This window comes from Microcoleus sp. PH2017_34_RAT_O_A (genome assembly GCF_020737885.1).
In the GTDB taxonomy this organism is placed as follows: domain Bacteria; phylum Cyanobacteriota; class Cyanobacteriia; order Cyanobacteriales; family Microcoleaceae; genus Microcoleus.
The window spans coordinates 1-57,671 of sequence record NZ_JAEQDD010000081.1 but is presented as its reverse complement, the minus strand read 5'-3'; the positions used below and the strand labels follow the sequence as shown (position 1 = coordinate 57,671).

General features: G+C 45.7%; 52 protein-coding genes, 1 tRNA gene and 2 pseudogenes (1 of these 55 running past the window's edge). 18 read left to right on the top strand and 37 right to left on the bottom strand.

The features are described 5' to 3' along the window. A protein-coding gene (locus tag JGK11_RS23875) for an AAA family ATPase (RefSeq protein WP_293198815.1) crosses the window boundary here: on the top strand, window positions 1-818 show its 3' portion. 352 nt of this gene lie to the left of the window's left edge; 818 of the gene's 1,170 nt are visible here — the last part of the coding sequence; the start codon falls outside the window, past its left edge; the stop codon is at window positions 816-818. 545 nt (window positions 819-1,363) lie between these two features. On the opposite strand, the gene JGK11_RS23870 is transcribed toward JGK11_RS23875, so the two are convergent. Continuing rightward, window positions 1,364-1,579 (bottom strand): acetyltransferase, encoded by a 216-nt coding sequence (locus JGK11_RS23870; RefSeq protein WP_293186305.1) that lies wholly within the window; start codon window positions 1,577-1,579, stop codon window positions 1,364-1,366. A 27-nt stretch (window positions 1,580-1,606) separates the two neighbouring features. Then, window positions 1,607-1,795: a hypothetical protein gene (locus JGK11_RS23865; protein ID WP_366039216.1), complete on the bottom strand. Its 189-nt coding sequence runs from the start codon at window positions 1,793-1,795 to the stop codon at window positions 1,607-1,609. Between the two features lie 714 nt (window positions 1,796-2,509). Here JGK11_RS23865 and mutS point away from each other — a divergent pair. After that, window positions 2,510-5,137 carry a DNA mismatch repair protein MutS gene (gene mutS, locus JGK11_RS23860; RefSeq protein ID WP_293198835.1) on the top strand — a complete coding sequence of 876 codons (2,628 nt, stop codon included), beginning with the start codon at window positions 2,510-2,512 and terminating at the stop codon, window positions 5,135-5,137. Between the two features lie 118 nt (window positions 5,138-5,255). On the opposite strand, the gene JGK11_RS23855 is transcribed toward mutS, so the two are convergent. From JGK11_RS23855 to JGK11_RS23815, 9 genes are all read right to left on the bottom strand, one after another. Continuing rightward, window positions 5,256-5,963: a hypothetical protein gene (locus JGK11_RS23855; protein WP_293213105.1), complete on the bottom strand. Its 708-nt coding sequence runs from the start codon at window positions 5,961-5,963 to the stop codon at window positions 5,256-5,258. 29 nt (window positions 5,964-5,992) lie between these two features. Next, a complete protein-coding gene (locus tag JGK11_RS23850) occupies window positions 5,993-6,670 on the bottom strand; it encodes an actin-binding WH2 domain-containing protein (protein WP_293198811.1) in 678 nt (225 codons plus the stop codon). A 385-nt stretch (window positions 6,671-7,055) separates the two neighbouring features. Beyond that, window positions 7,056-7,126: transfer RNA gene (locus JGK11_RS23845), tRNA-Gly, on the bottom strand. Window positions 7,127-7,264: 138 nt separating this feature from the next. Further along, on the bottom strand, window positions 7,265-9,283 hold the full coding sequence (gene uvrC, locus JGK11_RS23840) for an excinuclease ABC subunit UvrC (RefSeq protein WP_293192558.1): 2,019 nt from the start codon (window positions 9,281-9,283) through the stop codon (window positions 7,265-7,267). A gap of 365 nt (window positions 9,284-9,648) precedes the next feature. Then, on the bottom strand, window positions 9,649-10,401 hold the full coding sequence (locus JGK11_RS23835) for an amino acid ABC transporter ATP-binding protein (protein WP_293186314.1): 753 nt from the start codon (window positions 10,399-10,401) through the stop codon (window positions 9,649-9,651). A gap of 161 nt (window positions 10,402-10,562) precedes the next feature. Continuing rightward, complete coding sequence (locus JGK11_RS23830) at window positions 10,563-11,795, bottom strand: amino acid ABC transporter permease (RefSeq protein WP_293186315.1); 1,233 nt, start codon at window positions 11,793-11,795, stop codon at window positions 10,563-10,565. Between the two features lie 19 nt (window positions 11,796-11,814). After that, window positions 11,815-12,423 carry a hypothetical protein gene (locus tag JGK11_RS23825; protein ID WP_293186316.1) on the bottom strand — a complete coding sequence of 203 codons (609 nt, stop codon included), beginning with the start codon at window positions 12,421-12,423 and terminating at the stop codon, window positions 11,815-11,817. A gap of 87 nt (window positions 12,424-12,510) precedes the next feature. Further along, on the bottom strand, window positions 12,511-13,725 hold the full coding sequence (locus JGK11_RS23820) for an ABC transporter permease subunit (RefSeq protein ID WP_293213103.1): 1,215 nt from the start codon (window positions 13,723-13,725) through the stop codon (window positions 12,511-12,513). Window positions 13,726-14,092: 367 nt separating this feature from the next. Beyond that, window positions 14,093-15,175 (bottom strand): amino acid ABC transporter substrate-binding protein, encoded by a 1,083-nt coding sequence (locus JGK11_RS23815; protein ID WP_293186995.1) that lies wholly within the window; start codon window positions 15,173-15,175, stop codon window positions 14,093-14,095. Here JGK11_RS23815 and JGK11_RS23810 point away from each other — a divergent pair. Beyond that, window positions 15,127-15,273, top strand: a complete 147-nt coding sequence (locus JGK11_RS23810) for a hypothetical protein (protein ID WP_293201250.1) — start codon at window positions 15,127-15,129, stop codon at window positions 15,271-15,273. The genes JGK11_RS23815 and JGK11_RS23810 overlap by 49 nt on opposite strands. A gap of 119 nt (window positions 15,274-15,392) precedes the next feature. Here JGK11_RS23810 and JGK11_RS23805 read toward each other — a convergent pair whose 3' ends face one another. The 7 genes and pseudogenes from JGK11_RS23805 to JGK11_RS23775 all read right to left on the bottom strand — a co-directional run bounded on the left by JGK11_RS23805 (window position 15,393) and on the right by JGK11_RS23775 (window position 23,962). After that, on the bottom strand, window positions 15,393-15,620 hold the full coding sequence (locus JGK11_RS23805) for a hypothetical protein (RefSeq protein WP_293148799.1): 228 nt from the start codon (window positions 15,618-15,620) through the stop codon (window positions 15,393-15,395). A gap of 444 nt (window positions 15,621-16,064) precedes the next feature. After that, entirely contained in the window at window positions 16,065-21,203 is a 5,139-nt protein-coding gene (locus JGK11_RS23800) for a PAS domain S-box protein (protein ID WP_293213117.1), read from the bottom strand. 204 nt (window positions 21,204-21,407) lie between these two features. Beyond that, a complete protein-coding gene (locus tag JGK11_RS23795) occupies window positions 21,408-21,809 on the bottom strand; it encodes a fasciclin domain-containing protein (RefSeq protein ID WP_194011615.1) in 402 nt (133 codons plus the stop codon). Between the two features lie 226 nt (window positions 21,810-22,035). After that, window positions 22,036-22,431, bottom strand: a complete 396-nt coding sequence (locus tag JGK11_RS23790; protein ID WP_293186996.1) for a hypothetical protein — start codon at window positions 22,429-22,431, stop codon at window positions 22,036-22,038. After that, window positions 22,424-22,705, bottom strand: coding sequence for a hypothetical protein (locus JGK11_RS23785; RefSeq protein WP_293186997.1), 282 nt, complete (start codon window positions 22,703-22,705; stop codon window positions 22,424-22,426). The genes JGK11_RS23790 and JGK11_RS23785 overlap by 8 nt, the downstream gene beginning before the upstream one ends. Window positions 22,706-22,751: 46 nt before the next feature. Continuing rightward, window positions 22,752-23,204 (bottom strand): annotated as a pseudogene (locus JGK11_RS23780) (Hsp20/alpha crystallin family protein); the annotation flags it as partial. 470 nt (window positions 23,205-23,674) lie between these two features. Continuing rightward, window positions 23,675-23,962 carry a hypothetical protein gene (locus tag JGK11_RS23775; RefSeq protein ID WP_293186998.1) on the bottom strand — a complete coding sequence of 96 codons (288 nt, stop codon included), beginning with the start codon at window positions 23,960-23,962 and terminating at the stop codon, window positions 23,675-23,677. A 184-nt stretch (window positions 23,963-24,146) separates the two neighbouring features. Between JGK11_RS23775 and JGK11_RS23770 the strand changes: the two genes are divergently transcribed. From JGK11_RS23770 to plsY, 4 genes are all read left to right on the top strand, one after another. Continuing rightward, entirely contained in the window at window positions 24,147-24,941 is a 795-nt protein-coding gene (locus JGK11_RS23770) for an MlaE family lipid ABC transporter permease subunit (protein ID WP_293186999.1), read from the top strand. A gap of 64 nt (window positions 24,942-25,005) precedes the next feature. Then, entirely contained in the window at window positions 25,006-25,398 is a 393-nt protein-coding gene (locus JGK11_RS23765; RefSeq protein WP_293187000.1) for a DUF3119 family protein, read from the top strand. A gap of 59 nt (window positions 25,399-25,457) precedes the next feature. Then, window positions 25,458-26,777 (top strand): DUF3086 domain-containing protein, encoded by a 1,320-nt coding sequence (locus tag JGK11_RS23760; RefSeq protein ID WP_293187001.1) that lies wholly within the window; start codon window positions 25,458-25,460, stop codon window positions 26,775-26,777. Between the two features lie 190 nt (window positions 26,778-26,967). After that, complete coding sequence (gene plsY, locus JGK11_RS23755; protein ID WP_293187002.1) at window positions 26,968-27,648, top strand: glycerol-3-phosphate 1-O-acyltransferase PlsY; 681 nt, start codon at window positions 26,968-26,970, stop codon at window positions 27,646-27,648. Between the two features lie 281 nt (window positions 27,649-27,929). On the opposite strand, the gene JGK11_RS23750 is transcribed toward plsY, so the two are convergent. The 8 genes from JGK11_RS23750 to der all read right to left on the bottom strand — a co-directional run bounded on the left by JGK11_RS23750 (window position 27,930) and on the right by der (window position 34,981). Further along, on the bottom strand, window positions 27,930-28,517 hold the full coding sequence (locus tag JGK11_RS23750) for a Uma2 family endonuclease (RefSeq protein WP_293187003.1): 588 nt from the start codon (window positions 28,515-28,517) through the stop codon (window positions 27,930-27,932). Window positions 28,518-28,528: 11 nt separating this feature from the next. Next, complete coding sequence (gene proC, locus JGK11_RS23745; protein WP_293187006.1) at window positions 28,529-29,374, bottom strand: pyrroline-5-carboxylate reductase; 846 nt, start codon at window positions 29,372-29,374, stop codon at window positions 28,529-28,531. Between the two features lie 312 nt (window positions 29,375-29,686). After that, window positions 29,687-30,331: a cell division protein SepF gene (locus tag JGK11_RS23740; RefSeq protein WP_293187004.1), complete on the bottom strand. Its 645-nt coding sequence runs from the start codon at window positions 30,329-30,331 to the stop codon at window positions 29,687-29,689. A 453-nt stretch (window positions 30,332-30,784) separates the two neighbouring features. After that, entirely contained in the window at window positions 30,785-31,450 is a 666-nt protein-coding gene (locus tag JGK11_RS23735) for a YggS family pyridoxal phosphate-dependent enzyme (RefSeq protein WP_293185591.1), read from the bottom strand. Window positions 31,451-31,592: 142 nt separating this feature from the next. Further along, on the bottom strand, window positions 31,593-31,862 hold the full coding sequence (pipX, locus tag JGK11_RS23730) for a transcriptional coactivator PipX (RefSeq protein ID WP_293185590.1): 270 nt from the start codon (window positions 31,860-31,862) through the stop codon (window positions 31,593-31,595). Window positions 31,863-31,904: 42 nt separating this feature from the next. Continuing rightward, window positions 31,905-32,342, bottom strand: coding sequence for a holo-ACP synthase (acpS, locus tag JGK11_RS23725; protein WP_293185589.1), 438 nt, complete (start codon window positions 32,340-32,342; stop codon window positions 31,905-31,907). A 124-nt stretch (window positions 32,343-32,466) separates the two neighbouring features. After that, the gene (locus JGK11_RS23720) at window positions 32,467-33,462 is read right to left on the bottom strand and encodes an energy-coupling factor transporter transmembrane protein EcfT (protein ID WP_293213101.1); all 996 of its coding nucleotides are present in this window, start codon (window positions 33,460-33,462) and stop codon (window positions 32,467-32,469) included. A gap of 157 nt (window positions 33,463-33,619) precedes the next feature. Further along, a complete protein-coding gene (gene der / locus JGK11_RS23715) occupies window positions 33,620-34,981 on the bottom strand; it encodes a ribosome biogenesis GTPase Der (protein ID WP_293185585.1) in 1,362 nt (453 codons plus the stop codon). 72 nt (window positions 34,982-35,053) lie between these two features. Between der and JGK11_RS23710 the strand changes: the two genes are divergently transcribed. Together JGK11_RS23710 and JGK11_RS23705 are read left to right on the top strand one after the other, a co-directional pair. Continuing rightward, window positions 35,054-36,262, top strand: coding sequence for a NupC/NupG family nucleoside CNT transporter (locus tag JGK11_RS23710; protein WP_293193218.1), 1,209 nt, complete (start codon window positions 35,054-35,056; stop codon window positions 36,260-36,262). 238 nt (window positions 36,263-36,500) lie between these two features. Then, window positions 36,501-37,043 carry an acireductone dioxygenase gene (locus JGK11_RS23705; protein WP_293185582.1) on the top strand — a complete coding sequence of 181 codons (543 nt, stop codon included), beginning with the start codon at window positions 36,501-36,503 and terminating at the stop codon, window positions 37,041-37,043. A gap of 171 nt (window positions 37,044-37,214) precedes the next feature. Here the strand turns inward: JGK11_RS23705 and JGK11_RS23700 are convergent, their stop codons facing one another. The 4 genes from JGK11_RS23700 to JGK11_RS23685 form a co-directional block, all read right to left on the bottom strand. Then, a complete protein-coding gene (locus JGK11_RS23700; protein ID WP_293213099.1) occupies window positions 37,215-38,012 on the bottom strand; it encodes a hypothetical protein in 798 nt (265 codons plus the stop codon). A 108-nt stretch (window positions 38,013-38,120) separates the two neighbouring features. Next, the gene (locus tag JGK11_RS23695) at window positions 38,121-38,591 is read right to left on the bottom strand and encodes a hypothetical protein (RefSeq protein ID WP_293193216.1); all 471 of its coding nucleotides are present in this window, start codon (window positions 38,589-38,591) and stop codon (window positions 38,121-38,123) included. 308 nt (window positions 38,592-38,899) lie between these two features. Further along, window positions 38,900-39,481, bottom strand: a complete 582-nt coding sequence (locus tag JGK11_RS23690; RefSeq protein WP_293185577.1) for a cupin domain-containing protein — start codon at window positions 39,479-39,481, stop codon at window positions 38,900-38,902. Window positions 39,482-39,628: 147 nt separating this feature from the next. Continuing rightward, window positions 39,629-40,195 carry a sigma-70 family RNA polymerase sigma factor gene (locus JGK11_RS23685; protein WP_293185575.1) on the bottom strand — a complete coding sequence of 189 codons (567 nt, stop codon included), beginning with the start codon at window positions 40,193-40,195 and terminating at the stop codon, window positions 39,629-39,631. Window positions 40,196-40,579: 384 nt separating this feature from the next. Here JGK11_RS23685 and JGK11_RS23680 point away from each other — a divergent pair, with 384 nt between their 5' ends. From JGK11_RS23680 to JGK11_RS23670, 3 genes are all read left to right on the top strand, one after another. Continuing rightward, window positions 40,580-41,794, top strand: a complete 1,215-nt coding sequence (locus JGK11_RS23680) for a DUF4331 domain-containing protein (RefSeq protein ID WP_293185573.1) — start codon at window positions 40,580-40,582, stop codon at window positions 41,792-41,794. Between the two features lie 192 nt (window positions 41,795-41,986). Next, complete coding sequence (locus JGK11_RS23675; protein ID WP_293213097.1) at window positions 41,987-43,387, top strand: hypothetical protein; 1,401 nt, start codon at window positions 41,987-41,989, stop codon at window positions 43,385-43,387. Beyond that, window positions 43,377-44,921 (top strand): sulfite exporter TauE/SafE family protein, encoded by a 1,545-nt coding sequence (locus JGK11_RS23670; protein ID WP_293185570.1) that lies wholly within the window; start codon window positions 43,377-43,379, stop codon window positions 44,919-44,921. Before JGK11_RS23675 ends, JGK11_RS23670 begins: the two co-directional genes overlap by 11 nt. Before the next feature lie 384 nt (window positions 44,922-45,305). On the opposite strand, the gene JGK11_RS23665 is transcribed toward JGK11_RS23670, so the two are convergent. Next, entirely contained in the window at window positions 45,306-45,743 is a 438-nt protein-coding gene (locus tag JGK11_RS23665; protein ID WP_293185569.1) for a hypothetical protein, read from the bottom strand. 633 nt (window positions 45,744-46,376) lie between these two features. Beyond that, complete coding sequence (locus JGK11_RS23660; protein ID WP_293185567.1) at window positions 46,377-46,559, bottom strand: hypothetical protein; 183 nt, start codon at window positions 46,557-46,559, stop codon at window positions 46,377-46,379. 399 nt (window positions 46,560-46,958) lie between these two features. Here JGK11_RS23660 and JGK11_RS23655 point away from each other — a divergent pair, with 399 nt between their 5' ends. Further along, the gene (locus JGK11_RS23655; RefSeq protein ID WP_293213095.1) at window positions 46,959-48,521 is read left to right on the top strand and encodes a Ycf66 family protein; all 1,563 of its coding nucleotides are present in this window, start codon (window positions 46,959-46,961) and stop codon (window positions 48,519-48,521) included. 191 nt (window positions 48,522-48,712) lie between these two features. Here the strand turns inward: JGK11_RS23655 and JGK11_RS23650 are convergent, their stop codons facing one another. After that, window positions 48,713-48,922, bottom strand: a complete 210-nt coding sequence (locus JGK11_RS23650) for a hypothetical protein (RefSeq protein WP_293213119.1) — start codon at window positions 48,920-48,922, stop codon at window positions 48,713-48,715. On the opposite strand from JGK11_RS23650, the gene cobQ reads away from it, so the two are divergent. From cobQ to JGK11_RS23635, 3 genes are all read left to right on the top strand, one after another. Then, the gene (gene cobQ / locus JGK11_RS23645; RefSeq protein ID WP_293213093.1) at window positions 48,887-50,353 is read left to right on the top strand and encodes a cobyric acid synthase CobQ; all 1,467 of its coding nucleotides are present in this window, start codon (window positions 48,887-48,889) and stop codon (window positions 50,351-50,353) included. The genes JGK11_RS23650 and cobQ overlap by 36 nt on opposite strands. 184 nt (window positions 50,354-50,537) lie before the next feature. Next, entirely contained in the window at window positions 50,538-50,774 is a 237-nt protein-coding gene (locus tag JGK11_RS23640) for a 2Fe-2S iron-sulfur cluster binding domain-containing protein (RefSeq protein WP_293185560.1), read from the top strand. Window positions 50,775-50,802: 28 nt separating this feature from the next. Continuing rightward, window positions 50,803-51,078, top strand: a complete 276-nt coding sequence (locus tag JGK11_RS23635) for a hypothetical protein (RefSeq protein WP_293185558.1) — start codon at window positions 50,803-50,805, stop codon at window positions 51,076-51,078. A 6-nt stretch (window positions 51,079-51,084) separates the two neighbouring features. On the opposite strand, the gene JGK11_RS23630 is transcribed toward JGK11_RS23635, so the two are convergent. Then, the gene (locus JGK11_RS23630; protein ID WP_293213091.1) at window positions 51,085-52,425 is read right to left on the bottom strand and encodes a hypothetical protein; all 1,341 of its coding nucleotides are present in this window, start codon (window positions 52,423-52,425) and stop codon (window positions 51,085-51,087) included. A gap of 98 nt (window positions 52,426-52,523) precedes the next feature. Here JGK11_RS23630 and JGK11_RS23625 point away from each other — a divergent pair, with 98 nt between their 5' ends. After that, window positions 52,524-53,312 (top strand): SDR family oxidoreductase, encoded by a 789-nt coding sequence (locus JGK11_RS23625; protein ID WP_293213089.1) that lies wholly within the window; start codon window positions 52,524-52,526, stop codon window positions 53,310-53,312. Between the two features lie 187 nt (window positions 53,313-53,499). On the opposite strand, the gene JGK11_RS23620 is transcribed toward JGK11_RS23625, so the two are convergent. Together JGK11_RS23620 and JGK11_RS23615 are read right to left on the bottom strand one after the other, a co-directional pair. Then, the gene (locus tag JGK11_RS23620) at window positions 53,500-54,279 is read right to left on the bottom strand and encodes a photosystem II S4 domain protein (protein WP_293187081.1); all 780 of its coding nucleotides are present in this window, start codon (window positions 54,277-54,279) and stop codon (window positions 53,500-53,502) included. Window positions 54,280-54,562: 283 nt separating this feature from the next. Further along, window positions 54,563-55,696: a class I SAM-dependent methyltransferase gene (locus tag JGK11_RS23615; protein ID WP_293213087.1), complete on the bottom strand. Its 1,134-nt coding sequence runs from the start codon at window positions 55,694-55,696 to the stop codon at window positions 54,563-54,565. A 474-nt stretch (window positions 55,697-56,170) separates the two neighbouring features. Here JGK11_RS23615 and JGK11_RS23610 point away from each other — a divergent pair, with 474 nt between their 5' ends. Continuing rightward, window positions 56,171-57,214, top strand: a complete 1,044-nt coding sequence (locus JGK11_RS23610) for an adenylate/guanylate cyclase domain-containing protein (protein ID WP_293207881.1) — start codon at window positions 56,171-56,173, stop codon at window positions 57,212-57,214. Between the two features lie 180 nt (window positions 57,215-57,394). Here JGK11_RS23610 and JGK11_RS23605 read toward each other — a convergent pair. Then, a pseudogene (locus JGK11_RS23605) lies at window positions 57,395-57,555 on the bottom strand (ISKra4 family transposase); the annotation flags it as partial. Window positions 57,556-57,671: the final 116 nt, after the last annotated feature.

Below are 57,671 nucleotides of genomic sequence, written 5' to 3'. Positions count from 1 at the left end.
TCAGACAAATTTTAGCTCAATTTGACCCGCCGGTGCAGTTTATCATTCGGGAGACTGTTTGCGCGATCGTCCAATTCGGCAGTTTACCCATCTGGCTGCTAGACAAACCCAACCCGCAGCAGTCTGTAATTAAGGCCAGTCAAGTTGTCCGCTGCGATTTCCTCGCACTTTTAGCAGAAGCAGACGTGCGCGGCCGCGAGTGTAGCGACAGACAAGAAATTCTGGATAAAATACAGCTATTTCGGGAGTTTTGTCAAGAAAATAATTGTTTGGATTCTCCGCGACAATTCGCCTCAGACCACAGCCGATTTATCTACTTCCGCAAAGACAACGGAAACCCCGATTATGAAGCATTTGATGATACTCGATGCGAAGTTGTTTTGATGTCGGGATTACCCGGAAGCGGTAAAGATTATTGGATTAAAGAAAATCTACCCAATTGGCCTGTTATTTCCTTGGATGCGCTGCGAAAAGAGATGAACGTTCATCCCGATCGAACTCCCGGAAATGTCATCGTAGAAGCTAAAAATCGTGCGCGGAAATACATGAAATCGGGACGTTCTTTTGTGTGGAATGCCACCAATACGACTAAACAAATGCGCCAGCAATTAATTAATTTCTTTGCTGGTTATCAAGCGCGTATTCGGATTGTTTACCTGGAAGTTCCCCTACAAGAAGTATTGCGGCGGAATCGATCGCGCACAGCAGCAGTCCCAGAAGCAGCCATTCAACGATTGGCTAATCGCCTCGACATTCCCGATCGCACGGAAGCGCATCAGGTAGAGTGGATTGTAGACTTCTTGCAAAAGTCCTTTTAATCAAATGTTAGTAGGTATAAGTTGGTCGCCTCCCATCCCAATTAGCGGGCGAACTTTCTCAAAAGGCACCTCGTATCCGTAAGCAGCAAACGCCTCTACCCAAGCTTGAGCGTGAGCATCTTTGCTGAGTATGAGAGTGCCGTCAATCGATTTTAGATTTTAGATTTTAGAGGCGACCCCACGGATAAATTCGGGGGAAGAGAGGATTTTCGATTTTCGATTTGGGATTGATTCCACGGATAAATCACGTGGCGAGTACCACCTGTGAAATTCGCTTGTCAACATCGAGAATTACTGCTTGCAATTCCATAACTTATTGGCTGTTAGTGATGACAATAATTATTGCAAAAATCTCGTTTGTAGTAAGGACTTAAGTCCTTAAATAATTAACAAATCAGGGACTCAAATCTTTCTTAGGTACGTAGTTGCGCTTCAGCGCTCTTTCATAGATATAAGCAAAGAGCGCTGAAGCGCAACTACGTACCTTTATTAAGGTGACAGTTGCGTCCAAGACTTAATGAGTCAATCGAGGGCTGAAGTCCCTACTACGAACCTTGAGTTTTATAATTTTCCTCTGTCCAGCAGCGCGGCAGGACTTCACCGGAGGGAAAAACCAATTTATTCTTCTCAAAAGTAGTCGGCTCTTGCTCCTCTTCACCTGCTTGACTTTTGCCGCCCACCTCTGTTTTTGTAGGGCTGACTAAAGTCGCGATATCGATGATTTCTATCAAGTCGCCGGATTCTTTTTCTTGTAAAAGCATAGTTTCTCCTTGTGAATTAATGGTGAATTATGGTTTGAGAACAACTTTGATGCACTTGTCTTTTTTGTGTTTGAAAATCTCGTAAGCGTCGGGCGCTCGATCCAATTTCATACGGTGCGTAATCACGAAGGTTGGGTCAATTTCGCCTTTTTGAACGCGATCGAGCAAAGGGCGCAAATAGCGGTGAACGTGCGTCTGTCCCATTTTGATGGTCAAGCCGGCGTTGCTTAATCAGGGTATGAAAAAAATCAGTTGAAAATCCCCAAGCTTTGTCGATACTGGTTTCTCTGACTGGCATATTAGCCTTTCATACCGTGAATCAGGAACTCCCTATTTTTGCAAGATGTCTATTATCAACTCGCACGTCATTTGCTCCGTGCCAGCAAAGAGCTTTCATTATTGTGTTCTCCTCTACTTAACTCCCAGATTTTTGATTCTAAATCTTAAATTTACTCCGCAGCTAAATCACTTGGCTGGATGCTTTAATTTTAAGCATATAAGATGTGGCATCTCTCTATCCGAGGTATAATTTATAAATCTATCTTTCGGCTGTTTTAAGTTGTAAAAAAGGTAGAGTTTATCCCAGAGTAAATTGCAATAAATTTAGCATTATTGTTTTAACAGCTAACAGGGATGGCTGAGGTTGTTTTTGGCGATCGCCAGTCGCTGCTCTCTCATATCGTGTCCGCTCGATTAACCGCACGCGCGGTTTGTAGTGCGGACTTCAGTCCGCAGGATAAGAGCGGACTGAAGTCCGCACTACGAACGGCACTACGAAGGGCACTACGAACCATATAACTGGGCTCGCATCTTGAGAATCGCGCACCCTGCTGGAGGAGGATTAATCGTCAAAAATTGTATCATTAGCTATAGCTAAAAGCCGAGCTTGCGCTAAAGTTGTTAAAGATCAAAATTTATCGATCGCCTTTTATGCCTTACACTGCATCTACCCCAACAGACCCCAGTCAAGCCAACATCCCCAATGCCGACCACCGCCTATTAGAATTCACTAAGCTGACGCCGATGATGCAGCGGTATGTGGAAGTGAAAGAACAGTATCCCCACGCACTTTTATTGTTTCGAGTCGGAGATTTTTTTGAGTGTTTTTTTCAAGATGCAGTGACGATTTCGCGGGAATTAGAACTTGTTTGCACTAGCAAAGAAAGCGGCAAAGAAATCGGTCGAGTGCCGATGACAGGAGTGCCGCATCACGCCCTCGATCGCTATACTTCTGTGTTAGTAGAAAAAGGCTATGCTGTAGTAGTTTGCGACCAAGTTGAAGATGCCTCGATCGCCGCCCGCGAAGGCCGCCAAGTCAAGCGCGAAATCACCCGCATTCTCACTCCAGGAACTTTGACGGATGATGGAATGCTCAAACCCCGACAAAATAACTTTTTAGCAGCAGTCGTCATCGCTGGGGAACATTGGGGATTGGCTTATACTGATATTTCTACGGGAGAATTCGTCACTACCCAAGCCGACAGTTTAGAACAATTAACATTAGAATTGCTCCGTTTGCAGCCTTCGGAAGTCCTGGTTCCGACTAATGCGCCGGATTTGGTGACGATGTTGAGACCGGGAGAGAAATCCGAGCATTTACCCGATTGTTTGCCGAATTCGTTTTGCTATTCTTTGCGATCGCAAATCCCGTTTACTTTGTCCGAAGCAAAACAGCGAATCCTGCAAAAGTTCAAAGTGCGATCGCTCGAAGGCCTCGGATGCGCGCACCTTTCCCTCGCAGTGCGCGCCGCCGGCGGTTTGCTGCAATATCTCGAAGAAACTCAAAAAGAAAAAGCAGTTGCTTTGCAAAGATTGCACACTTACACACTCACCGATTTTCTGACACTGGACTATCAAACCCGCCGCAATCTCGAAATTACTCAAACAGTCAGAGATGGCGTGTTTCACGGTTCGCTGCTGTGGGCTATAGACAAAACCAGCACCGCCATGGGAGGCCGCGCTTTGCGCCGCTGGGTGCTGCAACCTTTGCTCAGCATTAAAGGTATTTGCGCCCGCCACGATACGATTCAAGAATTAGTAGAAAACAATCCGCTGCGCCAAGATTTGCAGCAGTTGCTGCGCCAAATTTACGACATCGAAAGACTCACGGGGCGCGCGGGTTCTGGAACCGCTAGCGCTCGGGATTTGGTCGCTTTAGCCGATTCTCTCTCAAAATTACCCCAACTGGCGGCGATCGCAACTGAAGGAATCTCGCCCTATTTAAAAGCGCTGCAAAATGTCCCGCCCATTTTAGAAGAGTTAGCAACTCAAATTCACGCTTATTTAGTTGAGGAACCGCCGATTCATTTAAAAGAAGGAGGTTTGATTCGATCGGGCATTAATCCCATGCTTGATAAGATGCGCCACACTGCATCAGCCGATCAAGAATGGATTGCCCGTTTAGAGGCTAACGAACGGCAACGCACCGGAATTTCTAATTTAAAAGTCGGCTACAATAAAGCTTTCGGCTATTACATCAGCATTACCAAATCGAAAGTTGACCAAGTACCGAACGACTACACCCGCAAGCAAACTCTCACCAATGAAGAACGCTACAGCACAGAAGAATTAAAAGAAAGGGAAGTGCGAATTCTGACGGCGCGGGAAGATTTAAATCACTTGGAGTACGATATTTTTGCGAAATTGCGATCGGAGGTAGGAGAACACGCCGAAATTATTCGCAACGTTTCCCGCGCGGTGGCGGCGGCGGATATTTTGTGCGGTTTGGCGGAAGTAGCGGTTTATCAAGATTACTGTCGCCCGATGATGACAGAAAGTCGGGAAATTAAAATTATTGAAGGTTGTCATCCGGTGGTGGAAAAGTCTTTACCGCCGGGATTTTTTGTCCCGAATTCGGCTTTTTTGGGTCGGGAAGCAGCGCTAAGTCGCCCAGATTTAATTATTTTAACTGGGCCGAATGCTAGCGGCAAGAGTTGTTATTTGCGCCAGGTTGGTTTGATCCAGTTAATGGCGCAGATGGGCAGTTTTGTCCCGGCGAAGGCTGCGACTTTGGGAATTTGCGATCGCATTTTTACCCGTGTCGGCGCCGTGGACGATTTAGCAACCGGTCAGTCTACGTTTATGGTAGAAATGAACGAAACTGCCAATATTCTCAATCACGCGACGCCGAAATCATTGGTTTTGTTGGATGAAATTGGTAGGGGAACGGCAACGTTTGACGGGCTTTCGATTGCTTGGTCTGTGGCAGAATATTTAGCCAGCGAGATTCGCGCGCGGACGATTTTTGCGACTCACTATCACGAGTTAAATGAGTTAGCTTCTATTTTGGATAATGTGGCCAATTATCAGGTGACTGTAAAGGAATTGCCGGATCAAATCGTATTTTTGCACGAAGTTCACCCCGGCGGTGCTGATAAGTCCTACGGCATTGAAGCGGGGAGATTGGCTGGTTTACCGCCGTCGGTGATTGACAGGGCGAGACAGGTGATGAAGCAGATTGAGAAACATAGCAAAATTGCGATCGGGCTGCGGAAGGGTGTTAAGAAAGATGGTAAAAAAGAGTCGGAGGGACAACAGTTGGATATATTTGACGATTAAAATTGTCCCCAAAAAAGGTTCGTAGTTCCTACAGATTCAATAAAGGTACGTTGTTGCGCTTCAGCGCTCTTTCTGTATATACATGAAAGAGCGCTAAAGCGCAACAACATACTTCAAATTATTTGCCATTTTGCAACTTTCTTACCTCTTTGTGCACGCTCATCCCAATTTCTAGAGCCTCATTTAGCAACCGGCCGTATTCGCTCGCCCGATCGCTCACATCCAGCGCCATCAAAGCCGCCAAATTACTTTCAATATTAGCAAATAACTCGTAACGGCGACCAATGAATTTCTGATTTTCCCTGAGAATCCTTTCTGTTTTCAAAGCACAGACTAAACTTTCTCTAGTAATTTTTAAGGCCTCAATTGCATCTTGTCGATTAATTAAATTGGCTTGTAAATTGCCAGCAGCCGTTAGGCGATCGATAATATCTAAAGCCTTAATCACCTCATGATACTTCTCAACTTCATCCAAGAGACCCGCCAGGGTTGCTAAAGGCTTTGCTTTTACCCATTTATAGACATTCCAAACAACAGTAATCGCCAGGGACAAACCCAAAGTTATTTGTAAAACCCGGACAAATATCTCAGCATCGCTAAAACCAACTTGATTTCTATTGGCCAGCAAAGCAACCGGGAGCGAGACAACAAGCGTCACGCAAAATATCAGCAACTCGTGCAACAAAAGAGCAAACAGATTTTTGCCGTCCCGGAGTGTAGCAGGGCGATAAAAATTCCCTGAAAAACCGTCGCTCAAAGCTATTCCGCTCAAATCTTCCAACTCCTTTTCAGGAATTATCAACTCATCCAAATCCGCTTGTATCACTAGGGCAAATCTCCTTAAATTAGCATTAATTAAAATCCTCCCAGAGACCTAATTGAATCCCACAGACTCATATAAAAATTGCTGTCTCGGCTTCGGAACAGTTGAAAAGCTTGTCCCGGTGCGCCAAAAAACGGTCTCAGCGTCCATCCCAACTGACTGCCCACAAACGCATACAGTCCCAACCAAAACCGCAAAATATTTAGCCTGATGTCTTTTCCTTCCGCATCTTGTTCGGACAGAAAGTGCATTCCTTGATAAATGAAGCTGACCCCCAAAAATCCTGTGATTGCCATGATAGCAACATTTAGCAGCAGATAAAAATTGTAATTGGTACTGCTGATCAGAAAAAATAGGCTGACAGGTGCAAATCCAAACAGCAAAACGCTAATCATCGCCATTGCTGTCATCAACAATGTCAAATACTGTTCAAAAGTTCGTTTTGAACCAAACATGACATTAAAAAAGTACAGTGTAGGAAAGCAGATAATCAGCGTCAGTAAGTAAAGCGCTGGCAGCTTGATTGCTGAAACCAGACATTGCATCCACGTACTAGATGCGCCTAATATCGCTCCGTAAATCCCAAAAAATATGGTACTGGAAATTAACAAACCAAAAATTTTAGATTTGAGCTTAACACCGTCGCGAATTTCTTCGAGAAATTGTTGCCGTTCCCGCAGCAAATACATTACTACTGAAAAATATTTCACGGGTTCTCCTTGTGACTGATGCGACTCCGAATCAGTCATAACTCAAGCTGAGTGCGATCGACAATCTTGCCAACTGGAGGCACTCTATGTTAACCGATTATTCTTCCAGATACGGGACTCAGACAACTCCCATTATCTAGGGTTCCATGCACGCCACACCGCTATTGACTCTCGGCTGGATATTTCTAGTCAAATTGTATTCAAATTCTAGTCAAATTGTGTTCAAAAAGGGCGATCGGGCAGTCACTTGATACTCAGTTTGGTCGTTTTGTCGTCAATTTGTATCCAATTTCTAGTCTTTTTGACGCCCCACCCAGCCAAAAAATCGGCAATAAAAAACCCCAAACCGTTGATTTCTCGTTGGTTTGAGGCTTTTTGTTTAATAAGCGGGTGGCGGGAATCGAACCCGCATAGTTAGCTTGGAAGGCTAAAGTTTTACCACTAAACTACACCCGCATTCACACAGAACCTAAACATACCACAAGCTTCTGAGAATTGCAATAGGCCCGTGCAAAATTTCTCAAGTTCTCCTTGAAAGTGGTTGAATAGGGACTCGTAGCCTCCCAAATCCCCTCTTCCACGCTACTAAAGGCTTTACGGATGGAAATAAGCGTAGATTTGCTGCGCCAGACGCGGGCCAATCCCAGAAACTTCCGCCAACTGTTCGGGAGTTGCTAAACGCAGGTAGTCGATCGACCGAAAATGCGCTAACAATAGTTTTTGTCGGTGGTGTCCCAACCCCGGAATCTCATCTAAGCGCGATCGCTTCATTCTCTGACTTCTTTGATCTCGGTGAAAACTCACAGCAAACCTGTGCGCCTCATCCCGCACCCGCCGCAGTAATTGTACACCCGGTTGCTCAGAATTAGTTGGCAGCGGCAAAGATTCCCCCGGCAAAAAAATCTCTTCTCGCTGCTTCGCCAAACTCACAACTCGCAACTCATCTAGCAAATTCATCTCCCGCAAAACAGCCACAACTGCTGACAGTTGACCTTTGCCGCCGTCTATCATAATCAAATCCGGTTTGTCAGCAATATTAGGAGAAACTGAAGACAAATTACTGACTGCTTCCGCTTCTGCTAACTCGCTAAATTCATCTTGCTTCTTGCTGTTTCCTTCTGCTTCTTTGATCCTAAATCGTCTGCCGATAACTTCTGCTAAACTAGCAAAGTCGTCAGAATGACCGGATTTTATTTCAGGATTTTTAATTTTGTAGTGGCGGTAGTGTTGATTTGCTGGTAAACCGTCGATAAATACGACACGGGAAGCTACCGCATCCGAACCTTGAATGTGAGAAATATCGTAACCTTCTATGCGGTGCGGCATTTCTGGTAAATCGAGAATTTCGGCTAAATCTTGCATTGCTTGAGAATTGCGATCGCTCAATCGTTGCATTCTCGCCAATTCATACTCAGCATTGCGTTCCACCATCTCAATTAACTCCGCCTTAGTTTGGCGCTGCGGAGTCAAAATCGTCACTTTTCGCCCCTTGCGGTTGCTCAACCAATCTGCTAATATTTCGCCTTCTGGTAAGTCGTACTGCACAGAAATTTCGCTGGGAATTTCTACGGCTTCGACATTTTGATAATGTTCCTCCAAAACTCGCTGCAAAATCGCCCCGGCCTCTACTCCCCCAAGCCTTGGGGGGGAGGTAAGAGAAGGTTGAGATAATTCTTCTTCCCAGGAATGTAGGGGCGGTGCCCCTGTGCCCGCCCTGGGTATCTCCGCCATAAAGCCCAGTCTGCCGACTAATTGACCTGCACGAATCTGGAATAATTGAATGCAGGCGTGCTGCGTGTCTGCTGCCAGGGCGATCGCATCCCTGGAAACGGTATCATCTGGTAAAGACACTTTTTGACCAGCACTTAAAGATTGCAAACCTTTAATTTGGTCGCGAATCCTGGCCGCAGTTTCAAAGTTCAAATCTTCGGCTGCTTGTTCCATTTGTGGTTCCAGAATATCCAGCAATTCCTGAGTCCTTCCCTGGAAAATCATGGCTACCTTTTGGATGATTTTTTGGTAATCTTCCGCAGACATTAACCCTTGACAAACACCGACGCAGCGGCCGATATCGTAGTTCAGACAGGGACGGTCTTTAAATAGCGGTTGAGGGCGCTGTCGCAAGGGGAAAATCCGCTTAATCAAATGCAGCGTACTCCGCAGCGCCCCTGTATCGACGTAGGGGCCGTAGTAGCGGTCTTTCGCACTACCCGCGCGGCGTTTGCGGGTGATGAAAATGCGCGGGTATTTTTCCGACCAAGTTATGCACAAATAAGGATATTTTTTATCATCTTTGAGGAGGACATTAAAGTGAGGTTGGTGCTGTTTTACGAGGTTTGCTTCTAAGGCCAAAGCTTCGGCTTCTGTGTCGGTGGCGATGAATTCGATTTCGCGCACTTGCTGTACCATCATCGCGATGCGGGGACTGAGGTTTTGGCTTTCGCGGAAGTAGGAACGGACTCGGTTTCGGAGTTTTTTGGATTTGCCGATGTACAGGATGCGATCGCTCTCGTCGCGCATTAAGTATACACCAGGAACTGCCGGAATTTCTTTGAGGCGGCTTTCTAGGCGTTCTGCATCTTTAATTAGTGGCAGCGTTTTTGTGGACGGCATATAAATTTGAGATTTTATGACTTATATCTACTATTCTAACGCTGTTATCCAAGTCAAGGGAATGAATCACAAATAACGGTTCGTAGTGAGGACTTTAGTCCTCTGATCTTATGCGGACTGAAGTCCTCACTACGAACCTCACTCTCTGGTTTTTAATTATGAGTTTAGTCCTCTGATCTTATGCGGACTAAAGTCCTCACTACGAACCTATTAATGTTTTTAATGATGAGTTTAGTCTTCTGATTGGATGCGGACTAAAGTCCTCACTACGAACCTCACTCTCTGGTTTTTAATGATGAGTTTAGTTTTCTGATGGGATGCGGACTAAAGTCCTCACTACTAACCTATAATGACGTAAGTTCTGTTTACAATATCTGAGATAGAAACTTGCGTGTGCGTTCTTCCTTCGGGTTCTGAAAAAACTCTTCTGGCTTCGCTTCTTCCACTAAAACGCCGCCGTCCATCAACACAATGCGATCGGCAACTTCGCGCGCAAATCCGACTTCGTGAGTCACCACTACCATTGTAATTCCTGTTTGCGCTAAATTTCGCATGACATCTAAAACTTCCCGCACCATTTCCGGGTCTAATGCTGATGTCGGTTCGTCAAATAGCATGATTTTCGGCTGCATTGCTAGGGAACGTGCAATAGCAACCCGCTGCTGCTGTCCGCCAGATAATTGTCCGGGATATTTTTGGGCTTGGGACAAAATCCCGACTCTTTCTAACAGTTGCATTGCTACTTCTTCTGCTTTTTTCTTCGGCCAGCGGCGCACCCATACGGGCGCTAGCATGACGTTTTGCAGGACTGATAGGTGGGGAAATAGGTTGAATTGCTGAAACACCATTCCTACTTCCTGGCGAATTTTTTCGATGTTTCGCAAGTCGTGGGAAAGTTCGATTCCGTCGATCGTAATTTTGCCTTGCTGATAGGCTTCTAAAGCGTTAAAAGTGCGGATAAACGTGGATTTGCCGGAACCTGAAGGGCCCATCACGACGACGACTTCGCCTCGGTTCACGTTCATGCTGACGCCGCGCAGTACGTGAAATTGTCCGTACCATTTGTGGACGTTTTCTGCGACGATTACTGTTTCGGGAACTGTTAGTGTATCTTGCATAATTTTCTCCTTTAAATAATGACGAATAATTATTGCCTGATGACTGTTGACTACTTCAGTGGAGGGGGGGTTTATATATATTTGGGTTGGGAGGGCGGGTTTATATATATTTGGGTTGGGAGTTCTATTTTGTTGGTGAACCCGCCCCTACAGACTGTGGACTAATGACTTTTTTCTAAACTTTTCTCTATTTTGCGGCTGGCCAGTGACATTGAGTAGCAAAATACCCAATAGATGATGCCGACGAATATGTAAACTTCGGCGTATCTGCCGATGTAGGATGGATTTGCTAAAACGGCGCGGGATATGCCGATTAATTCTAACATTCCAAATAGCGAAAGCAGGGATGTATCCATGAATAATCCGATGAATTGACCGCCGATCGCCGGAATGACTGTTCGCAGTGCTTGAGGTAGTACAATGAGAATGGTCAGTAGGGGTGTGTTTAGCCCGATCGACCTTGCTGCTTCTATTTGTCCTCTGGGCACAGCCTGCAAACCGCCGCGCACGTTTTCAGCCAAGTATGCCGCACTGAATAATGTTAATCCGGCGATCGCTCGAATCACTCTATCCAATTTGGGATATTCCGGCGGTAAGAATAATTGCAGCATGACTTGACCTAAAAACAAAATGCCAATTAAAGGCAAGCCGCGCACTATTTCAATGTACAATGTTGACAGCAGTTTGACGACTGGCAAAGAACTTTGTCTCCCGAGGGCAAGCAATACTCCCAGGGGAAATGAAAGCACAATGCTAATAATTGCTAAAAACAGCGTCAGCACTAAACCGCCCCAGTCATTTGTCGAGACTTCTGTCAAACCTAATCCGCCTTTAATTAGCCACAGAATCAGCGGGAAGGAAAGAGCCCAAATTCCGGGTATCCAGCTAACCCCCCCTCGCCCCCCCTTACCAAGGGGGGGTTGGGGGGGGTTGGGATTAATTTGTCTCGCGGCGACATAGCTGGCGGCGGTTGCGATAATAATTCCTAAGAGGTAGAAGCGAGAGGTAAGGTCGATCGGCGTAATGACCGCACCAACAACGGCAGCACCGAGTAAAATCAGTGTAGGCGGATTCCAAAGACGTTCATCTCGCTGAATATTTCCCCAAGTTAAACCTCCCAATAAGGCAATTATTCCGGCTACTATCCACAGCCGCCAGTAGGATTCGCTGGGAAATCTGCCCACAAAAAATAGTGGCAAGTTTGCTTCTAACACGCGCCATTTAGCTTTTGTTGTGGCCCAAACGATAATTCCTTTAACTGTTTGGAAGGCGACAATTAAGCAAACTATTGTCAGAATGCTGTTGTACCAGGTACTAAATAGGTTTTTGCGCGCCCAATTCCAAGGGGTGGGCGATTCGGTGGCGGGAGGCGGCAGTACGGGGGTTGTTTCCATGTATTTTAGATGTTAGATTTTAGATTGCTTGCTGAATTGCACTTGCTAATATTCCTAATATTTTCTTGACATCTGTTACGTAATATTCTGTCAAGTCAATTTCAATTACTTGTTCTTTGAGTCTTAAGAATCTCCAGGTTTGGCCGCTAGTAACAGCCCCATAATTTATTGTTGCATTTGTGTTGCCTTCGCATTCGTTAAATATTCTAGCTGCTAACATTTGGGCTACACATGGCCCCAAGCTTGCATTAATATCTTCGTTTTGTGCTTCTACGATCGCAATTACTGGTTCGGTAAGCATTAATAAGTATGAAGAACGACTAATCAAAAAATCGCAATTTCCAGCTAATCCTTTTTCGGCATCAACTGTAAAATCTATTCCACAAAAAAGACCAATTTGATGGTTAAACAGTTTTCTAAGTTCGATTAAAATCGGTGCGGTTATCATGGACGAGCGAGACTTGTCAGTATTGCTGCTTAAGGCAATGCCTGCGTTCTCTTTGAGAATTTCTACAAGTAAGGGACTTGGTTCTAATTCTGGCACAGGAGAGAACATATTGATGCGATCGCTAATCGTCAAACCGAATTTTTTTGTTACTGTTTTTAAGTTAAAATCTCTGTAAGTCATTTCAACTTTAGTTCCAGATTATAATAAACTTAACTTTTGACTTCGCTATCCACTGTCAACTGTCAACTGTCAACTGTCAACTGTTATTTACCTTTCCTTAATTTGTACCGTGTGATTGTACCAATTCATAAACAGAGAAACTATCAAACTAATTGTTAGGTATGTTACCATGATAATTAGCATTGTTTCGATCGCCCTTCCGGTCTGATTCAACGTCGGAGAACCCACCACAAAGTAAACGTCGGGATAAGCCACCGCCACGGCTAAACTCGAATTCTTCGCTAAATTCAGATACTGACTGGTTAACGGCGGCACAATTACCCGCAAAGCTTGCGGCAAAATTACCATCCGCATCAGGGTTCCAGATTTAAGTCCCAAAGACTTTCCCGCTTCCCACTGGCCTCGCGAGACTGACTGAATTCCGCCGCGGACAATTTCTGCAATGTAACTGCCAGTATACAAGCTGAGTCCTGTCACTAGGGCTGCAAATTCTGGAGTTAATTTTAATCCTCCTTCGAGTTGCAATGCTGGTGTCAGGCGCGGAAAATCGACGCGAAAAGGCAGATTTTGGGTGATAATCCCAGCTAAAATTGCACTCAGGACGATCGCACCAGCAGCCCAAAACAACTGTCTTCCAGGCTTCGCTTCTTCCACCATCACCCGCGCCCGCCACATCCACAGCCCCGCCGCAGCCAAAATTCCCACAGTTAGCAAAATCAACCAAATCTCAAAACCTGGCAAAGGCGCAGGCCAAGGTACAGCAATCCCGCGATTTGTCAAGTAAATCGGGCCGCGCATCTGTTGATTGTCTTCCAGTTTTGGCATGGAAATGAATACTGCAAAATACCAGAAAAATAATTGCAGCAATAACGGTGTATTCCTCAAAATCTCCACGTACAAAGCTGCTAAATTACGCAAGATCCAATTGTCGGAAAGGCGGGCAATTCCTACAGTCAAACCCGCAATTGTTGCGAAAACAATCCCCAGGCCCATTACCCGCAGCGTGTTGATCAAACCAACAAAATAAGCTTGTCTGTAACTGTTTTCGGGACTGTAGGGAATTACGCTTTCGCCGATGTCGAAGGATGCTTGGGAATTGAGAAAGTCAAATCCAAATGCAATTCCTAGTTGCGCGTAATTGGCGGTGAGGTTGTCCCAAAGAATAGCGATGACTGTTATTACTAAAATTAGGGCGATCGCCTGTCCGGTTATTTTCCAGAAGCGATCGTCCCGCAGCAGTGTTGATATATCTTTAATTTTGAATGATTTCTCGGATTTGCCCGGTTGAGGTTCTGTGTTCATAACTTAAATTATATTTCATTCAATCTGCTGCGTATGTTGTGTACCTAAGAGCGCTGAAGCGCAACTACGTACCTAAGAGCGCTGAAGCGCAACTACGTACCTAAGAGCTGAAGCGCAACTACGTACCTAAGAGCGCTGAAGCGCAACTACGTACCTAAGAGCGCTGAAGCGCAACTACGTACCTAAGAGCGCTGAAGCGCAACTACTTACCTAAGAGCGCTGAAGCGCAACTACTTACCTAAGAGCGCTGAAGCGCAACTACGTACCTAAGAGCGCTGAAGCGCAACTACGTACCTTTGTTTAAGTGGATTTTTCTGTTTGTAGTGGCGCAGACAACAGGGCTCAAGCGCAACTACAAACCTGTTGATTAGCGGAAGGGTGGCGAGTACAGTAAACCGCCATCTTTCCAGAGTTTGTTTTGACCCCGGTCTAACTTAAGTGTACTTTTCGGGCCGAGGTTGCGATCGTACATTTCCCCGTAATTCCCCACTTTCTTCACAACGCGGACAGCGTAGTCGTTGGGGAGTCCGAAACCTTTACCTAAATCTCCTTCTTTTCCTAGCAAACGTTTGACGTTTGGGTCTGTAGTGCTGGCGACAGTTTGGTCTACATTTCCTGAATTAATTCCTAAATCTTCAGCTTCAATCGCCGCAAAAATAATCCATCTCACCGCATCCGACCATTTCGGATCGCCGCTTTTCACCGCTGGGGCTAACGGTTCTTTTGACATTACGATCGGCAAAACAACATTATTCTCAGGATTCGGTAGAGTTGTGCGCTTCGACACGAGTTGCGATCGATCGGCTGTAACACCTTGACAGCGACCTTCTTGATAAGTGCCAAAGGTAGTATTCGCATCTTCAAACACCACAGGAGTGTATTTAACTCCTAATTTTCGCATTTGGTCGGACAAATTTTGTTCGGTACTCGTACCTGTCTGCACGCAGATAGATTTGCCCGCAAAATCTTTTAAACTTTTAATGCCGCTATCTTTTTTGACCATGATGCTTTGAGAGTCATAAAAGATTATCGGGGCAAATTCCAAGCCGGTAGTGCTGTCGCGACTCGCCGTGTAGGTGGTATTTCGGCTGAGAATATCGATTTCTCCAGCCTGCAAAACTGTAAACCTATCTTTGGCGTTGAGCTTTCGGTATTCGACTTTTTCGGGATCGTCAAATATAGCCGCAGCGATCGCCCTGCAAACATCTACATCCAAGCCGGAGTATTTGCCTTTTTCGTCTACAAAGCTAAAACCCGGCAGTTCGCCACTAACGCCGCAAATCAATTTGCCGCGGCTGACAATTGTATCTATGCGACTCGGGCCTTGTTGCGATTTGCCTTCAGCAGTGGTGGCTGGTGTTTGACCTACTTGTGCCGATCGATCCCTACAAGATGCCAGCGGTGCCACAAACAACACACTTGCCAGCAACAGAAATCCCAATTTACGCATACATTTTACCAGTAGAACACTTTCTCGACGATCCTAACTTGTCGGTGTCGAGAACTGTTGCGATCGGCAATCTAGAAAACCTCACCATTTCAAATTAACCATTCTCAACCCGGTGTCGCACCCTGAAAAGCGCACCGGCTAACCGCCTATTATTTTTTTGCCCGCTGCGGGCGATCGACCTTTCCTGTAATATTTATCCAATTTTGATTTAATGCGCTCAGAACCGCTCTGGTGCTAGGCGCTGCTCGGCTAAATCGCGGATTAGCGACAGCCGAGACTCGATGTACTCGTTCAACAAATCTGTTTCGTTGCCATTGAGCGCAGAGTTCATCTTCAATTGCTTCAACAGCCACTGTACCAGGGTGGCATCGTCCAAATTGACTAACAGAGTCGCTTGGGTGGTTTCAATTAATGACCAGAGTTGGCGTAACATGACTGGAGTCATAAAACCTCGTTGAGCGTAAATACGCACTTAGTGGGCTGGCTGGGCGATGGGTTGGTCTTAGTGTTTCAAGCCGATAGACGAAAATTAGCCGTCTTGTCATCGGCTTAATGATTATTTTATATTTGACCACAATAACTTAATATAGTAGTGTCAAAAGCTACAACACACAAGATGTTATAAGAATTTCCAATCTCGTCACATACAGATAAATATCTTGATAAAAAATTAAGAATCTTTACATAAAGACCGGGCGGTTGAAACCGCGTCTACACAAACAAAACCCGCCGACGCGGGTTGAAGAGTCGTAGCGTAGCGGGGATCCATCCATCGCACGCACATTCTCTCAAATTCCATATTTCTTAGTCCGCGGAGGCGGAGTCCGCGGAGGCGGACATCGTTTGTGTAGATGCGGTTTCCAACCGCCGTCCTGAGAAAATTGAGCGATTAAGCAGATAATTCAGCAGCGGCCAACTTTTTAACCCCCGCTAGAATTATTTCTAATTCAGCGATGATTTTCGTAGCGCCCTCCAAATCGTTGGATTCGGCCAGAGTTTGAAGCTGAGCAGCCATCTGGGGCATTAACCGCACCGCCGCCGTAGCGCTGACACCTTTAATTTGATGCGCGCGGCGGGCCAGTGTCTCCAAGTCTCCCGAGGCGATCGCACTTTTAGCAGATTCTAAATAACTGCTAGTATCCACCACAAAAGCTTGCAATATTTCCCGCTCAAAATCTAAATCAGTGCCCGCAATTTCGTGCAAGCGTGCCATATCAACTACGCATTCTAGATCCGAAGCAGAGTTTTGGACTTGCTCACCCTTAAACTGAGGAATTTCAACTTTTAACTGTACCGACCAATTTTCTAGTACAGATTTTAACTTTTCGATGGAAATAGGTTTGCTAATATAATCATCCATACCCGCCGCCAGACACTTTTCCCGATCGCCCTTCAAAGCATTTGCCGTCATCGCAATCACCACCGTCTTGCGATCGGGCTCCCTCGAACCAGCAGCAGTGCCTGTCGCTTCCATGCGGCGCAATTCCAGCGTAGCTTCGTAACCGTCCAAAATCGGCATCTGACAGTCCATCAGCACAATGTCATACTTTTTGATAGCCAGCATCGATAGCGCCTCAGCGCCGTTATTTGCCACATCCGCCGCACATCCCAAAACCTTGAGTTGATTCAGACCAACTTTTTGATTGATCGGAGTATCTTCAACTAACAAAATCTTTAAGCTAGCTAACTCCCGGTTGTCAATAGAGGAGTCTGGATTTGTCGTTGGATTTGCCAGCCGCGAGTCAACCACTGCACCCGGGGCGATCGCATTTACCAAGCACTCAAACAGCCGGTGAGCTTTCACAGGTTTAGTTAAATAACCGCTAAAACCAATATCTACCAAACGTTTAGCCTCCGATGTCTGAGTAATTGAAGTCAGCACCACCCAATGCGTCTGCTGCATTGCCGGCTCAGCAATCATCAAACGTTCCAGACTTCCCGCCACCATTTCCGGCAACTGAATATCAACCAAAACAATATCGTAAGGGGATTTTATGCTGACAGCTTTGTACAGAGATGCGATCGCCATCCAACCATTCTCAACCTCATCAACTTCCATCCCCCACAAAACAGCCATTCTCAGCAGCACTTTTCGCACTGTGGGCTTGTCGCTAGCAACTAACATTTTCTGCCCCGCCAGCACCGTTTGCAAATTCACTGAGCACGCTGTCCCAGCCCCAGTTAAATTTTCCTTAAGTGCCGGCACAGTAAACCAAAAAGTCGAGCCTTTACCGGGGGTACTTTCCACACCAATTTTACCCCCTAGCAGCTCCACCAACTGCTTAGAAATAGCCAGACCCAAACCTGTTCCACCGTACTTTCTCGTAGTAGAAGCATCAACTTGAGTAAAAGATTGAAACAGCTTTTTTTGGTCTTCGGCAGCAATCCCAATCCCTGTATCTGTGACCTTGAACAGTAGGAATAGCGAGCGATTGATTCCTAGTTTTAATGGTTGGATATTCTCTAATTTTTTCTGGTCGTCGCTGGCTGCCAATATCCCAGGAATCCTGCCAGTTGAAACCTCAATTACTATTTCTCCTGCTTCCGTGAACTTAATCGCATTGTTAATTAAATTAGTGAGGATTTGCCGCAATCGTGCTGCATCCCCTTTAATTTGCAGCGGCACGTCGGTATCAATCAGCGCCACCAATTCTATACCTTTAGTTTGTGCGGGAGTTGCCAACAAATCCAGCACTTCATCCAGACAGATACTGAGGTCAAATTCGATGGTTTCTAAGCGCATTTCTCCAGCTTCCAGTTTGGAAAGGTCAAGAATATCGTTAATGATGGACAGCAAATTTTGACCGCTGAGTTTCAGCGTCTGCACAAAGTCTAGCTGTTCGGGAGTAAGATTTGTTTTCAGCAGCAAATCTGTCATCCCCATCACTCCATTCATCGGAGTGCGGATTTCGTGACTCATATTTGCTAAAAATAGTGACTTCATTCGAGACGCTTCCAAAGCGGCTTCTCGGGCTTGCTGCGCTTGCTCAAACAGAGTAGATTGCTGAATGGCGATCGCCAACTGCACGCTCAACCTTCCCAGCAAATCCACCTCAGAATCAGTCCAAGCGCGCGGGGCACTGCACTGGTGGGCAACCAGCAACCCCCACAACCGATTTTGACGCTTGTCCAAACTCTCGATCTGCGACTTAATTCTAGGAGTTTCTGGCGAATATTCTATTGCTAATTCCTGACTTTCGTCGCCGATAAAAATTGGTACAACTAAATTAGCCCTTACCTGCAATTTCACCAGTAAATCTCGGTGAATCTGGCTCAAATTAGCATTATAAATATCTTCAACTGCTTGAATCTTGCCAGCCCGGTACATCGCTTTGTAACTTTCCCCAAAAGATTTTTCCTGAAGTTTTCTGCCCAGCATAGGCATCCAATCAGATCCTACAGATTCGACAACCACAATCCCTGTGTCATCGGAATCAAAACGATAAATTACCGTGCGATCGGTTGCCAGTAATTGCCGTACCTCTTGTACAGCCGTGCTCAGAGTTTGAGTGAGGTTGAGAGACTGTCGCACTCGCTGGGCGATCGCCGAAACTAGCCGTTCCTGTTCTGCCTGTTCCAGCAGCATTCTTTCAGCTTGCTTGCGTTCTGTGACATCGCGAATTACCGCAGCAAAGCACAGCGGTTCGCTGGTTTGAGGGTGCTTGACCAGAAAAGCATTCATCACAACATCAATGTGTTTTCCAGTACGCAAGTGCTGCATTTTACCTTCTCCTTGCCACTGACCCTGACTGATAATTTTTGGCAAAATCTCTTGACTAAATTCCTGTTTAAAAGTTTCGCCGATATAATCCCATATTTCCGTATAAAGCAATTCCGAAATATTCTCTATTCCCACCAGTTTTCGTCCGGCTTCATTAACAAACAGCGTTTGCCCTTCGAGAGTAGCCATACCAATAAAATCGCTGCTATTTTCAATCAGCGACACAAATTTTTGTCGTTCTTCTTCACCTTTTTTGCGTTCAGTAATATCGCGCTTAACGCAGACGTGACAAATTATATCGCCGCTGTTGTTAATCACAGAGTATGCCGCCACCTCGATCGCCAGCGTGCGACCTTTTTTAGTAAAGTTAGTAATTTCGCCCCGAAAAGTTCCAGTTTTCGCTAAACTTTTGGAAATCGCAGAAAAGCGTTCCCCCGCCACCAGCGGCGGCGTTTCTATTTCTAATTCGGCGTCTGTATATTCTAATAGCGATTGGTGAGCGCGATTTTGTTCCAGGAAAAACCCATCAGCATCGATAATCACCATCGCATCGTTGGAGTTTAAAAATATTTCTCGGTAAAGTTTGAGTTTTTCCTCAGCTTGCTTGCGTTCGGTGATATCCCTTTTGACGCTGACGTAACAAACTACTTCCCCAGCATCATTGAGAACCGCAAAAGCCGAAAGTTCCACCTCAACTATTCCCCCTTGCAAATCCTTAACACAGGTCATTTCGCCTCGGTAACTCCCTGTTGCGACCAAGATTTGCAGCACCGATGCAAATGTCTCTTCTCCCGTATGAATTGCAGGGGTTTTACCCCACAATTTTGATTCACTGTAACCCAGCAAAGCCGTGTGAGCTTGATTTGTTTCCAAATAATAGCCTTGCGGGTCTAAAATGGCGATCGCATCGTTAGACTTTAAAAATATTTCTTGATAAAGTTGCAGTTTTAACTCAGCTTGTTTGCGATCGCTAATATCCGTGAACAAGCCATAATAAACTATCTCTCCCGATCCTTGCATTTCCGGTTGTGCAGCCCCTTGAATCCATTTAAGTTTTCCAGAGGGAGTGATAATTCTGCCTTCCCACCGCCAAGGCTGCAAATTTTCCGCAGCCAGCCTTACCGAGTTCCGAAAATCATCTCTATCTTCGGGATGAATCATGTCAACAATTGCACGAATATCCTGCTGAGCCACCTCCGGTTCTATTTCATACAATTCTCGGCAGCCCGCGCTCACAAACGAGAAGGCTATCGAGCCATCTAGATGCAAGTCAACTTGATATACCGTACCGGGTACGCTAGCAGTAATTTTTTGCAGTTTGGCTTGGCTTTGATTCCGGGCTTCATCTGTCGCCTGCAATTGAGCAATCTCCCGAGAAATACCCAAAATCCCAAATATACTGCCATCCGCATCGCGCAGGGGCAGTTTTTGCGTGTCAAAGACCTGCTGTTTGCCACCTGCACAGGCGATCGCCTGGTAGGGATTGCGAACCGTCTCCCCCCCCAGCACAGCTCGATCGTCCTCGCGAATGCCTCTAATTGAGCCGTGGCGATCGCCAAATACTGCTGGTTCTGAGAAACCTAATTCGATATCATCTTTGCCAATAATTTCTTCAACCTTTTTCCCCAAATATGCAGCAAAACTTTGATTGACAAAAATGTATCTAAAATTTCGATCTTTCGCAAAAACTCTATCCGGCGCACCGTCCATTAAAGCCCGCAACAATAGCTCTTGGCTTGACCCATCTAGAGCAAAATTATTTTGAACAGTTCCCTTGACATCCGTCTGTTTAGCTGCTAAATTAGTTAACGATTTAACACAAATTTGAGCGACAGTGTGGAGCAAACAAAGGTGTTCAAAATTAAAAGCAGTTCCCTGCTCTGCACCGATGAAAAATACTCCCAACAATTCTTCACTGTCCTCCGGGTTAGCCGGTGCCATCAACACCGACTTAAACTGAGCAATTGGCCCGCCAGCGATGTTGTACGCCCAGTCTCGACTTCCGGCCAGCCATTGGGTGCGAGTAGCTTGCAAGCAGGCTGCTATTTCAGATTTGACCGATTCAGTTAACGGGTGTAAGTGTTGCAGGTAGATGCGATCGTCCGGTAGAGTTAAAAGTGCGTTAGCGAAGCCCTCGAAGAGGATCGTCTCAGCAGGAATCAGGCGCCCGAGATGTGCCAGACAAGCAGACCAAATTTCATCAGCAACCGCAGCAAGTTGTACATTCTCCGTAAGTTCGTTGAGAACTTGCAGTTCCAAGGTACGCTGGCGGACTTTGGCCTTGAGGCTGGCGGCTAGGATTTGCATAGTGCTCACCACACTGGTTTCCTTATATTATAATTATTCATCTTCAAAGTTTTTTAAACAATCATCTTAAAATACATCCGGCAAAAAGACAACTTTTTTATATTTATATAACTTTTAATTGCTAAAAAACCAAAAGCGCGATCGGGAGCGAAGCGACACCGCAAGGCACCTGCTTCGCTCCAGCAGCGAGGTTTAAAGGCGAAATTATCCCATTAAAATCACGTTATCGATCACGTGAATGACACCGTTGTCAGCTTCGATATCGGCCGCGACAACAGTAGCATTCTTCACCTCAAAACCGTCTGAACAATCAATTTTAATCGGCGAACCTTCTAAGGAAGTAACAAAACCGAGTTTTGCCAAATCTGCCTTCATAAACTTGCCGGAGACGACGTGAAACATCAAAATCCTGCTCAGTTGGGGGACATTCTGCACTAGGGTTGTGATAGTTCCCGGTGGCAATTTCGCAAAAGCATCGTCAGTAGGTGCAAAGACAGTGAAAGGGCCCGGACTTTTGAGCGCATCTACTAAATTAGCTACTTGCACCGCCGTTACCAGGGTTTGGAACGAACCCGCACCTACGGCAATATCAACAATATCAGGCATTTGGTTCTACCTCGTTTGGCAAAAAAGTTCTATTAAGTATCGTAAACTGATGCGTGCAACAATACCTACTGTATTTGTTGAAAATTTTGTAATTCGTTTGATCGTTCGGACTTCAGTCCTCTCTTTTTTTGCGGACTGAAGTCCTCACTACGAACCTAATAATGGTTATTTTACACATAAAATTACTAACCAATTTGCACTTTAACGGCGCGATACTTTGAAATTGCTACAAGACTGCTTGCGGTTGGGATACCAAGATCTCTGTTGCTAAATCTGCTATTTCAGAATTTAGGTTTTCTTCCTTGTAAATGCTGAAACTGCCGTACAAAATTGAAATTTCAAAAATGTCTGTAGTAATTACAGCAGGCTTGCGGTGTTCCGGTTCGCCCAAAGAAATTCCTAAAAATTCTGCTTCAAGTTCGCCAACTTCCTCTTCATCGTGTACAGTCCACCCGATATCGCGACAGTCCTTAAATGCCAGAACATAAGGCAATCTTTCTTCTGGATTGTAGACGCATTCGATCGATACCTCGTTTCCCCACGAAGAGACCTTGACATTGGTAATTAAAGATGTAAAACCACCCAAACCAAGTAAGTTATAGTCATCCTTCCAATCATTCATTTAATTTTTCTCCCGTATTGTGAGTACCTGGAATGAAATTGCCAAATTCGTCTCGCGTTCGCAATAAATGACCATCTCGATCGAGACGGAAACCTTTGTTGATATTTCTGCCGTCTGAGGCATATTTCGGTGCTGGCGTTCTAATCACTTCACCGTTAGGACGGATCGCGAGTGTTGACTTATCCAGAAATTTATATGCAACATAGCCATCTCTAGTAGTTCTGATTTCTGCACCCAGTCCACGCAAAAAGTCATCGACTTCTTGGCGAGTCATTCCGGTTAAGTCTCCAAATTCCGATGCAGTTCCATTTCATCCAACTCCCTAGTTCAACTTTGACTACGCGGTTCTTTTCCGCTTCCGCTTTAGGCAAAGTCAGGTTTAAAACCCCATTTTTGTACTCAGCTTGTACGCTGTCATTTTGAACTCGTGCAGGTAGGGGAATCACCCGGCGGAAGGAACCGTAAGCTTCCATGCCCGGAATTTCTAACTTAAGGTGGATGGCTTCAGGAGTATTTTAGATTTTAGAGGCGACCCCACGGATAAATTCGGGGGAAGAGAGGATTTTAGATTTTCGATTTGGGATTGATTCCACGGATAAATCACGTGGCGGATACCACCTGTGAAATTCTTGGTCATCGAGTTCGGCGGCCGGTACAAAAGCCACACCGTTAGATGCGCGATCGGTTGCCGGAGTTAAGCTATCAAACAACCGATTCATTTCTCGCTGCAAGGAGTCCATTTCCCGCAAAGGTTCCCAACGAATAAGTGCCATAATTGATACCTCAAATCTCTTAAGTTTCTAAAGGTTGAGAAACACTTGATTCAACCTGTATCTAATATATTTAAGATCCAGAAACTGTGGGATGCGGTTTTCTGGAATTTGCCGATCGCATTTCCGAACATTTGCGATGGTTAATGCTGAGCCAGCCCAACAATTTTAGATTTTAGATTTTAGATTTTAGCAGTGACTCGACTGATGAATCTGGTAGCTGGAACTGAACTCTCTCATTTTGGCTCTCCACGACTCCTGTGGGAAAGCAAGTATCCGTTTTTAGGCGAAGTCAGTCGATTTAAGATTTGACTCCACTGCTGAATCAAAGGACGAGGAAATTCCATCTAGAATTTTTCGCAGCAGGCGGCGCGATTCAAGCGCAGCGCAACCCAACAATTTGAGATTTTAGATGCGCGATCGAGAATTCCCCACCTAAAATCTCAAATCCCAGATTTCAAATAGAAACACCATTAACCCCACCGTGAATGCTGATAAGAAGCGTAGGTATCAAACAAAGCACCCACTAAACTAAAAGCTAGACCAATCACCAAAAATCCCTGGAGAGGACAGCCGCTGCCGAAAGTGGCTAAAAACTGCAAAATCTGGTCTTCTCCAGAACGACCGACTGCTTGCAAAGCAGGCACAAGACCGATCAACGAAAAGCTAGTCAATCCCGCGCCGATTAACAATAAGGGAGCGACAAAGCTCAAGAGGCCCGTCAGCAGTAAAGAGCGAAGAAAATTAGGAAATATGCTCATAAGAGTCAGTAAATTCAGCTAAACTGCCGAAAGGTGCAAGTAAAATAAACTTGTCCTTTTCTACGATAGGCAGCGATCGCCCTCAGTGGCCAATTCTGTCAGAAATCTTAAATCTTAGAGAAGAAACTTGTTTAAGATTTGTAGATAGATTTCATTTTTGCAGTTGTTCTACAGTCAAAGTCCCTTGAGCACAACTACACCATCAAGCCTCAGTTTGTGGAGTCAGCGGTTACTGGCAGCCATTTTATTGGGCGGCCAAGTCATGCTGCACTTGCTAACTCGCAAAATTAACCGTCGCAACACCCTTGACCAAATGGCAGCAGTTGGCCCGGAATCGCTGCTGATTTCTTTGCTGACTGCGGGTTTTGTCGGCATGGTATTTACGGTTCAGGTAGCCAGGGAGTTTATTAACCTCGGTGCCGGTAATGTCGTCGGTGGCGTTTTGGCTTTGTCTTTGACTCGCGAACTCGGCCCGGTGTTAACAGCCGTAATCGTTACGGGACGGGTTGGTTCGGCTTTTGCTGCGGAAATTGGCACGATGCAAGTCACAGAGCAGATAGATGCCATGCTGATGCTCAGAACAGACCCGATCGACTATTTAGTAATTCCCCGCGTTTTAGCTTGCTGCTTGATGCTGCCAATTCTGACAATATTGTCCCTCGTCACGGGCATCGCCGGCGGGATGCTGATTGCGACGACAATGTACGGCATCTCTCAAAATGTGTTTTTAGAATCAGTCCGCCATTTCCTGAGTCTGTGGGACATTTGCAGCGCTGGTATTAAGGCTTTTGTGTTCGGTGGTTTGATTGCTGTCATCGGCACTAGCTGGGGTTTGACGACTACCGGCGGCGCCAAAGGCGTCGGCCAATCGACTACCACAGCGGTGGTGACGGCTTTGCTGGCTATTTTTATTGTTAACTTTTTCCTGACTTGGCTGATGTTTCAGGGTACTGGCTCTAGCGTACTCAAAGGCTTGTAAGCTAGGAAATGGATAAAATATAAATAATTGGCAACATTACTTTACTACCCCCTGATTTAAACCCGTGACTACAACTACCTCTGGGACTGCGCCCACAGATACGATCGAACTTGCACCGAGTTATGCGATTCCCCTAGTGCTGGTACTGGCCTCTGTACCGCTGCTGTTCGTGCAGAAGTGGGTGAGTTTGCCGCTTTCGGTGTTCGGCTTGTTTCTGATGTACCAAGCCGCCACTATCCGGCTACAGTTTACTCCAACGGATTTGGACATTTATCGATCGCAAAACTTAATCCGCCGCTTTCCTTACCGACAATGGCAAAATTGGCGGATATTTTGGCCTGCTGTGCCGATTTTGTTCTATTTCAAAGAAATTAACAGCATTCACTTTCTGCCGGTTCTGTTCGATCGTAAAATGCTACAGACCTGCTTAGAACAGCGCTGTCCCCGTCAAGACTAAACAAGTTGTTAATTTTAAATTTTTAACTTCTTCTGTGCCCCACGCCGAACAAATTTCCTATGAATTCAGACGAATCTCCCACCCAAAAACCGCAATCGCAACCAGCCGCTGATGGCGAACCAAATTTGCCCGTGAATGAGACGGAAAACCAATTGCCATCTCAAATACGGAAATTGTCGATCGCCCAAAACGATCTCACATCGCAAATTCCTCCCGAAATAGACCCCTGGGACGAGGAAAACCCCCAAATCACCCCTGTGGTGGACGAAGCGGGCGCGATTGCCCAAAGTTCGCCAGAAACTGAGGATAGCGAATCTGAAAGTGCGATCGATCGAATCGAACCCGAAACAGACTCCCAGCCAACAGCAACCGCAGAAACGGTAACGCCCGTACCAGAAAATGTTACCGAAAGTTTGGCAAATAGAGTCAAAGCATTGCAACAGCAAGAACAAGATTTGACCGCCAGAATTGCCACCTTGGAAGCTGACAAAGCTAAGGCGTTAGAAGCATTGGGCGAGGCTCAAGCATCGATCGGGCGTTTGGTACAAGACGGCTTGATACAGCTAGATCATCGCAAACAAGCGCTGCAAATTGAAGTAGAAAAACTCGAACGCAGGCGCGATCGAATTCAAAAGGAAATGCGAACTACTTTCGCCGGAGTTTCCCAAGATTTAGCAATCAGAGTTCAAGGTTTCAAAGACTATCTAGTCGGCAGTTTGCAGGATTTAGCAGCTACCGCCGAACTCTTAGATATGACGCCGCCGGTGCAAGAAACTTCCAAGCAAATCTCTGTTGAGGAGTCTCAATCCTCTTCCCCCGTAAATCCCAGATTTGCTGAACAAGGATTTCAAGAACAAGCCAAACAAATTCGCCGCACCCTAGACCAATATCGCACTCTCCCCGACTATTACGGCCCGCCTTGGCAACTCCGGCGCACTTTTGAGCCCATCCACGCCGAACGAGTTTCTAACTGGTTTTTCACCCAAGGAGGAAGGGGTGCATTGCGAACAATGGGTTCGCGGTTGCAAAATATCTTGATTAGTTCGACGATTATTTCTGTACTCAGAAGCGTCTACGGCCCACGGGTGCGGACATTGGTGCTCGCGAACAGTCCCGAACGTTTGGGTGAGTGGCGCCGGGGTTTGCAGGATTGTTTGGGGATTACTCGCACCGATTTTGGCCCGGAAGGTGGCATTATTATGTTTGAGTCTGCGGAGGCTTTGGCCCAAAAAGCCGATCGACTCGTGAGAGATGGTAAGTTGCCTTTAATTGTGATAGACGAAACAGAAGATTTAATCAGTTTGTCGATGCTGCAATTTCCGCTGTGGTTGGCCTTTGCTTCCGATCCGCAAACTTTAACGACTTCTAAGGATTTTTAAAGAAGGAAGAAGGAAGAAGGAAGAAGGAAGAAGGAAGAAAAGACATCTTCAGAAATTAGTTTTAATTTCTTGCTATCCAATAACTAAAAATTAATTTAGGGAGATGTCAGAGGGCGGGAGATTAAAGAATAATCGTTAAGTTTGTAGTGAGGACTTTAGTCCTCAAAAGTAATGAAAGAGGGAATTTATTATGGGTGTGTGGTTGAGTTTAAATGCAGCATTGTTAATCGCAGCTTACTTGCTGGGTTCGATTCCAACTGGGTACGCTTTGGGTAAATGGATGCTGGGGATTGATATTCGGGAAGTAGGTTCTGGTTCGACGGGGGCGACTAATGTACTCAGGACTTTGGGGAAGGGGCCGGGGTTGGCGGTGTTGCTGGTTGATGTGTTGAAGGGCGTAAGTGCGATCGCTCTGATCCGCTACATCTACTCTCTAGAGTTTACCAGTCAGCTCGCGATCGGCGCCCATTTAGAAAATACAGCAACAGTCATTCCTTGGATGGCAACTTTAGCGGGTTTATTTGCAGTTTTGGGCCACAGCAAATCAATCTGGCTGGGATTTACCGGCGGCAAATCTGTGGCGACGAGTTTGGGAGTTTTGCTCGGTTTGTACTGGCCAGTTGGGTTGGGAACTTTCGGAATTTTTGGAATAGTTTTTGCGGTGTCGCGAATTGTTTCTTTGAGTTCGATTGTCGGATCAATTAGCGTAGCTGGATTGATGTTTGTGTTAAATCAGCCGCTAGCTTATGTATTGTTTGGACTGGCGGGCGGCGTATTTGTAATCGTGCGGCACCGCAGCAATATTCAGCGTCTGTTGAACGGTACTGAACCGAAAATTGGACAGAAATTGGAAACAGCAGCTAGCGAGTAATTAGACCAGAGTGCGATCGCTTTTTATATCGTTTCTGCTGTCATAGGAATAATATCATTCCGAATGCAGTGTGAGCTTAATATAGCCTTTCTCAAATAAATGAGGTATGCCCAATCCCTCCGCTTCGCTTCGCCCAATCCCTCCGCTTCGCCCTATTTGGTCAATGCCCATACCCTATGAGCACCGCACTGTTACTTAGAAAGGCTATATCTCGCGGCTGTCATCCTCGCGAGCGAGGAGAATCGCACTGTGGTATAATTCCCTAGTTAGCGGATTAGATATCAATTAGTCCCCATAACAGACCGTAATTCCAGCACAAATCCGGGCAAAATATCTTCCCCTGAGAGCGTAACAGGAGACTGCAATATTTCTATTTCTCGATCGCTCCTATAAATCTCCACACTCCGGGTTTGCGGGTCAATCAACCACCCCAAACAAGCGCCATTTTCCCGATATTCCTGCATTTTTTCTCGCGTTTCTTTGATAGAATCAGTAGGAGAGCGCAATTCCACAACAAAATCAGGACACAGTGGGGGAAATTTTCTTCTTTCCTCAGCAGTTAAAGCTTCCCACCTTTCGCGTTTTACCCAAGAAGCATCGGGAGAGCGATTACCACCATTTGGCAGTTTAAAGCAAGTAGAAGAATCAAAAGCAATTCCTAAATTTGGATTTCGGCGACTCCAGGATTGCAGTTGATAGGATAAATCCATATTGCGATTTCCCGTTTCTCCTCCCGTCGGTGGAACCATCAGCAGTTCTCCTTTGGCATTTCGTTCAAATTTATAATCGCGGTGATGTTGGCACAGTTCGTAAAACTGATCGTCTGTTAACTCGATCCACGGACTTAAATCTAATTTTAAAGTCATCATGGCATTAACACCTATTTCCCTAATTCTTGAGAGCGCAAACAAGCTGCTTTCACTGCTTCGATCGCGGCAGAACGAAAGCCACTGCTCTCTAATTTAGCAATTCCGGCAATAGTTGTGCCGCCGGGACTTGTCACCCGATCTTTCAATTCTGCTGGGTGCATCCCCGTTTCTTGCAATAGCTTCGCTGTACCGAATACTGTTTGGATGGCTAATTGGGAGGCGATCGCCCGCGGCAGTCCAGCACAAACTCCGCCATCTGTCAAGGCTTCGATAAAAATCGCCACATAACCAGGGCCGGAACCCGAAAGCCCTGTCACCGCATCCAGCATACTTTCGGGCACTTCGACCACTTCTCCCACAGCCTCAAAGATCCGCTTTACCAATTCTAAATCGGCTGGTTGCACAAGTTTTCCTGGGGCGATCGCACTCATTCCCGCGCCTACCGTTGCCGGAGTATTTGGCATCACCCGCAGCACTACTCGCCCCGGAAACGCTGCTTCGAGCTTGCTCAGGGGAACTCCTGCCAAAATCGACACGATCGCAGCTTCTGGCTGAGAATTAGCTGTTTCTCCATTATTTGCTTGTTGGCGATCGATCCCCACGGCCAATTCCAAAGCTACTTTCTCAAAAATTTGCGGTTTAATCGCCAAAAACAGCACTTCTGTAGCGGTAGCAACTTCTAGATTGCTGGCTGTTGTTCCAATTCCGTAGGTTGCCGTCAAAAATTCGCGCCGTTGCGGTTGCGGATCGCTCACCAATATTTCTGATGGTAAATAAACTTTTTGTGCTATTAAGCGGGATAAGAGAGCTTCTCCCATTACTCCGCCGCCGATCGTACCAAATTTTATCATAGTTATTGGTTATTGGTTATTGGTTATTGGTTATTGGTTATTGGTTATTAGTTATTAGTTATTAGTTATTGGTTATTGGTTATTGGTTATTAGTTATTAGTTATTAGTTATTGGTTATTAGTTATTAGTTATTAGTTAACAGTGCGTTGTTTGTAGGATGCGTCACTTTCGACTATCTAAAACTTCCATTTCTCATCTGGTAGCGACGCACCTTACTATACTGGTTTTTTGAATGAATTTCTGTCAACAACTTTTGGAGTCAACTGTCAACAGCCAACAGCTTTCGGAATCAACTGTCAACTGTCAACTGTCAACTGACTACTGAGCCATTTGAGCTTGTTCAGCCGGCCAGACTGTCGGTGCGGGAGCAGCCGCAGCAGGGCGCGGGCGGCCTTGAGCTGGGGGCACTTCGTGAACCACACCAGACTGAGTTCTTACTTGCACGCAGCTAGGCGTAAACAAGAAAATGCTTTCGCCAATACGCTCTTGATGACCGTCAAGGGCATAAGTACCGCCCGCCACAAAGTCCACAGCTCTTTGCGCTTGGTCTGGATCCATCACCGTTAGGTTCAAAACAACAGATTTGCGTTCTTTAAGAGCTCGAATTGCTGCCGGCATCTCTTCAAAAGTGCGCGGCTCCATTACTACTACTTCCGAAATCCCGTTCATAGATCCAGGCATTCCAATCACGTTATTCATTACTGATCCTACTCCCCCGGTTGGTGCAACAACATCTGTACCTGTCGATCCTACTACTGACCGCTCCCGCATTCTGCGATTTTGGCGGCGTTCTTCTTCTGCTGCGGCGACAGCAGCAGCAGAAGTGGAAGTGGCGGAGTTTGGTTCAGGCTGTTGGTAGGCGTTCGCAAAGCGCTCGCTTTCGGTTTCGTCGTACTCGTAATCGTATTCAGGCTCATTGTTGAAGCCTACAAAATCTCGTAGCTTAGAAAAAATGTTCACCATTTAAGCTCCTTCACGACTGTGCTGCCCCGACTATACTCGCGTTGCGGGTTAGCCGCGGGTCGTTAACTACTGCTACACAAAACTTAGCTAAACTTTCTCAAGTCTCACTATTCAATCAAGATTGCTCTTGAAGGGTTTGCTTCCTGCTTCACCCAAGGGAGTCGGCTCGCAACTTGTCCACAGGCGTAAATTCGGATGTAGCCCATCCTAATCCAAAAAACAATTCTAGCGGTCGCTTCTCAAAAAGGTGAGGTATGACTGACAGGTTATATAACCACTGAAACCAAGAGGGCCCAAGCCCAACAACGTACCTCATCTTTCTGAGAACCGCTATATATCAATTCTAGACTTATCTTTTCCAGTAAGCTTTGATTAAGTTTAGGTAACTATTTCGCCCTGTAAGTTAACCTCTATATTTAACCTAAGTTGTGCTTATCAGAAGATTTGAACAATTTATCCCCTCCTAGAGCCAAATAAGGTTTGTCCTAGCCGTACCATAGTAGCACCTGCTTGAATTGCCAAATGATAATCTCCCGACATCCCCATGGAGAGCTGCTGCATTTGAATGTTTGGCAAATTTTGCTGCTGGATTTTGTCAGCAAGTTCGCGGGTGCTGTTAAACAATTCTAGGATTTGCGAGTCATCTAATCCCACCGGAGGTATTGTCATCAAACCTTGAATTTTGATATGCTGACATTTATTGAGTTCACAGAGGTCGGCAAGAAGTTCGGGGACGCTCCACCCGTATTTGTCGGGATCTGGCAATATTTTCACTTGCAGGCAGACTTGCGGGGAGCAGGACATTTCGCCAGCTATGCGCGAAAGCCTCTGAGCCAGTTTTAAGTTGTCGATAGAGTGAATCCACTGGAAATGCTCTAGGGCCTTTGCTGCTTTGTTGGCTTGCAAGTGGCCGATCAAGTGCCAGTTGATATCCGGCAAATCTTGCAGTTGGCTTTGTTTTTCGGCAGTCTCTTGAACCTTGCTCTCGCCAAAATCTCGGATGCCCGCGTCGTAGGCTTGGCGGATAGCATCAGTCGGTACCTGTTTGGTAACGGCAATTAACCGCACTGATTCTGGCAAGTGTTGGCGAATGCTGTTAATTCGAGAGGCAATGGTCATGGGTACTCAACGCTCTTGACAGTAGGGCAGGACAATTAAGACAGATATCAATTACCAAGTTACCAATTACCAATTACCGATTACCGATTACCGATTACCAATTACCGATTACCAATTACCGATTGCCAATTACCGATTTTGGCTATTGAAAGGTGCGCTGGTGAATGACCTGCAATTGGTCGTACTCCTGATATTGACCGCTGCGACGGAGGGTTCGCAGGCGAATTTCGACCATGAGGCGAGCGTCGGAGCGACTGATAGGATCGAATCTGAGGCCGCCAGGGCCGTTGGTTACTAAGAAAAATAGGCGCTGGGCGTATAGGGTGGTAAATAATTCTTGGCTGTCTTCAACCTGGGATACCCTGAAGAGGAGGCCAAAGTTTGGATGATTCAGGTAGGTTTCGGTAGTCATTCACTCTCACAATCGATCGATATTAGATTAAAGATTTAGATTTTAGATTTGAGTTTCGCTCGATCGCGGGGTGCAAAGGGCGATCGCGGTAGCCATGCTATAGTCTCCATCGTGACTGAGGCTCAACTGCCACTGACAATTTCCCCAAACAGAGGCTTGTGCTGCGGCGGTTCCGTGCAGTTGCACGTTAGGAGCACCGTTTTCGGAGCGCTGAATTTCGACATCAGCATACCGTATTCCCCGCCATCCCGTGCCTAGAGCTTTGACAACAGCTTCCTTTGCTGCCCATCGCCCCGCTAGTTGGTTGCAGGAAACTCGGTTCATTTTACCTTTAATGCTGCTGTCTTGAGAATTTAGTTGTCCGCAGTCTCTTTGTTCGGCCGGGGTGTAAACTTTTTCCAGGAAGCGATCGCCAAACCGGTCTAATACAGCTTGAATGCGCGGAACATATACTATATCTGTCCCAAGATAGATGTTCAAGGTCTTGGATCTCTAAATATTTGCATCCATTACTTTAGCAGCACTGTGGAATCATTGATTCCCAATTCCCAATTCCCAATTCCCAATTCCCAATTCCCAATTCCCAATTCCCAATTCCCAATTCTCAACTGTCCCAACCCCAAACCAAGCGGGCGCTCCAGAGGGCGAGCAAGCAGCCGAGGGCGATCCAGTCTCGGATTTTTAAATGTAACTGGTGCCATTCTACGCGGTGTCGATCGGGACTGGTGAAGCCGCGAACTTTCATCGCGCTAGCTATTTGTTCGGCTCGCAACAGCAAGTTTTCTAACAGCCTCTCGGCGATCGTCAACCAAACTTGAGAGGCACGGCGAAATCCGAGTTTTTTCCAGTTTATCGCTCTAGTGCTGACCGATCGCACTAAATTTTGTATTTCTTCCAATACTAGGGGAATAAACCGCAAAGATAACGTTAATGTTAGGGCAATTTCGGTGACAGGCCAGCGCAAGCGGCGCAGCGGCTGCATTAAGTTTTCGATGGCGGCGGTGATTTCTTCGCTGGCTGTGGTGAGGAGATAGAGGTTGGTGCTGTAAATTACTGTGAAAAATAGGGTGCTGACGTTGATAGCTAAATCTAAGGATTTGCGGGTGATTTTAACGGGGCCTTGTTTGAATAAAACGTAACTGTAGTTTGTGGGTTGGGGGAGTTTATTTTGGGTTTGAACTTGAGGATTTTGGGTTGGAGAGTTTGAGCCTAAGTTAAAAGGTTTGTACCAGGGTTTGGGATTCTGAGCGGGTGGAAGGGTTGCGGGTTGTTGGGAAAAGGTTAATTCGTCGGCGGGGATGCGGGGCTGATGTTCTGAGGGAAGTGCGTCGGGGGCGATCGCGCTGAGGCAAAATACTAAAAGGCAGAATAGCAGCAGCAGTCCCATTTGCTGTTTCCAGACACGGAAGGGAATGGCTGCGCTTAGTGTCAGTACGATTAACATTACTACTAGCATCAACCGCCAAACTGGATTGGCGAGTATGGGCGCAATTAGAAATGTCATCAACCAGGCTAGTTTGACGCGGGAGTCTAGCCGGTGCAGCCAAGTTACGGGTTGTTCTAGATAAAGTCCAATAGGAAGCGATCGCAGTAAATCCATGTTGTAGATTTTAGATTTTAGATTTTTAAGAATATCAATTTATTGAACCGCGAAGACGCTAAGGACGCGAAGGAAGAGAACGAAGGAAGAGAAAAGAAAAAAACGCAATTTGCTTATATCATTAAACTGCGTTTTTTCTTTAATCTCAAGTCTGGAATTACTTCACGCGCAGTGCTCTGTTTGTGGTGCTGACTTCGCTGGCGCGAACTTTTTTGCCTCTCCACAGCAGCCGCATTGGTGTACCTGTAAAGCCGAGGTGTTTGCGGAATTGGCTTTCCATGTAGCGGCGGTAGTTTTCGGTGAATCGTTTGGGATCGTTGACGAATAGCGCGATTGTCGGTGGTTGCGATCGCACTTGAGTACCGTAATAGATTTTGCCTTGTTTTCCTTGGCGGGTAACTGGTGCTGAGTGCCAGGTTGTGGCTTCTTCTATGACTTCGTTGATGACGGCGGTAGCAACGCGACGCTTGTGTTCGTCGGAGGCTTTGTCTACTAATTCAATCACTTTTTCAACTCGCTGTCCGCTCATGGCGCTGACAAAGATCATTTCTGCCCAGTCGAGGAAATACAGTTTAGTTCTTGCTGTTTTTTCGTACTCGTAGATGGTGTCGTTGTCCTTTTCTATGGCATCCCATTTGTTGATGACGATGATGCAGGCTCGACCTTCTTGGCTGATGCGATCGGCTAATTTTTGATCTTGGTCGGTAACGCCGTCAATTGCATCTATTACTAGCAGTATGACATCTGCCCGGCGGATGGCTTTGAAAGCGCGGTTGATTCCGAAAAATTCGGCGCCGTATTCGACGTTTTTCTTTTTACGAATTCCGGCTGTGTCGATCAGGCGGTAGGTTTGACCGTTGCGTTCTACTATGGTGTCAATTGCGTCGCGGGTTGTGCCAGAAATTGGGCTGACGATGGCGCGGTTTTCTCCGAGAAATGCGTTTAGCAAACTCGATTTGCCGACGTTGGGACGACCGATAATTGCTACTTTGATTTCATCTACTTCTGGCTCTACTTCTGTGGGAAGGTAAGTCATTAATTGGTCTAGCAATTCACCGGTACCGTTACCGTGAATCCCGGAAATGGGGTAAGGTTCTCCCAGTCCCAATGTCCAAAAGTCTGCTGCTTGGGTGAGTCCGGTATTTTCCGATTCGCACTTGTTGACGGCGAGAATGACGGGGACTTTTTGCACTCGCAGCCAAGAGGCGATGGATTCGTCGCCGCCGGTGAGTCCGGTTTTTCCGTCTACTACAAAAATGGCCGCACTGGCTTCTGCAAGCGCCGCCATTGCTTGTTCGCGGATTAATGGCAGAAATTCGGTCTCGTCATCGAATACTAGCCCGCCGGTGTCTACGACTTGATATTCGCGATCGCCCCAGTATGCTGGTCTGTACGTGCGATCGCGCGTAATTCCCGGTTCGTCGTGGACGATCGCGTCTTGGCTGTTGGCTAAACGGTTGACGATCGTCGATTTGCCTACATTGGGGCGTCCAATAATAGCAACTATAGGTAGAGGCATAAAAGTAGCAGCAATTTAGGCTGCGCCGTAATTTTGAGCTTTAATCTTTAAGTATAAGGGAATGTGACTGAAATGGAAAGACTTATTTCTGTGTTGGGGTTAGGGGTTTTTGTCGGTTTGTGCTACGCCTTTTCAGTCGATCGACGGGCTGTTAAGTGGCCGCCCGTACTGTGGGGAATTGCTTTGCAGCTAATTTTTGCAATTTTGATTCTCAAAACTGCTCCGGGTTTGGCGGCATTTAAATTTTTGGGAGATTTAGTCACTCAATTTCTGAATTTTTCTGATGCTGGGGCAAAGTTTGTATTTGGTGATAAATTTACCGACCACTATATCGCTTTTAAAGTGCTGCCCACTATTATCTTTTTCTCTTCGTTTATCACCCTACTTTATCACTACGGGATTTTGCAGCGGGTGGTGCAGGCAGTTGCTTGGTGCATGATTAAAACCATGAAAACTTCCGGTGCAGAAACTCTTTCCTGTGCTGCCAATATTTTTGTCGGACAAACAGAAGCGCCACTATTAATTAAACCCTATGTAGCGACGATGACTCTCTCGGAACTGCACGCTGTGATGACGGGGGGTTTTGCGACAATTGCTGGCGGAGTCATGGCGGCTTATATTTCTTTTGGTGTGTCTCCTCAACATTTAATTGCTGCGTCGGTGATGTCGGCACCGGCTGCTTTGGCTATTTCTAAATTGCTGTACCCAGAAACTGAAAAGTCCCTGACTGCTGGCGAGGTAGAAATTAAGGTGGAACAGGTTTATGCTAATGCCGTGGATGCGGCGGCTTCTGGTGCTAGCGACGGTTTGAAGTTAGCCGCAAATGTGGCGGCAATGCTGATAGCTTTTTTGGGTTTGTTAGCATTTTTTAATGCACTTTTGGGTTGGTTTGGCGGGCTGATTAGTTTGCCTCAGTTGTCGCTGGAATGGATTTTTTCTTATTTGATGGCTCCCGTGGCTTGGCTGATGGGCGTGCCTTGGGCGGATTGTGGAAAAATAGGAGTTATTTTGGGGAAGAAGACGATTTTAAATGAGTTTATTGCTTATTTGGATTTGATGGAATTGGTGAAGCAACAGGCGATTTCGGAACGATCGGTAATTATTGCGACTTATGCTTTGTGCGGCTTTTCTAATATTGGTTCCATCGGGATTCAAATTGGGGGGATTGGTGGGATGGCGCCATCCCGCAAAGGCGATTTGGCTCGGTTGGGCGTGAGGGCGATGATTGCTGGTTCTGTGGCTTGTTTCATGACTGCTTGTATTGCGGGAATGCTCGTTTAAAAGTTTTGAGTTTTGTAAGGTGCGCCACAAGCACCCAACTCTCTACTCTCAAGGTTATTAAATAAAAGTTAAAATTTGACAATTAAAGTATGGTAAATGTTTAATAAAATATAACGAAAAACATCTAACTTTAGCGATCGGCTATTATGGAAAACAAGCAGGAATTTAGTCTGTAACAACAGTATATAGAAACTGGCAACTAAATTCTCTTCTAAGCGAAATTAATAGGTGATGTAATATGGCTGTTCTGCAACTAGAAAACGGTAGGACATATACCGATATCGAGGCGATCGCCAGCCAACTGGCTGTTTTAAATATTGAGCTCGATCGCCTGCCAAATCAGGAAAATCCTGCGGTTAAAAAAATTCTACTGCAAGACATTCTCAATGTCACAGAAAAACAGCACATTCTCGCAGCATTTAAAACCGAGTTTGAATACTTCAAGCGCGCCAGCGGCTGTCAGTGGTGCGACTTAAAAGTGCTGCATCCGGGTTCGCCACAGATTTACCCGCTGATGACTCAAAGCGATCGCACTCACACTCACGCAGATGCCGAAGTTCTGCATGTTTTAGCTGGGGAATGTGTTTTTGGGTTTGTCTATCCTAACGGCTCTCAGGTACAATTAATGTTGCAAGCTGAAGAATATATTAAAGTGCCTCCTAATACAGAACATTGGTTTTATCTTACTCCGTTGCTGTACTTGAAAGCTGTGCAGTATTACACCACTGCTCAAGGGTGGGTTCCTCAGTATACTAATAGGAAGTTGAAAATTACCAACTAGATCGAACCTTTGTATGTTGTTGCGCTTCAGCGCTTTTTCATAGATATAAGCAAAGAGCGCTGAAGCGCAACTACGTACCTTTGTTGTTGCGCTTCAGCGCTTTTTCATAGATATAAGCAAAGAGCGCTGAAGCGCAACTACGTACCTTTGTTGTTGCGCTTCAGCGCTCTTTCATAGAGAAATTTCAATTTCTTCACACCGCTGCAAAAGTGCTTCTATTTCCTGGGCGAGAAGAATTACTTCCGGCCACGAAGAACCGTTGATTAAGTCTTGGGCGTGTGCTAATTTGTTTCTCAATGCTTCTGCTGACTTTAAAAAACGCTCCCCGTAACGTTTGGATTTGAGCCCCAGCCGATCGACTATTTCGGCATTCGTCAGGATTAAATCTCGCTTGTCGCAGAATTGCAGGTAATCGATCAAGTCTATGGCCTCATTTCGCGATCGCCCCAATTCCCACATGTGTTTTGCTGCTACAATGCGATCGCCCTTCAGCAACTTCTGCCACGAATCTTGGGGAAAATAGATCCGCACAATCCGCAATAAATTCATTTCCAGCAGCGTCACCAATCCAAACAGCAGCATCCGTACCGGCGCTTTTTGCAAATCGCCGCAGGTGACAATCCCGTTGATGCGGTTGCTTTCCAAGACAAACAATCTCGGTTTTTCTCGCAACAGCGGTAACAATTCCATCAATGGAGTCGAGGCGGCGATTAACTGTGACGGATGGAAGATTTGCTGGTAGTCGCTACACTTACCTGTCATTAAGTGCGATCGTTCTATATAGCCGCAAACCGTACCGTTTTCCTCGATCCCGAGCACATCAAAATCGCGCGCCTCCATCCACGATCGCAATTTAGCAGCATCTTCGCCCGCCGGCACAGATTTTAGCGGTTCCGCCAGGTATTTAACGGTGATACTGTCTTTGAATAAATCCCGCAAATCAGCGGAACTTGATTTTAAATGTTTCATCTCATGCGGGGTAATTTCCTGAGTCGTGGCGCGACAAGAGGAATATTAATCATATTTTAACTGCAAATAGAGACGCGGGATTGCCGCGTCTCTAAATATTTTACAATCTTACTTGCTGGCTAATTCTGGACAATAATGATTGCCTGCAAGAGTTGTGATAATATCGGCATCGGCAAGAAAACTTTCTTTAGCCGTGGGATTTTCGATACTACCAGCTTGTCCGATCGCCCTTAATTTAACTTCCGGCAGAGAAAGTCCCGCTTTCGCTTGGACACAGATCCTTTTAGCGGCAGCAATTTTTTGACTGGGGCTACTTTGAATTCCTTGCAGTAAAGCGTTTGTGGCGTCTGGAGAATAGCTTTTTGCTAAGCGTTTGTAGTCTTCGATAAATTTCCCGTCGTCTCCTGTTAGCTTTATTCCCGATTCTTGGGGCGCGCACAACTGGTTTAAGTTAATTACTTCTCCCGCTGAGTTTACCAGAAAACAGCCTTCGCGTTCTTGGGCGATCGCACTTTTGACCGCGACAAATTGTACAATAACGGCGGATATCACAGCAGTTAAACGCCAGTAATTTAGCATGGCATTATCCTTTGATAGTTGACAGTTGACAGTTTGTAGGGGCGGTGCCAAGAGTGCCCGCCCTCTTAGTTGACAGTGACCTCTACCAGGAAGTCCGAGGATTGGACTAATTAATCGTCTTCTTTTAATTTGTCCTGGAGTTCCGGCTTTATATCGTTTCCGGTTGTATCGGAATTATTTAACCGCAGAGATCGCAGAGAGCACAGAGAGATAAGATAGAGATGAATGCAGGATGATCAAATCGGATTTGATATTAATCCAATTTTTCCTATTAAGATGCCCGTCCCAGAATAGATTTAGGTATGGATTCAAACGAGCCTTTCGTTATTTGTAGAAGATTTGATTAACAGCAAACATCCCCCTTCTGTAACTGGTGAATGAATGGAACCGGGAACCGATCGAATATAATCGCCTTGATAGCAAACTTCCCCTTCTACAGTTAAGTCTCCTTCTAATACAAATACTTCCTCCGAATCCGCGTGTCGGTGCAGGGGAAAAGTTACTCCCGGTTCCAGCCTCATCAAACAAGTAATTTCGCGCTTTTTTTTGTCAAGATAAAGCTTGCCGATCGAGATTCCCGGAACTGAGTAAGGTCTCCATTTGACATTCTGCGATCGCACAATTAAAGATGGCGGATTGTTCTCGGCTGGTGGCGTAACCATTGGCAATTCCGCTAGGCGCTGGAACAAACGGTTTTTGAGATCGGGCGCGACAGGAACGGCAGGGGCTGTATAGGCGATCGCAGAAATTGCTGTTTCAAAGGCCGCTAATTCACTTTGAAGTTCTGGGGATGCTTGCAATTTCTCGGCAAGTGCGCTGCGTTCTGACTCATCCATGGTATCGAGAGCTTGAAGCGCTGCAAGCATATTAAACTCCTCGTCTGGCATCATTTCCATCTGTTCTCCGGCATTATCAATTTTAGATTTTAGATTTTAGATTTTAGATTTGTTTTTGCCATTGCACTAAAGATGGAAGATTGGAGATGCCATAGGTTTAGATTGATATTAAACAATTTAAATTTTGTTTTTTTTGACAATCTAAAACTCTTCGCTCAAAGTTTGGCGCAACTTAGAAATTCCCAACCGAATTCTAGTTTTAACAGTACCTGTCGGGATACCGAGTTTAGAGGCGATTGCCACACAAGTCAATCCTTCGTAATAGGCTAGTTCGATCGCAATTCGCTGTTCTGCTGGCAGTTTTTCTAGGGCTGCTTTGACTTGGGCGCTGCGTTCTTCGATCATTGCATCTTCCATCGGTTCTGCAATACGCGAAGACGGAATTTTAGCATCTTCCAGACAAGCGTCTGCCGCGCGGACTGTTCGCTGCAACACTCGGAGGCGATCGAGGGAACGACTGCGGGTAAGCATAAACAACCAAGTATCCGCACGAGAGCGACTAGGATCGTAAGTTGCTGCTTTTTGCCAAATTTGGGAAAAAACATCGAGCACAACTTCCTCAGCTTCTTCTACCGAACCCAGAATTTTGTAAGCGAGACCGAAACTTGCACGACCGTAGCGATCGTACAGTTTAGCTAATGCTACTTGGTCTTTCTGGGCAATCTGCACTAACAGCAGCGATTCATCGCTTGACTTTTCCCCTGTCATCTCAGTGTACCTGAAAAATTTTGTTTTGAGTGCACAGATCCAAAATTAAATATTCGGCGTATATCACTATAGAACATAATTGTAAGTCAATTGGGGATGCAATCATAAGTATGCATTTGCGGGTTAATTCTGTGATGCTTTGAATTGTAATCTATCCGATTTATATTGCAGTTTATCACTTCTGCATAGTTTTTCATACCTAATCTTGCAGCAGAGATCCAAAATAGCCAAAACTTCGTATACCAATTACGAGAAGGCTCAGCAACCTCCCAAAAGCCCGACAGGTTAACAAGTTGAACCTGTGGCGACCAAAGTAAAACCCGCGAAGGTGGGTTATTTGCCATTAATTTTTGTAAAAATCTCAGTAAAAGATAGGTGCTAACTGTGAAACTCACCAAGAAAATTCGCCGAATCATATTAGCGATTGAAGCAGCTTTAATTGTTGTATTAACTCCCGGGATAATTGCCGCTTCCGACCATGACGACGGCGAAGTCGATATCAAAGGTCGCGCTGTCAATTTAACTGACTTATACGTCTATCGCGAAAAAGATCAAAACTCCGGCGCTGCGGACGGGGATTTAGTATTTACAATGAATTCAAATCCTCGGTCTGTAGCCCGCTATCAATATTATTTCAGCACCACAGCCCTTTACCAATTTCACATCACGCAGGTAGGTGATGTAAATTCTACACCGACCGGACGCGCCGATATTATCTTGCGGTTTGCCTTCAGTCCGCCTAACAATCAAGGTATGCAAGCGGTAGCGATCACTGTTGTGCGCGGAGGCTCCCAGACCACTACTAAGACAACTGTTAATGGCGGTTTAATTGCCACAACTCCGCTGAATTCTAATGCTGTTTTGAATAAAGTACCTGTGGGCGGTTCTAACTTAACTGTATTTGCAGGTTTGCGGGAAGATCCGTTTTTCTTTGATGTGGAACAATTTTTTAGAGTCCGGGCTGGGGCTTTGGGAACGGGGCCGAAAGTCGGTTTCAAGGAACCGGGTAAAGCGCTGGATTTTGCTAAGGGTTACAACGTTAATACCATTACGGTGCGCGTTCCAAAAGCATTTCTGCAAGCAGGAACAGGCGCGAATACTTTTGATGTTTGGTCAACTATTTCTGTGAGGGATGGAGTTGGTGGTTTCAAACAATTCGAGCGTTTGGCGAGACCTGCAATTAATGAGGGTTTGGTACTTACTCCCCAGTTGATGGAGGCATTTAATACTATTTCTCCGAGATTGGATTTGAGTGCTGCTGCTGCTCCGGTGCGCCAGGAAGCTGTTGCTACTCTCAATGCTGTGGATCTTTTGGACGGTAAGGATAATGTTGATGCAAATGCGATCGCCAAAGCTTTCTTACCGGATGTCCTGCGGATCGATACCACAAGGCCAAGCGGCTACGGTAGCGCGGCAAATTCTCAAGGAAGTTTGATCGGAGGTCGTTTGCTTTTGGACGATGTTGTTGATATCACTTTGGGAGCTTTGGTGGGTTCTCCGGTTGGCGATAACGTTTCTTATAACGGAACTCCTGGAAATCCGGCTCAGGGACACAAACCGTTAGAACCGAATTTTCCTTATTTGGCTTTGCCGAATTAGTTAATAGTCATAGGTATGTAGTTGCGCTTCAGCGCTCTTTCCTAATATTTATCAAGAGCGCTGAAGCGCAACTACGTACCTTGGCTCAAGCGCGAGCCGATATTTGGACGCAAGTCGCACAATTCGTCAGGTGCGTCATCAAATAAAATCGTAGTTTTTCGTGCTAAATCGAACAATGACGCACCCTACAATATGACAGCGAATAAATCACAAAAACCTAAATCTGAGCTTTTCTGGTGGTTGCTTCTCATCGGACTGCCGATAGTGGGCATTGTCGCAGTTAATTTGCTACCTAATCTGCGTGACATCTCAGAAAAAATTGCTAATAAAAGTACGGCAAATCTCGATGCTAATTACCGCTATCAGTTTTCGGAAACTTTGAGGAACAATCCGAATCAAAAGGAAGCTATTCAGCAGGAAATTGCTTTTTACCAGCAGCGATTGGCTGTTGATTCAAAAAGCGGTTTGAATCGGGCTGCTTTGGCGAGTGCTTATTTGAAAATGGCTCGCGTAACTGGGGAGGGTGGTTGGTTTTTATTGGCCGAACAAGCGGCCGAAAGATCGATCGCCCTTTTGCCTTTTGACAACAAAGGCGCGCTGCTAGTTTTAGCTCGAATTGCTGAGGCTAGACACGATTTTGCTACTGCTTTGCGCTTGGCTAAACAGGTGGGTTTTGACAATGAAGATGCGATCGCCCTTTCCATCACATCTCACTTAGCTACGGGAAAAATCAGTGATGCAAGTATAGCCGCGGAAGCCTTAGTTAATCGTATTCCTAACTTAGGCTCTCTCACATTAAGAGCATTAGTGAGAGAGGCGCAGGGGCGAGATGCGGAGGTTTTGCAGGATTACCGGCAAGCAATGGCTGCGGAGGAACCGGGAGAGATTGCTGGATCGGCGCGAGTTCGATCGCTCTTGGGTCGATTTTACGCCCGTCGCGGGCAGTTTGTGCAGGCGAAAGCGCTATTTTTGGAAGCGTTGCGGTTGGTTCCGCGATACCCGCTAGCGCTGATTTATTTGGGGGATTTGGAGACGCGCCAGGGAAATTATCGGGAAGCAGAGGCTAATTACAGCAAGGTTTCTGCCTATTCTGGCGGGGCTGCGACGGTGTTCGATCGCCTGGTGGATCGCGGTATGGCGAGGGTGAAGGAGTTGCAGGGAGATGCGAGATCCTCGGCGAAATTGCGCGACAAAGCAGAAGCTGGGCTGCGACAGGAACAGGTTTCTGGCGGTTTCGGGCACCGGCGCGATTTGGCGAGTTTGTTGCTGGAAAAAGGGCGATCGCAGGATGTCGCTGAAGCGCTGCTGTTAATGCAGGATGAGGTGAAAATTCGCAAGGATGCTGTAACGCTGGATATCTACGCCTGGGCGCTTTCTAGTGCTGGGGAATGGCAAAAAGCCGATCGGGTGATGGCCGACATTGTGCGATCGGGAATTCGGGATGCAGGGATATTTTATCGGGCTGGTGCGATCGCTAAGACTTTAGGAAAAGATGCAGAATCTCGCGCTTATTTTCAACAGGCAAAGGAAATCGATCCGAGTTTTGATAGTCGATCTCGTCAAGCATTGGGTTTGGGAAGTTATGAATTTTGAAATTAGCCACAAACACATAAAATCGGAACCAACCATGCACAAAAACTGGCAAAGAACGCGAAAATATTTAATTCTTTTTTCGCTCACAATCTTACTATTTTGTACAAACTCAACCCAACCAGTTTACTCGCACTGGTCAGACTTATCAGTAGCCGAAATCATCGTAAACGATTTACAAACCGAAATAACATTAACCTTTCCCACAGGCTTAACAAAATTCGCCGACGACAATGGAGACGGACAGTTACAACTGGCAGAAGTTAGAAATCATCAAACAGAACTAGAAAAGTTTTTGGGTCAAAAAATTAGCATCACCAACAGTAGCAAAATTCCCGGATCGGTTACAGTCAAACCCCTAGAAATAGCAGCTAAAACTGCCAGCTTAATCCAGCAGCCCAATACCCATAGCACCTTAATCTTAAACTACACCTGGCCAGAATCTAACGTAACTTCAAAAAACAACAAATTGCGGATTAAATACAATTTGTTTTTGCCCGGAGTTCCGACAGCTAGCTGTCAAGCTACAATTGTCGAAGCTGGTGCTGTCAAAAGCATTGTATTTACGCCACAAAACCGAGAATTTTTGTTAGCTGGAAAAGAATCAATCTGGGAGTCAGGTTGGAGTTTGGTGCTAGCAGTAGTCGGAGCATTTACTTGGGGATGCGTGCACGCGATGTCCCCCGGACATGGGAAAACAATAGTCGGCGCTTATTTAGTGGGTTCGCGGGCTACTCCAGTACACGCTGTATTTTTAGCAGCAACAACCACAATTACTCACACTGCTGGCGTGTTTTCTGTCGGCGCAATTACATTATTTGCTTCTAACTTAATCGAGCCAGAAAAACTCGATCCTTGGCTCAGTTTAATCTCAGGCTTATTAGTAGCAATCATCGGCATCAAATTACTTTCAGAAAGAATCAAAACCAGGTTCGTAGTGAGGACTTTAGTCCGCACCAAGATCGACTTAAATCACCTCATCGAAAAAACCAGGTTCGTAGTGAGGACTTTAGTCCACAAAAACCCAAGGACTAAAGTCCTTACTACGAACCTTGAGGAACCAGTAAATCTTTTGAGTAGGGGAACTTGGGAAAGAGAATTTAAACCTGTCAAACCACCTATATCTCAGCACTACCACCATCATGGAGACGGCCGTCTTCATTCACATTTGCCACCCGGATCGGACGGTTCTCCGATTACTTGGAAAAGCTTGTTAGTGTTGGGCATTTCCGGGGGATTGTTGCCTTGTCCTTCCGCATTGGTGATGCTGTTGAGCGCGTCGGCTTTGGGAAATGTTGGTTTGGGGATGACGCTGGTGGTGGCCTTTAGTTTGGGATTGGCTTTGGTGCTGAGTGCGATCGGCTTAGTCTTAGTTTACGCCAAACAACATTTTAATAAACTACCCAAACAGATTGCAGCAGTCAAATTTATGCCCGCAATTAGCGCGGTGTTGGTAATGTTTTTGGGGTTGGGCATTACCGGAGAGGCTATTCTGAAAATATTGGCTGCGAATCAATGGGTAATTGGCAATGGATAATACAATTTAAGATGCTATGGTGCGTCAGTTTTGATGATTTTGTGAATCGAAAATCTCTGTACTGAGGCATCTAATAAAGTAATATAGCCTTTCTCAAAAAATGAGGTATGATTGACAGCTTATATAACCACTAAACTATCAACTAAGAGGGCTGAAGCCCAACAACGTACCTCATCTTTCTGAGAACCGCTGTACCAGTTTTTCAAAGTAATGCTACAAAATAAGTGTTTTTGTCTGATCATGTTTGTTTGGTGCGTCGCTATGAGATTGTCGATATTTTTTTATGGATTTTTCTCAAGCGACGCACCCTACGGCTGTTTTACCAGGAATTGCTGGTAACGAGTAGATGTATTCAATTGGCGGGAAATCCCCACCTATTCAACATTAGCTCGCGGTATGTTTATTAATAATTTCGGCTAAATCTGGGATGCCGTTTTCGACGTAAGTCTTAGCGGAGGGGCGGAGTTTGCCATAGGCGCCTTTGACAACTGCTCTGGTGCTGTTTTCGGCTTTTTTGTCACTGATTTGGAGCAATTGATCTGCTACTTGAGCTTTTCTTTCAGTCAGATATGCGACTGGGTTGCCATTGTTTACGGCTTCAGCCCACATTGGATCGAGTGCGATCGAGATTTCGGGCAAAAGTTGATCGACGACTTGGGCGCAATAGTCAGCCCGTATCCCCTTAACGGTAGAGTAGGCAGCTTTCAGAGCAAGGCCGCCCAATCCCGGTGCTGCTGCAACTTGTTTGTCTATCAACTTTACACAGTCATCAACAATAGTGTCTCTCTTGTTTTCATTCAAAAGAATATCGCTAAGTCCCATTTTCACTTTCCTTGATTTAACAGTCTATGTGGTTATCAGCTTTGAGCTTCATCTGGCGATTATATATCAATACGCTTCAGATCTGATAGTCCCGGAAGCAAAACTCTGTACAAAACAGATAGTGCAATTGCTTTCTGGTTGTGCGATCGCAAAAAAAATTAACCCAAGCGCGATCGATCGTAGATCTATTTTGATGCTTTACTCGGGATTACAGATTTTTTTGGGTTTGAAGCTTTTTACTGCACAAATTGATGTTGAGATTTGTTGAGTATTGTATGGCAATTAATATCGGAGTTGCTACTCATTATTCATTTAGGGTTTGTAGCAAGCACTTCCGTTATTGTTAACCGGTCTTAATGAGGACTGAAGTTCTTACTACAAAGCGATCAGTTGTGAAGAGTCAATCGATTTTAGATTTTAGATTTTAGATTTTAGATTTACCCCACGGATAAATTCGGGGGAAGAGAGGATTTTCGATTTTCGATTTGGGATTGATTCCACGGATAAATCACGTGGCGGGTACCACCTGTGAAAATCTTGGTCAAATAGAAAAGATAACAGCTTGAAAAAAAACATTAGACAGGCTCTGCCTTGCGATAAATCCCACTTGCACGTATTATCTGGCACGGATCGTTAGGATTCGACGTTTGACTTGAAGCTCGCAGGTACTGTAACCAGGGGCAGTTTCTGGATTTGTGTCGGACGATCGCTCGATCGCCATACGAAATTTACCGGTAATTTCGCGGAAGTGCCGACTCCGGCAAAGATTTGAACTAATAAGGTTAAGCTCGCTGCTAAAAAGAGTTTTTCACACATGGCATTGTCTCCAATACATATGCCCTAAGGCATAACTTCTTTTACACCTACAACATACAAAACATCGTCTACGGCAGGTGCGATCGTACCAACATACTTAAGTGATAGATATCACGATCGAGGAGAGGGGAGAAGGGGAGAGAGGGGGAGAAGGGGAGAGAGGGAGAGAGGGAGAGGGGGTGAGAGGGAATATTTCCTGGGACTTCTTCTTTCTTCCTTTTTGCTTCTTTCCTCTGACTTCTACCGTTAAATCCTTTAAATCCGTTACATCCGGTACAAAATTCTTTGCCGAACTTCCTTCCAAATCGGGAATTGTCCTTGAGAAAGAAGCCGTTGAGTGTCTCACAAAGGTAGAATTAGCGCGTAGAAGTTATTTGACACAGCGGAGGTACCGACAAGATGCTTGCATACATTCTGGCGTTGGCGGTCGGTCTGGGCAGCTTTAGTATTTACATGGCGGCCTTCTTTTTTCCAGAGGTTCACCGGAAAAGTGATTTTACCTGGAGCGGGGTAGGACTTTTTTATGCGTTAATTTTATGGACTTGTGCGGGGCGAATTACGGGTGCTCTCCTGCTTGGTCAAATGGCGGGTGTGGCTCTGCTAGGCTGGTTTGCGTGGGAAACTCTGACTTTGCGCCGGCAGGTGACGCCGATCGCTCAGCAAACGCCGATTCCTCAGGCGGCGAATTTGGCCGGGGCGATGGGCGGGCCTTTATCCGGTTTGTTTGGTAAGAAACCTGAACCCGCAGCCAAAAAACCGAAGTTTGTTCGATCGCCCAAACCGAAAGCTGATGCTGTTCCAGCACCTGCGAATCAGGGCCAGGCTAAGGTAGAAGCACAACCGGCGACTGGGCCAATCGCTGAGATTATTCCCGAAAGTGCGATCGGCCCTGACTTAAAAACTCCCGACAAGAGCGCACCCGCAATTACACAAATACCCGTGTTTTCGGTTGAAAACGCTCTTCCTGAGACTTCACCAGCCCCAGCAGAATTAGCCAGCAACTTCACTCCTTTGCCTTCACCTCTAGAATTTTCAGAAATTGCGGCCGCACCAACGGTAGAGCTAGCAGAGGCTCAGCCAGAAGCCAAAAAGCAGACTGAAGATGATGACGATTTTGACGATTTTGACCAGATGTGGAGGGCGAGAGCTCAAGAGTCCCAGTCTGATGCTAGTTCGGCAGCCCCAACGGCGACAGCAAGCGCAGCCCCAAAGGCCAACCCAACTCCTGCCAAAACAGCTAAAAAATCAGGCGGTTTCGGAAGTCTGTTTGGCAATCTCAAAAATAGTCTCGGCGGTATGTTGGGACGGGGTGCAGCTAAAAACAAGCCTGATGCAAATACTCCGGTGACAACGCCGAAAGTAGCAGATGAGTCGATCGCACCTGAATCTCCTGAATCTAAGGTAACGACAATTCCTGCACCGGATATCGACCAGATTCTCGAATCAGAATTAGCCGAGGCTGCCGCCGAAGTGGCAGCCGAAACCAGCAACACTGCTGCGGAAACCAGCCAAGCAGTGCCGTTTCCCACCGATGTTGAAGCAATGGCCGAGTTGATAGCAACAGAAACCGCGGCGAATTCTGCCAAAATAGGGGAAAGTTCGATTTTAGACGACGGATCGCCGGCACAAAGCCAAACAGATCCGTTGGCTCAAGAAACACCTGCGGATGCGGTTGGTGAACCCAAAGCAGCAGCAGGCGTAACGGAAGCAGAAACCCTTGCTGTATCTCTAGAAATGACTGTGGTGGAAATCGTTTCAGCACCGCCTGTAGAGATAGAAGTACCGGGAGAAGCAGGGTTGAGCGTTCAGGTAGAAACGGTTTCAGTATCAACAATCTCGATCGAATCCACAGAAGAAAAACCCTCGTCTGAAGGAGCGCAACCGGATTTAGTTGAACAGGCCAAACCAGCCACTGAATCCAAGTCGGAGAATGTATCCGGCGAAGATAAGCCGTCATCTTGAGGCAAAAAGCAAAAGGTAGAAACCAGAATTTTTTTAATTCTGTCTTCTACCTTCTTCCGTCTTCCTTTTAGGACTTAGGTGCGGGTGGCGACAAATGTGGTTTTCCCTCAAAACCAATTCGTTGTCACCCCTAGAGCCAATAAAAAAACCATTTATTTGGTCAAATTTTGTAATCCCATAAATCATGATTTTTACATTCTTCTTTCTGCCTTCTTTCTTCTACATTCTTCCTTCTTCCTTCTTCCTTCTTTATTATATATTCTTCTTCCCTCTTCCCTCTTCCTTCTTCCCTCTTCCCTCTTCCTTCTTTCTTCTTCCTTCTTCCCTCTGCCTTCTTTCTTCTTCCTTCTTCCTTCTTTAATATTATGAAAGCAATTATGGTCGTGGGAACAACATCTCACGCAGGAAAATCTTTACTGGTTGCAGCATTGTGTCGAATCTTTTCTCGGCGAGGCTGGCGGGTAACTCCGTTTAAAGGTCAAAATATGGCACTGAATTCCTATGTCACAGCCGCCGGCGGAGAGATTGGCTACGCTCAAGCAGTGCAAGCTTGGGCTGCGGGCATCGCACCTTGGGTAGAAATGAATCCGATTTTGCTCAAGCCGCAAGGAGATATGACTTCTCAATTGATTGTCAAGGGCCGGGCGATCGCAAATGTGCGAGCATCTCAATATTATGAACAGTATTTTGATATCGGCTGGCAAGCTATTCGGGAATCTTTAGAATTTCTCAAGCAAGAATTTGACATGATTGTGTGCGAAGGAGCCGGAAGCCCCGCAGAAATCAATCTCAAACACCGCGATTTAACAAATATGCGGGTAGCAAAACATCTGAATGCTCGGACTTTGCTAGTAGTTGATATCGATCGCGGTGGCGCATTTGCTCACATCATCGGTACTTTGGAATTGCTCGATCCTGACGAGCGCGCTTTAATTAAAGGATTCATTATTAATAAGTTCCGAGGCCAAAAATCGATCTTAGATCCGGGCTTGACTTGGCTGGAAGAAAGGACTGGAATCCCGGTAGTTGGGGTAATTCCTTGGATAGATGAAGTGTTTCCCTCGGAAGATTCCCTCGATTTACTCGATCGGCGTTCTCCCAATTCTCAAACCGACTTGAATATTTCCGTCATCCGCCTGCCCCGAATTTCCAATTTTACCGACTTTGACCCCCTGGAGTCGGAAACTACCGTCACAGTCAAATATGTCAGCCCCAAAGACCCGTTAGGCCATCCAGACGCCGTGATTTTACCAGGCTCTAAAACTACAATTTCAGATTTGCAGGTGCTGCGCCAAACAGGTATGGCAGAAGCGATTAAAAATTACTTAGTAGCTGGCGGTACAGTCATGGGAGTTTGTGGTGGCTTTCAGATGCTGGGAGAAAGTATCAGCGATAGAGAAGGCCTTGAGGGAGAAAAGGGAGAGTTCAAAGGATTGGGGTTATTGCCTTTGAAAACTGCGATCGCACCAAACAAAATTGCCCGCCAGCGGATCGTAACATCTAACTATCCTCAACCGGGTTTACCCGTTTCCGGTTACGAAATTCATCAAGGCAGAACCCAAATGATCGAGTCAGATTTGACTCAACCGTTATTTGACGATCCTAGTTTAGGCATTGTCAACGCTTCTCAATCAGTTTGGGGGACGTACCTGCACGGCATATTTGATAATGGAGCTTGGCGGCGGGCTTGGTTAAATCACTTGCGCCAACAGCGGGGACTCCGCGCATTGCCCACAGGTATTCCGAATTACCGAGAACATCGAGAAACTCTGTTAGAAACTCTAGCGGATACAGTGGAAAAGCATTTAGATATCAAGCATATTTTAGGTTAGAAAGAAGGAAGAAGGAAGAAGGAAGAAGGAAGAGTCGTAGGGTGCGTCGCCATGAAAAAGACATAACTAAGTACCAAAAATCTCACAGCGACGCACCTGTGCTTGATAATTAGTATCAATAAACCTCAAACTTTTTCGGAGCGAAACTTGGTAAAAATGGTATTATATCAAAAGGAAAAATTGCATGACAAAGATTGTTTTTTTGCCAGATAATGTGACAGTGGAAGCTGAAGCGGGAGAGCTTTTGCTAGATGTAGCCAAACGTGCAGGGGTTTCTATTCCTACTGGTTGTATGATGGGTTCTTGTCACGCTTGTGAAGTAGAAATTGATGACGGGGAGGCGATTTGTGCTTGTATTTCCGGCATACCTTCGGGGAAAAAGCAAGTTACAATTAATCTGTATGTCGATCCGACTTGGTAATCGATATATTTTTTAATTGCATCTTTTTATGAGCGATCGACAATTTAAGCCCTGTCCCATCTGTTCCATCCCATCGCCATATTGGGATCGATATCCCCGTCTAGTATGTTCGACTTGCTGTAGCAAAGCCTGTGACAGTCAAGGGCGCAAGGTACAATTTTTTAACGACTTCAATGGCGGTTTTGAGGCGATTGTAGCGGATACTAAAGAAGAGTATCCCAGCCACCTTTGCTATATTGAAGGGGTCAAGTGTTGGGCCGAGGAAGGGAAATTTGGCGGTATTGCGATCGAGGTGTGCGACTGATACACTTTATTTCTTTTGCCATTCTTGCTGTTTTTTTCGAGCAGATTGCAGCCATTTTTGAGATTCGGGATAAACAGTTGTCCCTGGTTTGACGGATTCTAATTGATTGATAATCTGTTGCAATTGTCCGAGGGAGTTACTGGGATTTTGACTGGGAGAATTTACATTATTTTGCAAGTTGGCAAACAAGCTTTTAGCTTCTTGCAAAGCTTTTTCAGAATCTCTTTCTGCTTGGAGTCTAATCTGGGAAATTCCTAAATTTTTCTGGTATTCAGCGAGTTTGGTTTGAGCGTCGAGATAGCCCGGATTATCCACAGGAACCATTTTCAGTCGGTTAATTCCTTCTTCCCACAATCCTGCTATTTGTTCCCACTGGGCGGCTGGATGCGGCGGTTTTTGCGAGGCGACGGCGGCGGAAAGAGCAAATTCTTTGGCTGCTTCAATTAAGTTGTCGGCGTGTACCGAACCGGTGGCGATTCCTCCCATTGCTTGAAAATCTCTTTCTGCTGCTTGGAGTTTTGGCTTAGCGGTTTTTCCGGCGAGGGTTTCGGCGGGAATTTGGTTGAGTTTGTCGATCGCACTTTGCCAATTTCCAGTCGCTTTTTGCCTGTCGGCGGCAGTTTTCGCTTGCTGGTACTGCTGTTTCGCGGCGTCGAGAGTTTGTTCGACTTGATTTAACTCAGTAAAAGCATTTTTTTGCTGAAAAATTTGAGCATCCATCCGCCCGATATTTTTGCGGGCTGCTTGAAATTCATCTACTGTAAAGCGCCAAGTACAGCCGGAAAAAGAGCAATAAGTTTTTGGATAGTAGCCGAGAAACCACACCGGCAAAGCATCGAGGTGTTTTTGAGCTTGTTTTACTTTCGTGTCGCCATATTCAAAATCTGCCGCAGCCGTAGCTTTGTTAACCAGTTGATCGGATTGCTCCACGAGGGCGATCGCCTGTCGGTAATTGTAATCCATACTAATAAAGCTCGGCAGCAGCAATATCGGCATAGTTTTCGCCACGGGCCACCGAATCATTGGGAAAGGCAGGTTAATCAGCCAAATTATCCCCGCTGCGCCACCCAGCAAACCGCCAACCCAGATGATTTTATCAAAAAATCCGGGCGCGCGGTTGGCTTTAACAGCAGCTTTGAGAGCTTCTTCACTGAAGTTGGGAAATTCGTCTTTGAAAGTATCGCGGATTTCTTCTCTGGATGCGAAAGTGCCGTTTTGCGATCGCAATTTCTCCAGCCGCTTCATCACCATCTTGCGGTAAACCCCACCCGCTAGAGCATCATCAGCCGCGCACTTGTCAACTTGGGCCCGTAAAATGTCAAAAGCTCGATCGGTAAGACGCCCCATAAAACTCACCTATTCCCTATTTAATTATTCTACAGGCTGCTAGACGAGATAATTGTTAAAATATATAAAGCCCCAATCAAATAATCTAAATTAAGTTCATGCCAACTGCTTTAATCACCGGTGCTTCAGGCGGAATAGGCGCAGCCTTTGCCATCGAATTAGCCCAACGCCAGCACAATCTAATCTTGGTAGCTCGTTCCGAAGCCAAATTGCAGCAGCTAGCTGCTAAACTGCAACAGGAATTCAATATTTTGGTCGAAATTATCGTTCAAGATTTGACTGCGCCAGGAGCCACAACTGCTGTATTTGATGCGGTTGTTCAAAAAGGTTGGACGGTTGATTTGTTGGTGAATAATGCGGGTTTGGGGGATTATGGCGCTTTTGGCGATCGCCCTTTAGCAAAACAAGTAGGAATTCTGCAACTGAATATTGTAGCATTAGTTGAACTATCGCACTTATTTTTATCGGGAATGCGGGATAGAAAATCGGGAAGTATCATCAATGTTGCTTCTATTGCAGCCTTTCAACCGATGCCGTATTTATCAATTTATGCAGCAACTAAAGCTTTTGTCTTGAGTTTCAGCGAGGCACTTTGGGCGGAAAACAAAGATTTAGGAATTCGGGTTTTAGCACTTTGTGCGGGCCCCACAGAATCCGATTTTTTTAAAGCAGCAGAATTTCCGGCATCCCTAGCATCTAGCAGCGGGCAAAAACTCGTCCCCGCCGATGAAGTAGTGCGAGATGCACTCAAAGCTTTAGAGAAAAATCAGTCTAACGTCGTGACGGGCGGATTCCCCAATCCACTCATCGTAAATATGCCCCGATTTATGCCGCGAGAACTTTTGGTAAACTCGATAGCCAAGCTATTTCAGCGTAAGCCAGGATAACTGAAGGTGGCCAGAAACCGGGTTTTTCTCGAAATAATTCGTTGTCACCTTAAATATCGTAAAAAACCCGGTTTCTTTTAACAACTCAACGATGTGGGCAGAAACCGGGTTTTTCTCGAAATAATTCGTTGTCACCTTAAATATCGTAAAAAACCCGGTTTCTTTTAACTCAACGATGTGGTCAAAATTACAGATATCGAGTTAACTGCACTCGATAGCGTTCTTTTTTAGTAATCATAACTTCCCCAATTTCCAATCTTCCCTTACCAGTAACAGCGATTAAATCTCCCGACTTAACGTTATAACTAGCTTGGGTGATGTCCTTCCAATTAACTCGCACGTCCCCTCTGTCAATAAAATCAACCATTTTGCTGCGAGACATGGCAAATCCCGCAGAAGCAACAGCATCCAATCTCATCGATGCTTCAACGGTTGTCATTTCTTTCTTTTTCGGTTCTCTAATTTTTAGTTCGCTCAACTCAATGCGCCGAGTTTTTACCGGAACCGATCGCACTTGCTGCAAACTCATCTCCAAATACTCTACCATCTCCGGCATGACAATCGCCTGCGCGCCCCGTTCCCCCAAGACAATCACATCCCCGGTTTTTTCGCGGACAATCCCCGTACCCAGCATTGCGCCTAAGAAGTCGCGGTGACTGGCGGTGTCAAACAGGAAATTGCCGGCTATCTCCACCGCAGCAATGCTAACACTCCCAGAGTCGATCGGGATTTCCGATCGGGCGATCGCAATTCTCTGCCTTTCACCCTGGGGATAGCCACCCCAAGCCACTAATTCCACATCAGTTAAGCGCTTAAATACCGTCAGAGTGTCCGCCAACTCCGGCGGCGACAGAAAATCAGTCAGAGTAACTTCCCAAGTTTTAATTGCTTGTTCAGCTTGGTCTAATGCCCGCGCCACACATTCGCGGTTTTCGATGCCTTTTAACAGTTCTTCTTTTTGTAACATCAGTCAATTTTAGATTCTAATTTGAAATTGCCTTCATGTTGCTGTAGTAACTCAAAAGTCTACTTCTTTAACAGTCCCACTACTTTCATTATAGTCTAAGATCGTCAAATAATACCAAGCATGAAAAATTGTTGCTACGGTTATTAAACGTAGCAACAATTAGCTGTTATTGCCTTAACTCCCCGCCGGGCAGGGCAGTGCCGTTTCCCTACAGGTGAGATTTTCTCATTAACGGATTACGGGTGTTGAAAAACCCGGTTGATGCATCCAGGAATGTCAGCAATTAGGAATGAACCATTAAATATTGACCGTTGCCGTTATATTCACCATCGCAACTGGCGAAATTAGCAACAAACCAAATCAAGTAAAACCGCCAGATTCTGCGGAATTTGGCATAGTCGATGCCGTAGTCTAAATCTTTGACTATCGCCTGAGAGTCATCAAAGTTTTTCAGCCAGTTAGCAAAGGTTGTAGAGTAATTGTAACCGTTGAGATACCATTGTTTGATGGTTTTGAGGTCTTTGTTGTGGCTGGGAACGGCATCGTATTTCCAGTAACGACCGTGGGGGAAAATGTATTTGTGGGTGAAAACACTGGAGATGTTGTTAGGGGTGCGAACGGTGATGATGTGAATGAAAGCGCGGCCGTTATCTTTGAGGAAAGAGGAGAGCTTTTGAAAAGCTTTGGTTAAATTACCGACATGACAAAAAACTCCGATCGAGAGAATTTTGTCAAATTTGGTATCGAATTGGGCGTCGTTCAAATCGCCTTCAAATAAGGTAAATCGACCTGAACTGAGGTAGCTGTCGGGATCTTGCATCCTGTGACGCATATATTCGCATTGATGGTGGCTGAGATTAATGCCAGTAAACTGGACATTGGGGAATTTGGAAAGAATGTAATTGGGAACGCAGCCCCAACCGCAGCCAAAGTCTAAAATGCGATCGCCATCCTGAATCTCTAGTTTCTCAATTACATCATCAATCATCTGAATTTGAGATTGTTCGAGGTTGGCTGCTCCTTTTTCCCACAATCCCATGCTGTATTTGGGATAAATCAGTTTGCTCTCGCCTAACATGGGATTCAGCATGGCTTGAGGTAAGTCGTACTGAAGTTTCATTAAATCTCGCGGGCCTTCCGCGGTGTGTTCTGTTTCTTTGAGTACCCATTCGTAGGGTGCGAGCAGAGAGGGAAAATACTTAAAAAAGACGGGCATACAGGTATCAAAAAGACCTCGCAATACAGAATCCGGTACTTCTAAGCCGTTGATATAAGACTCTGCTACTGCCATTTGCACCGCGTTAACCGCACTGACTGCGACGCAGGTTGCTCGATAGGCGATCGGACTTTTGAGATGGATATTTCCCACCAGCGGGATGTGCTGTTCGATGTTTTGTAGGGCTGTTGATGAACTCATGGTTATACGGGTTTTAAAGATGCTGCTATTCTATCTCAAGCAAATTGGCTGCTCCTTAGGGAACAAAAAAGCTCAAACTCTTATCAAGTAAGGTTTGGAAGAAAAAAGCCTGCAAAACTCTCAAAATATCTGGCGGTTCCAGGGAATTTAATAACGGATTTAAAGGGTTTTGAGCTATCATAAATTTATTAAGAATTATGTCAGTTAATTTGAGCTTTGAGCTTTGAGCTTTGAGCTTGATTCCAAAGGCTTTACTTGGCATATAATTGAGGTGTTTTCATTGTGCGATCGCGATTTTAATGCTGAGTGAGTTTGGCGGTTGAGGTGACGGCACGAGAAGCTAATGTCGATCGCGACTTATACTGAATCAATCAGGGAATGCAGAAAAGATGTCGAAAAACCGGGTTTGCATACAGAGTCACTGCAATAACAGATGTCCGCTCATGCCTCGCTACTTAGTTAGAAACGCCACATATGCCACAGATTCACTATCTGCCGGACGATCGCGCGATCGAGATAGACGACGACGATATAATTCTGGAAGCTTCCCTGCGTGCCGGCATTCCCCACACCCACGCCTGTGGTGGTAGTGCGCGGTGTTCGACTTGTCGTGTCTTGATAGTCGAAGGTTTGGAATTTTGCTCGCCCCGCAATTCAGCGGAAGATGAGCTCGCGAACAAACTGCGCCTAGAGCCGGAAATTAGGCTGGCTTGTCAGACACAGGTGGCGGGCGGGAAGGTGATTTTGCGGAGATTGGCGATCGATTCTGAAGACTTAGAAACATTTAACGACGAAATCGCCGGAAACTTGATTTCTGCACCTGTGGGTCAAGAAAAGAAAATTGCAATTTTGTTTGCCGATATTCGAGGGTTTACCGCCTTTGCAGAATCGCTATTACCCTACGATGTAATTTATATTTTAAATCGGTATTTCCAAAAAATGGGTTATGTAATCAACCGCAACGGCGGGATGATCAATAATTATATGGGCGACGGTTTTATGGCGCTGTTTGGGTTGGAAAATTCAGAGAAGGCGGCCGAACAAGCGGTGAGGGCTGGGGTGGAAATGCTGGAGGAATTGGACAAACTCAATCCGTATTTTGAGACTTTATACAGTCACAGGTTGCGGATTGGGATTGGGATTCACTGCGGTTTGGCGGTTGTGGGGAATCTGGGGGCCAAGAAAAATCAGACAGTAACGGCGATCGGGGATGCGGTAAATTTTGCCAGCCGGATTGAAGCTGCGAACAAGCAAGTGGGAACAAGTTTGCTGATTTCCGAGGAAACTTATGAGGAAATCAAGGATTTGGCGATCGTCAACCAGTGCGTATCAGTTAAAATCCCCGGAAAGAGCGGCGAATATCCGCTTTACGAAGTTGTCGGAATGCCACCGCTCCCGGTGGAAATCGAGGAGATTTTCGAGGTTGAGAAAAGTTCTTTTTTGCAGGGGTTTTTCAAGAATTTAATGGGTTTATTGGCTGCGCTGCGGAATTGGATTCGGAAAATATTTGGATCGTGAAACTTAGATTAATCTGAGCATATAATTATTGTGATACTAAAGCATTCAACGGTATGGCAACATTATTCGTAGGGTGCGAATACATCGACAATCCTTAAAGAAAAATCTGGTACATCTGTGTTTATCAAATATGTGTGTAGGGGCGAAGCATGACGGGAGCATCCCGGTTTTGCAAAAGCCTCAAATAGCCAAGAGGTCGTTGAGGTAAGCACAACGAAGTTTTAGCATCTTGTTATGACATTTTTTTTCAACCATTGAGCTCCAGAAATTTTCAACCTTCTATCTATTTGTTTGACAGCCGATTCCACCGCTCCCGAGCCTATGGAACAAATCTTATCTGATGATAATTGCTCATAGTTAGGGCTTGCTGAAAAAGTCAGAAAACAGCATTTAGAAAGATAAGTGAATTCGAGATCGCCTCGGCAATATAAGTTTTGTCAATTTTTTTCTGCCGAAA

Excerpts from the sequence above, each read along its gene's own strand:
- JGK11_RS23620 (WP_293187081.1), bottom strand. The coding sequence starts at position 54,279 with ATGTTACAAAAAGAAGAACTGTTAAAAGGCATCGAAAACCGCGAATGT.
- JGK11_RS23815 (WP_293186995.1), bottom strand. The coding sequence starts at position 15,175 with ATGCGTAAATTGGGATTTCTGTTGCTGGCAAGTGTGTTGTTTGTGGCA.
- JGK11_RS23610 (WP_293207881.1), top strand. The coding sequence starts at position 56,171 with ATGCCACAGATTCACTATCTGCCGGACGATCGCGCGATCGAGATAGAC.
- JGK11_RS23635 (WP_293185558.1), top strand. The coding sequence starts at position 50,803 with ATGAGCGATCGACAATTTAAGCCCTGTCCCATCTGTTCCATCCCATCG.
- JGK11_RS23685 (WP_293185575.1), bottom strand. The coding sequence starts at position 40,195 with ATGACAGGGGAAAAGTCAAGCGATGAATCGCTGCTGTTAGTGCAGATT.
- JGK11_RS23615 (WP_293213087.1), bottom strand. The coding sequence starts at position 55,696 with ATGAGTTCATCAACAGCCCTACAAAACATCGAACAGCACATCCCGCTG.
- JGK11_RS23675 (WP_293213097.1), top strand. The coding sequence starts at position 41,987 with ATGACAGCGAATAAATCACAAAAACCTAAATCTGAGCTTTTCTGGTGG.
- JGK11_RS23640 (WP_293185560.1), top strand. The coding sequence starts at position 50,538 with ATGACAAAGATTGTTTTTTTGCCAGATAATGTGACAGTGGAAGCTGAA.
- der (WP_293185585.1), bottom strand. The coding sequence starts at position 34,981 with ATGCCTCTACCTATAGTTGCTATTATTGGACGCCCCAATGTAGGCAAA.
- JGK11_RS23690 (WP_293185577.1), bottom strand. The coding sequence starts at position 39,481 with ATGATGCCAGACGAGGAGTTTAATATGCTTGCAGCGCTTCAAGCTCTC.
- JGK11_RS23700 (WP_293213099.1), bottom strand. The coding sequence starts at position 38,012 with ATGAAACATTTAAAATCAAGTTCCGCTGATTTGCGGGATTTATTCAAA.
- JGK11_RS23760 (WP_293187001.1), top strand. The coding sequence starts at position 25,458 with ATGAATTCAGACGAATCTCCCACCCAAAAACCGCAATCGCAACCAGCC.
- plsY (WP_293187002.1), top strand. The coding sequence starts at position 26,968 with ATGGGTGTGTGGTTGAGTTTAAATGCAGCATTGTTAATCGCAGCTTAC.
- JGK11_RS23835 (WP_293186314.1), bottom strand. The coding sequence starts at position 10,401 with ATGCAAGATACACTAACAGTTCCCGAAACAGTAATCGTCGCAGAAAAC.
- JGK11_RS23820 (WP_293213103.1), bottom strand. The coding sequence starts at position 13,725 with ATGAACACAGAACCTCAACCGGGCAAATCCGAGAAATCATTCAAAATT.
- JGK11_RS23795 (WP_194011615.1), bottom strand. The coding sequence starts at position 21,809 with ATGCCTGATATTGTTGATATTGCCGTAGGTGCGGGTTCGTTCCAAACC.
- JGK11_RS23630 (WP_293213091.1), bottom strand. The coding sequence starts at position 52,425 with ATGGGGCGTCTTACCGATCGAGCTTTTGACATTTTACGGGCCCAAGTT.
- JGK11_RS23870 (WP_293186305.1), bottom strand. The coding sequence starts at position 1,579 with ATGCTTTTACAAGAAAAAGAATCCGGCGACTTGATAGAAATCATCGAT.
- JGK11_RS23705 (WP_293185582.1), top strand. The coding sequence starts at position 36,501 with ATGGCTGTTCTGCAACTAGAAAACGGTAGGACATATACCGATATCGAG.
- JGK11_RS23740 (WP_293187004.1), bottom strand. The coding sequence starts at position 30,331 with ATGGTGAACATTTTTTCTAAGCTACGAGATTTTGTAGGCTTCAACAAT.
- JGK11_RS23800 (WP_293213117.1), bottom strand. The coding sequence starts at position 21,203 with ATGCAAATCCTAGCCGCCAGCCTCAAGGCCAAAGTCCGCCAGCGTACC.
- JGK11_RS23665 (WP_293185569.1), bottom strand. The coding sequence starts at position 45,743 with ATGGGACTTAGCGATATTCTTTTGAATGAAAACAAGAGAGACACTATT.
- JGK11_RS23720 (WP_293213101.1), bottom strand. The coding sequence starts at position 33,462 with ATGGATTTACTGCGATCGCTTCCTATTGGACTTTATCTAGAACAACCC.
- JGK11_RS23695 (WP_293193216.1), bottom strand. The coding sequence starts at position 38,591 with ATGCTAAATTACTGGCGTTTAACTGCTGTGATATCCGCCGTTATTGTA.
- JGK11_RS23825 (WP_293186316.1), bottom strand. The coding sequence starts at position 12,423 with ATGACTTACAGAGATTTTAACTTAAAAACAGTAACAAAAAAATTCGGT.
- uvrC (WP_293192558.1), bottom strand. The coding sequence starts at position 9,283 with ATGCCGTCCACAAAAACGCTGCCACTAATTAAAGATGCAGAACGCCTA.
- JGK11_RS23785 (WP_293186997.1), bottom strand. The coding sequence starts at position 22,705 with ATGACTCGCCAAGAAGTCGATGACTTTTTGCGTGGACTGGGTGCAGAA.
- JGK11_RS23790 (WP_293186996.1), bottom strand. The coding sequence starts at position 22,431 with ATGAATGATTGGAAGGATGACTATAACTTACTTGGTTTGGGTGGTTTT.
- mutS (WP_293198835.1), top strand. The coding sequence starts at position 2,510 with ATGCCTTACACTGCATCTACCCCAACAGACCCCAGTCAAGCCAACATC.
- JGK11_RS23625 (WP_293213089.1), top strand. The coding sequence starts at position 52,524 with ATGCCAACTGCTTTAATCACCGGTGCTTCAGGCGGAATAGGCGCAGCC.
- cobQ (WP_293213093.1), top strand. The coding sequence starts at position 48,887 with ATGAAAGCAATTATGGTCGTGGGAACAACATCTCACGCAGGAAAATCT.
- JGK11_RS23750 (WP_293187003.1), bottom strand. The coding sequence starts at position 28,517 with ATGATGACTTTAAAATTAGATTTAAGTCCGTGGATCGAGTTAACAGAC.
- JGK11_RS23710 (WP_293193218.1), top strand. The coding sequence starts at position 35,054 with ATGGAAAGACTTATTTCTGTGTTGGGGTTAGGGGTTTTTGTCGGTTTG.
- JGK11_RS23830 (WP_293186315.1), bottom strand. The coding sequence starts at position 11,795 with ATGGAAACAACCCCCGTACTGCCGCCTCCCGCCACCGAATCGCCCACC.
- JGK11_RS23655 (WP_293213095.1), top strand. The coding sequence starts at position 46,959 with ATGCTTGCATACATTCTGGCGTTGGCGGTCGGTCTGGGCAGCTTTAGT.
- pipX (WP_293185590.1), bottom strand. The coding sequence starts at position 31,862 with ATGACTACCGAAACCTACCTGAATCATCCAAACTTTGGCCTCCTCTTC.
- JGK11_RS23660 (WP_293185567.1), bottom strand. The coding sequence starts at position 46,559 with ATGTGTGAAAAACTCTTTTTAGCAGCGAGCTTAACCTTATTAGTTCAA.
- JGK11_RS23735 (WP_293185591.1), bottom strand. The coding sequence starts at position 31,450 with ATGACCATTGCCTCTCGAATTAACAGCATTCGCCAACACTTGCCAGAA.
- JGK11_RS23775 (WP_293186998.1), bottom strand. The coding sequence starts at position 23,962 with ATGAGCATATTTCCTAATTTTCTTCGCTCTTTACTGCTGACGGGCCTC.
- JGK11_RS23805 (WP_293148799.1), bottom strand. The coding sequence starts at position 15,620 with ATGACTCCAGTCATGTTACGCCAACTCTGGTCATTAATTGAAACCACC.
- JGK11_RS23670 (WP_293185570.1), top strand. The coding sequence starts at position 43,377 with ATGAATTTTGAAATTAGCCACAAACACATAAAATCGGAACCAACCATG.